Genomic DNA, 55,002 nt, shown 5'->3' on the forward strand with positions numbered 1-55,002 from the left:
TCGCCGGTTCTGCCATGGCGCAGGAAAAGCTTATCATTGGGACGGAAGGCGCCTACCCGCCCTTCAATAATCTCGAAGCAGATGGCACGCTGGTTGGCTTCGACATCGACATCGCCAAGGCGCTTTGCGATGAGATGAAGGTCACCTGCGAATTCGTTACCCAGGATTGGGACGGCATCATCCCCGCCCTCCAGGCCAAGAAGTTTGACGCGATCATCGCCTCGATGTCGATCACGCCAGAGCGTCTCGAGAAGGTCGACTTCTCCAAGAAGTACTACAACACCCCGCCGGCCGTCGCCGTGCCGAAGGATTCGCCGATCACCGATGTTGCAGGCCTCAAGGGCAAGACCATCGGCGCCCAGTCTTCGACGACCCACGCGAACTATGCCGAAAAGCACATGCCCGATTCGGAGCTGAAGCTTTATCCGACGGCGGACGAGTACAAGCTTGACCTCGAAGGCGGTCGTGTTGACGCCGTCGTCGACGACATCGTCGTTCTTTCGGAATGGCTGAAGTCTGACGCCGGCACCTGCTGCAAGATCCTGACCCCGCTGCCGGTCGATAAGGAGATCAACGGCGAAGGCGCAGGCATTGCCGTGCGCAAGGGCGAAACGGCGCTGGCCGACAAGTTCTCGGCCGCCATCGAGGCGATCCGCGCCAGCGGCAAATATGCCGAAATCAACAAGAAGTATTTCGACTTCGACGTCTATGGGGACTAATTTCCCGGTTTTATGACAATCGCGATGGCGGAAGTTAAACGCTTCCGCCATCTTGCTTTACGGACCTGAAGAAAGAAGGCGGAAAAAACCGCCAAGGGGGAATGGCATGGGCGGACTGTCTTCCGCACTGGGCTCGCTTTGGGCCACTCTATCGTATTGGCTCGATCCGTTTTGCGGGCCGGTGGGTGTCTTCGCGATCTTTGGTGGCGATGGGTTGTTGTCCTGCGGCAATGTCGGTTGGGCCGATGAAATCGCGCTTGGCGTCAAAGTCACCATCGTCCTTGCCCTCATCACTCTGCCGGTTGGACTTTTCCTCGGCTTCCTGATCGCGCTCGCCATGCAGTCGGAGGAGCGGAGCCTTCGCACAGCCGCCGGCATCTACACGACGATCTTCCGAGGCCTTCCCGAACTGCTGACCCTCTTCATCGTCTATTTCGGCTTCCAGATGATGGTCCAGGCCGTGCTCTCGTGGTTCGGCAGCGAAGAGCGGGTGGAAATCAATGCCTTCTTCGCCGGCATGCTGGCGCTCTCGGTCGTCTTTTCCTCCTACTGCTCGGAAGTGCTTCTTTCCGCCTTCCGGGCCATTCCCAAGGGCCAGTACGAAGCCGGCAGCGCCGTCGGCCTGTCGCGTCGCCGCACGATGCGACTCGTGATCGTGCCACAGTTGGTGCGCATCGCCCTGCCCGGTCTGGGAAACCTCTGGATGAACCTCTTGAAGGATACGGCCCTCGTCTCGGTCATCGGCCTCACCGACATCCTGCGCCAGACGGGCGTCGCGGCCAAGGTGACGAAGGAAGCCTTTCTGTTTTACGCCATCGCCTGTGCGCTGTATCTGGTGCTTGCCACTCTCTCCTCCTTCGGGCTGAACGCTATCTCGAACTGGGCCAATCGCGCGGAGACAAGCCGATGAGCCATGCCCTGGACCTCATCCCCGCTCGCCCTGCACCGCCTCTGGTGACGCCGGCCATGACGCCTGCCCGCGCCCTCGGCTATGGCGTGCTCGGCCTATGGCTGCTGCTTGCCATCGGGCTCGCCTACATGATGGTGACAGGCTGGGACACCGACAAATTCGTCAAATACGGCCCGCGCTATCTAGAGGGCCTGGCAACCACCCTGGCGCTGGTTGCAAGTTCGATCGCCCTCGGCGCGGTACTATCAGTACCGATCGCCTATGCACGAATGTCGAAAAACATCGTGCTCAACACCATCGCCTATGCCTATGTCTACGTCTTCCGCGGCACACCGATGCTCGCCCAGATCTATCTGATCTATTACGGCCTCGGTTCCTTCCGGGCGGAGATCGAGGCCGTGGGTCTGTGGTGGTTTTTCCGCGAGGCCTGGTATTGCGCCATCCTCGCGATGACCATGAACACCGCCGCCTATCAGGCAGAGATCCTGCGCGGCGCGATCCAGAGTGTGCCGCGCGGTCAGACGGAAGGCGCCAAATCGCTTGGCCTGCCGCCATCGGTGACGTTCTGGAAGATCATTCTTCCCCAAGCACTGATCGTGGCGCTACGCCCTTATGGCAACGAGATCATCCTGATGATCAAGGGCTCGGCCGTGGTCGCGGTCGTGACCGTGCTCGACCTGATGGGACAGACACGCTACGCCTTCTCGCGCACCTTCGACTACCAGACCTATCTCTGGGCCGCGATCTTCTACCTCGCCATCGTCGAACTCCTGCGCAACACCTGGGCTGCGCTGGAGGCGCGCCTGACCCGTCATCTCAAGCGGTAGCTTCACCTCACTTGGCAGCACTTTCATTGGCAGGCTGCCAAGTGATTGAGAGGAAACCTCTTTCTCTATCGCGCGGGCATCTTTAGAGTTTCGTTTACTCTGTCATGTTTCCATCATGTCAGGGCCCGCGTTGGTCGCGGCCCCGGTCGGTCGCGGAAGCGCTGATACCGTCCGCGTCGATCCGTCTTCCAGAAGAACACGGGGAACGTACGCACATGAACACGGAAATGGAAATGATGCTGAAGGGCTATGGTCTGACCACCGCCCAGATCCTCTATCGCCTGCCCGACCACCCTTCCCTGCTGCAAACCTATATCTGGCAGCACTACGATCTGGCTCCTGACTTTCCCGAGATGCGCGGCTTCCTGCGCTTCTGGCAGGACAAGATCGAAGGGCCGCTGCACTCGGTGACGTATGTGCACAAGAAGATGATAGCCGCCAGCGAGTGGCGCGCGCTCAAAGGTGAGTTCATCCTTCACTGACTGCGCTCAGACATGCACTTCGCCATGGGCGAATTCACCGTCCTCAGGTTCAGGGTAAAAGACCGCAGCCACCAGGGCGACATAGAAGGCGAGAACGAGGCCAAGCACGACGGCCCCGTGGAGCGGCCCCAGATGTGCATTGACCACCACTTGCTGGAGGTTGCCGACGAACTCGACCGGCCGTTCTCCCGCCTGCAGTTTAGGGCTTGATATCTTCAGCCCCCAGGCGAGCAGCAGGATCAGGTACATCCAAATGTAATTCCGGCGGATGCGCCGGAACAGCGCCTCACGGTAGCTGATGAGAAACAGCGGTGCCCGCAGGCTGGCGGCAATGGCATCGGCCCAGTCCGCATTCAGTTCGGCCCTTGGGCAGAGCGCCTGAGCAAAATAATGCCGTTCCAGCTGCCTGACCCTCGCGCGATAGACATCGAAAAAGCGATAGCGCCGCGCCTCGATTAAAAGGAAGACCGAGATCAGCAGCATGGCGAAAAGCACCACACCGTGATGGGACGTCGGCGTCGAGAGCGACACGGACAACAGACCGGCCACCACTGTCATCGACCAGTTCGTCGTCCGGTCGATCCTGTCCCGCCAGCTCGTCATCCGCGCCATCTCGCCGCGATAATAGTGGATGATCATGTTGGCCTTTTCGGCCGAGGTGGAGGGCAATGCCGGAGCGCGCCGCGGCTGTTGTTGCGGCGTGATTTGCGCAAGGGTCTCGGTCTCGGATTGCAGTTGCGACATGACGTGGCTCCCTGTTCCTGAGAACGTCACAATCCGCGAGCTGTTCCGTTTCGATTGCCAAGCAAGCCCGGACCGGCTAGACGACCCGCAAACGGCCTCGAAAGGCCCCGGGACAGGAGCGCCTCATGGCCAAGATCGACGAAGAAGCATTGGCGGAAGCCTATAACCGAGCACTGGCCCTGGAAAAGGCGGGCGAGATCGATGCTGCCGTCAAAGCCTATGAGGAAGTGCTGGCGATCGATCCCGAGGACCACGGTGGCGCCTCCGTGCGCATCGCAGCCCTCGGCCGCGGTGAAGCTCCACCCAAGGCCCCGGACGCCTATGTGGAAACACTCTTCGACCAGCATGCCGAAGCCTTTGAGGACATCCTCGTCGAGCAACTCGGCTACACCGTACCGATGATGGTGCGCCAGCGCCTCCAGACCCTCGAACTCGGTCCGTTCCAGCGCCTGCTCGACCTTGGTTGCGGCACAGGTCTCACCGGCGGCGCGCTTCGCGACATGGTCGCCGACATGACCGGGATCGACATCTCGGAGAAGATGGTCGAGATCGCCCACGAGAAGGATCTGTACGAAACCCTCTATGTGGCAGAGATCGAAGATTTCCTTGAAGACAATGACGACGAACCTTTCGATCTTGTGACCGCGACCGATGTCCTGCCGTATCTGGGTGCGCTCGAGCCGCTGTTTTTCGGAGCCGCCGAAAACATGGGACCCGGCGGCATCTTCATATTCTCCTCAGAGACTGCGACTGAAGAGGTCATGGCCGGACGCCCCTTTATCGTCGGCCCACATCAGCGCTTCGTCCATGCAGAGACCTATGTGCGCGAGCGACTGACGGCCACGGGCTTTGAACTAGTCGAAATCACCCAGATCAACGTCCGGATGCAGGATGGCAATCCCTCGCCGGGCCATCTGATTATTGCTAGAAAAAGTTGACCTTCGAACGCATAGGTTGTCTTTTTAAACCTGGAATTGCACCTGGTTTCTGGAAATCGTTTCAAGCCCCTGATCTTCTGTCGGGAAGATGGGGGGACGTGGTATGGAACAGTTTTATTTCGGAATTTCGCTAATTGGCACAACGAAATCGCTGGCCGATTTCGCATCTCCGTCGAGCGGCTACGCCCTGCTCGTCGCGGTTCTGACGCCAATCACCTTCATTTATGCGCGTTACGAAATGCGCAACCGCCGCCTTCTCATCATTCGTGACTTCCTCACGTCATTCCCCGCAACGGCAGGCGGAAAGGAAGGCGTTTCGGGACAGACCAGCGGAGTCAATCCTTCACTCGAATTCGTCCGGTCGAAATATGTCCAGGACCTACCCTTTAGGCCGGGGGACCAGCGCGACTTCGACACTAAATCACCGGCCGAGCAGATCAATATCATCATCTCAAGAGTCAGGTTCGCCGGATGGGCGGACATGAGACTGCTGGTATCCTCGATCGGCATGATGATCGTGACCTACTATGGAACTGCAGCTCTCATCGAGGGTATTGGCCTCATCACTGCCGTTCAGTGCACGAACAAGGCGCCGGCCTGCACCGTTGATACGACAGCTCAATTACATCTCGTCGGCGGCCTGGCATTTGCCGGAGCCTATCTTGCAGCAATCAGAGGTTTCACGCGCGGCCTCGCCGTATTTGATCTGTCTGCTTTCACATTCATCCGCTACACGGTTGAATCAATTGTCTCCGTTGTCTTCATCCTCGCGCTTTACCGGGCCTTTCCGGATCCGACCTTCGGGCTGTCGTTTGCGCCACCAGCGGATGCCACAGCCGCAGCCCAAGCCACTGCCCCCGCAGAAGATTTGGCGACAGCCCCTCTGCCGGGCGTCTCCAAGATCTGGCTGATCCTGGCACCTGTGCTTGGCTACCTGCCAGACAGCGCCACCAAATTCGCCCTTCTCCGGCTCCAGTCATTGATCGCCTGGGTCAAGATGGACGACGACCGATTCAACAAAATCACGCGCATCACCCCCTTGGATTCTCTGGACGGGATCGACTACGCCACACGCTTCAGATTGCAGGAATGCGGCATCTATGATGTGCAAGGACTGGCCACCTACAACCCAATCATGCTGCATATCGAGTCCCCCTACGGTATCTACCAAGCCGTGGACTGGATTGCGCAGGCGCAACTCTGCCACCTCGTCGGCCTGGAAAAATTCCTCGTCCTGCGGGAAATGCAGATCAGAACGATTTTCGATCTCGAACGCGCGATTGATTTCCGCCAGCCCGGGACGGTCAATAGTCCGCAAGGAAAGGAAAGCCCTGAAGAGTTCGATCTTCTCATCGCTGGAATTCTCGTGGCGCCGACGCAAACATTACGAGATGTATGCAAAATCAGCGGGCTGGAGTTGCTGATGATCGGCGAGAATGGAGTCATCACCGCCAAAAATCCGGACGCATTTTGTCTCTGGTTCCGCGAAAAGCTCGGAGTGACGCCGGCAGAGATCAAGGTGAGGGTCGAACATATGATGGGCTGGATTGCAGACGACCTGCATGTCCGTCGCCTTCGGCGCATCTGGCAGGAGATTTCCGATTCCTTGGGCGAGCGATCAAAGAGACTTGATGGCGAAGCGCCGAAACCGGGCGCCGTCGGCTGACGAAACGACCGTGTCGCCGCGTACTGCCCACCTTTCCATCCAGCCCTTCGTGCTTTATGCCTCGGCCTGAGGCAAAACTTGAGAGGCAGGTCATATGGCAAAGGTCGGATTCATCGGTTTGGGCGTCATGGGGTATCCGATGGCAGGCCACCTCAAAGCCAAGGGTGGTCACGAGGTGACGGTCTATAATCGCACCAGCGCCAAGGCCGAAGCCTGGGTGAAGCAGCATGGCGGCAGCCGGGCCTCCACACCCGCCGAAGCCGCGCGGGACGCAGACTTCGTCTTCACCTGCGTCGGCAATGACGATGACTTGCGCTCGGTGACCATAGGCGCCGAAGGCGCTCTCGCCGGGATGAAATCAGGCGCCATCCTGATCGACAACACGACCGCCTCGGCTGAAGTGGCCCGCGAACTGGCCGAGGCAGCGGCAGCCCGTGGCTGCGGCTTCATCGACGCGCCCGTCTCGGGCGGACAGGCCGGCGCGGAAAACGGTGTCCTGACGGTGATGTGCGGCGGCGAAGCTGAGGTGTTCGACAAAGCGAAATCCATTATCGATGCCTATGCCCGGATGGTCGGCCTGATGGGTCCGGCCGGCGCCGGCCAGCTGACCAAGATGGTCAATCAGATCTGCATCGCCGGCCTCGTTCAGGGCCTCGCGGAAGGCATTCACTTCGGCAAGAAGGCCGGCCTCGATATCGAGAAGGTGGTTGAAGTCATCTCCAAGGGCGCTGCTGGATCCTGGCAGATGGAGAACCGTCACAAGACGATGAACGTCGGCAAATATGATTTCGGCTTCGCCGTCGATTGGATGCGCAAGGATTTGGACATCGTTCTGAACGAAGCGAGACGCAATGGCAGCAGCCTCCCGGTGACGGCGCTTGTCGACCAGTTCTACGGTGAGGTGCAGAAGCTCGGCGGCAAGCGCTGGGATACGTCGTCGCTCCTGGCAAGGCTAGAGGCAAAATGATCGGCCACTCCTCGACCGCAGCAGAGATCATCGCGCACCTGCGCTCGATGCGGTCGGAGGAGAATGTTGCCAGTATGGCACGCTTCGGGATTGTGACGGACACCGCACTCGGTATCGGAAACACCGCAATCCGGAAACTCGCGAGGCTCATCGGGAAAGACCAGCCGCGCGCACATGAACTCTGGCGGTCCGGCGTTCGTGAAGCGCGCCTGCTGGCAATCTGGACCTTCGATCCGATGCTGCTGGCGGTGGACGAAGCGAAGCGCCTCGCCGAAGATTTCAACTCCTGGGAAATCGTCGATGCGGCTGCCGATCTTTTGACGCAACCGCCCTACTGGCACCATCTCGTCGAAGCCTTCGCGACAGACGACCGAGAATTTGTCAGGCGTGCCGCCTTTGCCATGATCGCAGGTGCCACAGTCCACAACAAAAAGGAACCGGACGAGACCTTCCTCGACTGGCTGCCGCTCATCGAGCGCAATGCAACGGATCCGCGGCATTTCGTCAAAAAAGCGGTCAACTGGGCATTGCGCAATATCGGCAAACGCAGCCGGCCCTGCCATACAAAGGCACTCTTGCTAGCGGAAAGGCTGGCGAGCTCCGATGACGCGAGTGCCCGCTGGATCGGCAAGGACGCGATGCGCGAGCTGAGCGATCCGAGACGCATCGCCAAACTAAGCTAGGGCCGAAGCGATCCTACTCTTCGCCGGACTTCTGATTGTCCAGCAGCATGTAGTCGAGCGGCAGTTCGGTCGTGTACTTGATCTGCTCCATGGCGAAGGCCGAAGACACATCGCGGATCTCGATTTTGGCGATCATCCGCTTGTAAAAGGCGTCATAGGCGGCGATATCGGGCACGACGACGCGCAGGAGATAGTCGACATCGCCACTCATACGGTAGAACTCGACCACTTCCGGGAACTCGGCCACCACTTCGGAAAACCGCTTCAGCCATTCTATGGAGTGACTTGATGTCCGGATCGACACGAAAACGGTGACCTTCGTGTTGACCTTCACGGGATCAAGCAGGGCAACACGACGGCGAATGACACCATCTTCTTCCATTTTCTGGATTCGCCGCCAGCACGGCGTGGTCGACAGACCGACTTTCTTCGCCAGATCCGCCACGGCGAGGGTAGAGTCCTCTTGGAGGATACGAAGGATTTTGCGATCGAGGCGATCCATGATGATTCCCGTAAAAACTGATTTTCTCCGATATAGCGGAAAAACAGCGATTCAAGGAAAATCATTTCGCCCTATCAACAGGGAAACTTCTCGTCGGAGCACAGGCAGAACTTCCGCCTCGAACCACGGATGCCGTTTCAACCAGCCCGTATTGCGCCAACTTGGGTGAGGCAGCGGAAGCACGCGCGGCCCGGCGGTGTTGGCAAGAAAAGTATCCCGCCACCGCTCCACCGTTTCCGTCATCGTCCGCCCGCGCCGACCACCCAGATGCCAGGCCTGCGCATATTGGCCAATGGCGAGGATCAGCTCGACCTGCGGCATCGACCGCATCACCGTTTCCCGCCAATGCGGCGCACATTCGCGGCGCGGCGGCAGATCGTGACCCTCGGAGTTATAGCCGGGAAAGCAGAAGCCCATGGGCGCGATGGCGAAGCGCGACCGATCGTAGAAAGTCTCGCGATCGACCCCGAGCCAGAACCGCAGCCGGTCACCGGACGCGTCGTTGAAGGGAATACCGCTTTCATGCACGCGCAGACCCGGCGCCTGACCCGCAATCAAGACTTTTGCGGTCGACGAGAGATAGGCGACCGGGCGAGGCTCATGCGGCATCCGGTTTTGAGGACCGCCCGCGGGACAGTCGCGGCAGAGACGACATTGCGAGATGGCGTGAATGAGCGTGTCCACCGGAACCGGCGCATCGGAGGACCGCACAATGGGGGGCAGGGAAATATCCGTCATTCTACGTGTCACTCAGTCATTTCCCCGAAACCATCGACCTACGGCGTCAAACGTTAACGTCTGCAACCAGCCGCCCGGTTCCGTCGCCTCCAGCCTCTGCAGCCGACGCCAATCCTCCGGACGGTCGAAAGAGCCGGCCCAGATCCCCTCACCTGACTTGCGCGCCTGCAGTTCCGCCATGTGGTAATCGCCGTCTGCCACAGCAAGGCCTGCGGCCACCATTTGGTGACCGAGATCGACCGCCCCCCTGCGACAGGTCACCAGAAGGCGACCATAGCGATCTTCGTCGCCCTCCTGCCCAAAGCACTCGGTGGGAGCTCCTCTCAGAAGAAGGATAAGCTCCGCCCGCGCCGCCATGCCACAGTCATAGGAGCCGCTTGGCCGATCGCACATCTGGCCAAGTTCCGGGGCATCGATCCCCTTCATGCGCAGGCGTCGTCCCTCTTCCGCCAGCGTGTCGCCATCCAACACGACAAACGGCCCACGGGTTCGGATCGCCTGCACATTCTCGATCTTTGCGATGATCAAAAGCGCCAGGAAGAGTATGCCACCGCCCACCACCACATCCCGCAGCCGCTGACTGATCACCGCCACATTCCCTCCCATTTCAAAAACAAAACCTTTGCGCACATGGCAAACAAATCCTTCCACTGCAGGATCTTCTTAAGAATTGGTCGCTAAGTTCGCCTGAGGCGCGGAAGACTGCAACTTCATGAGTAACGGCGTATCGACATCGACAGACAAGAATGTTGTTGACCTGACGCGGGCGCACCGCAACCGGGCTGCGACCAAGGCCGTCCGGACGACCCGTGAGCGCCTGCAGTCCGGTCAGGGTATCTCTCCCGCTTTCGATGTCGAAATCCTCGGGATGCACATCAGTGCGACGCTGCAAGGTGCAGCCGTCATTCCGACCATGCTGCTGCTGGTCGCCGGCTTCGGCTCATACTTCACCTCGCAACCCCAGTTCTTTATCTGGGCGCTGTTCGGCTTGACCATGCATGCCATCGGCATCGTCATCGTCAAGCGCGCTGCCCGTAGCGAAATTACCCCACAAAACCAGAAACGCTGGCGCCACATCCTGCTTCTGGCGCAGGTCGCGATGGGCAGTTGCTGGGCCGTCTTTGCACTGCAGGACTGCGTTGCCTGCGACGAGACCGCTTTCCTCTTCTACAAGGGCGGCGTCTTGTTGTTGGCACTCTCGATCACGGCCATGGCGACCATGCTGCTGCGTCAGGCTGTGCTGTTCAGCTTCCTACCGACGGTGATCGCCCTCACCTATCTGGCCGCATCGGGCCACCGGATGCTCGACCTGGGCCTGACGGCGGTTTTCACCACAGCCCTGATCTTCTTCATCTACATCACCAATCGCCTGCACCAGGCAAATCTCAAGCTTCTCTCCTTCCAGACAGAGAAGGACGATCTGATTGCGGAGCTGGAAGTGGCCAACTCGCTGTCCGACGAAGCTCGCCGCCGTGCCGAGGAAGCCAATATGGCGAAATCCCGTTTTCTCGCCTCGATGTCGCACGAACTGCGCACGCCGCTCAACGCCATCCTCGGCTTCTCCGAAGTGATGGCAACGGAGGTCTTGGGCCCCCTCAACAACCCGCTCTACAAGGAATATGCCGGCGACATCCACCGCTCTGGCAAGCATCTGCTGGAACTGATCAACGAGATCTTGGACCTGTCGCGCATCGAGGCAGGCAAGTATGAGCTGAATGAAGAATCCGTGTCGCTGCTGGAGCTCGCGGAAGACTGCATCGGCATGATCCAGCTGCGCGCAAAGTCCAAGAACATCCGCATCGACGAGCAATTCGAACTGAACCTGCCTTCCGTCTGGGCCGATGAAAAGGCGATGCGCCAGGTCATCCTGAACCTTCTCTCCAATGCCGTGAAATTCACCCCCCAAGGCGGTGAGATTATGGTCAAGGCGGGATGGACGGCGGGCGGCGGACAATATGTCTCCATCCGCGACAATGGCCCCGGCATCCCGGAAGAAGAAATCCCCGTTGTGCTCTCCGCCTTCGGACAGGGATCGATCGCCATCAAGAGTGCGGAACAGGGCACCGGTCTTGGCCTGCCGATCGTCCAGGCGATCCTTGCCAAACACGGCGGCGAGTTCAAACTGAGGTCCAAACTGCGCGAAGGCACGGAAGTGATCGCGATCCTGCCGTCGAACCGCGTACTGGAAAGCCTGCCTGCCGTTAGCGAAGCCCGCGCCGTGGAGCCGCGCCGCCGCCAGTTCGCCTGACCCTCAGCCGAAGAGCCGGGTGACGATCACATAACCGCTGAAGGCGGCATTCGCGACAATGAGACAGAACACCGCAAAGGACCCAAGATCCTTGGCATTGCGTCCGACTGTCGAGATCTCCGGAGAGATTCTGTCCACCAACTCTTCGATCGCCGTGTTCAACGCCTCGACGCAGAACATCAGCAGCATCAGCACCACGAAGGCGAGAAACTGCAGTGGCGTCGCACCGACCAGTGCGAAGATCGCAAGGCCCGCGAAGAAGGCCAGGATTTCGTGCCGGAAGGCCGCCTCCTGGATGAGGCGCTTGAAACCTTGGGCAGAATACTGTCCGGCCGCGAAGAGATGGGCGATGCCCGTCTTCTTCTCGAAGGTTGCGGCGGCGAGCTTACGGGGGGCCGGTGGCCCCTTCTTCTTCGGATTAGCCATGGGTCTTGTTGCTCACGCCCGCCTGTTCAAAAGTCGCCATACCGGAATGGCAGGCGGCAGCCGCCTTGACGATACCGGCAGCGAGCGCTGCCCCGGTGCCTTCGCCAAGCCGCATGCCGAGCGCCAGCAGCGGCGTCTTGCCGAGTTTTTCGATTGAACGGAGATGCCCGGGCTCTGCCGAGACATGGCCGATCAGGCAGTGATCGAGGGCTGAGGGGTTGGCAGCCTTCAGGATCGCGGCCGCCGCTGTCGCCACGTAACCGTCGATCAAGACGGGGATCTTCTCCATCCGGGCGGCGAGAATGGCACCCGCCATCGCGGCGATCTCACGTCCGCCGAGACGACGCAGCACCTCCAGCGGATCCGACAGATGCTCGCCATGGAACGCAACCGCCTGCTTCACGGCTGCAATCTTGCGCGACAGCACGTCGCCTTCCGACCCGGTGCCCGGTCCCACCCAGTCTTCCGCCTCGCCGCCATAAAGCGCGAGGTTGATGGCGGCTGCAATGGTCGTGTTGCCGATGCCCATCTCGCCGATGCACAGGAGGTCAGTGCCCCCCGCAATGGCTTCCATGCCGAAGGCCATGGTCGCTGCGCAGTCGCGCTCGGAAAGTGCTGCCTCGCAGGTGATGTCGCCGGTTGGATAGTCGAGCGCCAGATCGAAGATCTTCAGGCCGAGATCATAGGTCACGCAGATCTGGTTGATCGCCGCGCCGCCGGCCGCGAAATTTTCGACCATCTGCTGAGTGACCGATGACTGGAACGGCGTGATCCCGTGCTTGGTGACGCCGTGATTGCCGGCGAAGATCGCGACGAGCGGACGGGTGACGGCAGGTGGGCGCCCGGTCCAGGCCGCAAGCCACATGGCGATCTCCTCGAGACGCCCGAGCGCACCCGGTGGCTTTGTCAACATGCGGTCCCGATCACGCGCCGCAACCAGCGCCGCGGTATTCGGCCCCGGCAGGTCGCGCAGGAGGACGCGAAAATCGTCGAATGGCAGGCCGGTAACGGTCATGGGATGCGCTTCCTTGTAATCTGCAGACAAATCGGGCTTTGTGGGATCTCTCATACTGACCGCGCTCGCCAGTCTCAACTCAAAAAGCGGCGGCTGCGGTCGTCATATGGATGGATGACTCATTGATGCTGAGTGGGCGTGACCTGGTGAACGAGACGGCAAGGGCGATTGCCTTCCTGAGCCGCATTCCCGTGTCGGACCGGCATTTTGCCAACCATGACGGAAATCTGTCGAAAACCGTGGCGGCCTTTCCCCTCGCCGGTCTGTTGATCACGCTGCCGGCGGCTTTGCTGCTCGGCATCCTCGCTCTCGCCGACGCTCCGCCCCTTGTCGCCGTTCTGACGGCACTCGGCCTGCAAATGCTCGTGACCGGCGCCCTGCATGAGGACGGACTGACCGACACGGCAGATGGTCTCGGTGGTGGACGCGACCGCGATCGAGCGCTCACGATCATGAAAGACAGCCGCATCGGTACTTACGGCGCCCTTGCCCTGATCCTGTCTGTGGCACTGCGCACAGCCGCTCTGGCGGCACTGCTGCCGGTCTGGCCGGCCCTTGCCATCCCTCTCGCCTGGCTCGCAAGCGCGGCCGCCAGCCGGGCTGCCATGGTGTGGCACTGGTCGTCACTTCCGCCGGCAAAGGCGGACGGCGTCGCGGCTTCCGTGGGCCAGCCCGATCCCGCCTCCACCCGTTTCGCCATCGGCTGCGGACTGACAGCGCCGATCCTTCTCGGTCTCCTCGTCCTGCCCTTCGCAGCGGTATTTACCTCACTGATCGTCAGCGGCGTGCTGACGGCAGGGTTTACCGCCTATGTCCGATCGAAGATCCGGGGTCACACCGGCGACACCATCGGCGCCACCCAACAGGTCGCCGAGATCGGATTTCTCGCCTCCCTTGCCATCTTCCTTTAGGCATCCGATATAGATGGCGAGCGAAAGGACGCCGATGGAATCGCCCTGCATTCTGATCTGTTCGATAGACGACAAGACCGGCTTCTGTTTCGGCTGTGGCCGAACACGTGACGAAATCGGCCGCTGGACGAGCTATTCGAGCGAGGAACGCCGGACGATCATGGCAAGCCTTCCGGCGCGCCTGGAGGGTGTTGAGCGCAAGCCCCGACGGGAGACACGCCGCAGCCGAATGCAGCGCGAGCGCGGGACCGGTTGATGCGGTTTGTCCTCGGCCTTGCGATCCTCGGCATTGGGCTGGTCCTGCTCGTGATCAACCACGACCAGGGCCGAACCTTCGGCGTCGATAACGAGGCTGTCGGCAGGATCGTTGTCGCCCTGCCCATCCTGCTGATGATCTCGAGCAGCATCCTGCTTGGGCGCCGGTCGCTCGGCCAGGGCTTGCGGCAGATGTTGATCTGGGTGCTGATCGCACTCGCACTGGTGACCGGCTATCTTTACCGGGACGACATGCGCACCATTGGCGAGCGGGTGCTGGCCGGTCTCCTTCCCGGCCGTGCGGTCAGCGTCAGGACAGACGATGGAACGACGGAGGTCGTGATCCACAAGTCACTCGGCGGCCATTTCGAGACCAGCGTCGACATCGGCCCCGTCTCCGTTCCGGTGCTCATCGACACAGGCGCAAGCTCGGTCGTTCTGAAATTCGAGGATGCGGTGAGGATCGGCATCGATCCGAACACGCTGCAGTTCACCCGCACCGTCCTGACCGCCAATGGTCAGGCCCAGGCAGCCCCGATCCGCCTGCCGGAACTCAGGCTTGGTGACATAAGGCGCACCGATGTTCCGGCCGTTGTCCTCGAGCAGGGACGGCTTGACCAGAGCCTGCTCGGCATGAGCTTCCTCTCCACCCTTGGGTCCCTGCAAATGCAGACCGACGAGCTTCGCTTGCGTGACTGATGGATCAGGCTCGGAGCTTGTAGCCCGTCCTGAAGATGAAGGTCAGCACCGCCAGGCAGATGACGAGAAACACGCCGATCATGCCGACGCTGATCAGCGGATGCACGTCCGACGCTTCAAAGAAACTCCAACGGAAACCGCTGACGAGGTAGAGGACCGGATTGAGATGGCTGACCGCTCGCCAGAACGGCGGCAGCATGTCGATCGAGTAGAAGGTACCACCAAGGAAGGTAAGCGGCGGCACGACGAGCGACGGCACAAGGTTCAACTGCTCGAAATTCTTGGCCAGAACCCCGATGATGAAGCCGGCAAGGCTGAAGGTCACTGCCGTTAGTACCATAAACAGCAGCATCAGGACCGGGTGAGCGATGCGCAGGTCGACGAAGAACATGGCCGTGAAAAGGATGATCAGGCCGATCATCATGCCCTTCGTGGCAGCAGCCCCGACATATCCGAGAAGGATTTCGCTCATTGCCACGGGGGCCGAGAGCAGTTCGTAGATCGTGCCTGTGAATTTGGGGAAATAGATCCCGACCGAGCCGTTCGAAATACACTGGGTGATCAGCGCCAGCATGATCAGCCCCGGCGTGATGAAGCCGCCATACGAGACGCCGCCCACCTCCTGCATGCGCGAACCAACGGCCGCGCCGAAGACGATGAAATAGAGGGCGGTGGACAGGACCGGCGAAATCACGCTCTGCAAAAGCGTGCGTCGGGTGCGGGCCATCTCGTAGAAATAGATCGACTTGACCGCTTCCGTATTCATGCCTTGGCTCCGATCAATGAGACGAAGATGTCCTCGAGAGAGGTTTGACGGGTCGAAAGGTCATCGAAGTGAAGCCCGGCTGCTTCCAACGCCTGCAGCAGGCGGCCCACATGCCCGTCATTCTTGTCGAGTTCATAACTGTAGACTAACTGGTCACCTGCCTCATTGAGTACCAGGTCCCAGGCAGACAGACTGTCGGGAACGGATGCGATCGGCTCCAGCAGATTAATCGCCAGCTGCTTCTTGCCGAGCTTGCGCATCAACGCGTCCTTGTTCTCGACCAGCAACAGGCGCCCCTTGTCGATCACCCCGATGCGATCGGCGATCTCCTGCGCTTCCTCGATATAGTGCGTGGTGAGGATGATGGTGACGCCCGTCTTCCGCAGTCGCTCCACGAGCTGCCACATATCCTTGCGGAGCGCCACATCGACGCCAGCCGTCGGCTCATCCAGGAACAGGATACGCGGCTCGTGCGACAGCGCCTTGGCGATCAGGACACGCCGCTTCATGCCCCCGGACAGTTCGCGCAGGGCATTGTTGCGTTTGTCGAACAGCGAGAGGTCGCGCAGGATCTGGTCGATGAGCGCCGGATTGGCCTTCTTGCCGTTCAGTCCGCGTGAAAAGCTGACGGTATTGAACACCGTCTCGAACATGTCGGTCGTCAGTTCCTGTGGCACCAGCCCGATCTCTCCTCGGGTCTTGCGGAACTCCGTCACCACATCATGACCGGCGACCGTGACGCTTCCAACGGAAGGATTTGTCATGCCGCAAATGATCGAAATCAGCGTCGTCTTCCCCGCGCCATTCGGCCCGAGCAGCGCCAGGATCTCGCCCTCCTCGATATCAAAGGTGACATCGTCGAGGGCCTTGAAGCCGTTGGCATAGGTTTTGGAAAGCGAGCGAATGGAGATGATCGGGGGCATGGAGCACTCGGTGAACGGGGAGCGAAACGCCTATATAGGCCCTTCCCGGTGATGCGCCAGAGCCAAGGGCGAGACGGTCTGTCCACGCTCGAAGACAATGCCCGATCCAACGCCGCCGGCCGCTCAAGCGGTCGACGGCCTATTTGATCCCCAGAACGTGAAGCTCAGGAAGTGTTGCCAGGCTACGCCTTACTTGATGCGCAGCTGGGCTGCCTTGATCTGCACCAGCGTGTCCAGGTTCTGGTTGACGCGGCAATAGAACTCTTCGTCGATGAAGGGGCGAAGCATGAAGTCGTTGCCGCCGACCTTCAGGAAGCGCGCAGACAAGAGACGATTGGTCGAGGAAGACACGCCGATGATCCGCAGCTCATGCGAACCACGCACCGCGCGAATGCGGCGCGTCAGCTCGAAGCCGTCGATGTCCGGCATGTTGTAATCGGTGACGACAAGCGCAACATCCGGGTTGGCTTTCAGGATCTCGATTGCCTTGGCGCCGCTTTCTGCCAGGCTGACACGGAAATTGTAACGCTTCAGACGACTGGAGAGCAGCGCGCGGGCCGTCGCGCTGTCGTCGACGATCAGCACGTGGTGGCGATGGTTGGTGAGGAAGCGATAGACCGACTCCGCCAGCATTTCGACCGCGAAGATATTGTCCTTCAGGATATAGTCGACAATGTCTTTGGCCAGCAGCTTCTCGCGGGTCTCGTCATGGAACGTGCCGGTGAAGACGATGGTCGGGATATTGCAGTCGATGAGATATTCGAGCGCCTCGCCGTTTTCCGCTCCCGGCAAGTTGATGTTCGAGATGGCGAGCGTGACCGGCTCTTCCGAGAGCTCGTTGGCCATCTGCAGATCCTCAAAGGTTCTGCAGATTTCGACATCGACGCCCATCAGTTCCTTCAAGCGCTGACTGATCATTTGAGTAAAGACGTTCGAGTCTTCTCCCAGGATGATCCGGACGTCGGGAAATGTTTCCCCGGAATACTGCATTCCGGATATGCCAAGGATAGCCATTGAAGGTGCCTTCTGTAAAATGTTCAACAGGAAGACATCTAACAGGCTTGTTTTTCGGAAGCGTTAACTGAGGCTTCTCAGAGGCTTGGCGGCACGAAAATAGTTAAGCGAGATAAAATATATAACCAAGGCGAGCAACGCACCAACGCATTGCACCCGTGCTGCCCGCCGTTACTTGACCGTCGCCACGCCGTCGTTGATCTCCACTGTTTCACCGCCAGCAAGACCGATGCGATCACCATTCGGAAGTGTGAGAAAGCAGCCGGAGGGGCAGATTGTTTCCGCCCCGCCCGCATCAAGCGGAACTTCCATTTTGTTGCCGTCTTCGACAACGATCAGCACGACGGACGAAGGGCCGGCATTGTGCACCGAAGCCGCGAATGCCGATCCGGCAGCGAGCACAGAAACGACCACACCAAACGCACACGTCATCACGCGCATTGTCATGCCTGCAGCGAAGCCGAAGCCCCGTCCCTTGCCAAATGCGACCGAGAAGATTTCGATCACTCATGCCCCTCTTATGCCGCATTACGCCTGAATGGCGGCTGAATGCGGCGTTCATGGCAAGAGTTTGTCATCATCCGGTGCTGCTGGCAATTCGTCCGGCTCAGCCATTCGCCCGCCCTCCGTTTTCGCCCGCCGCCTCACCAGCACCTGGCGATCCTGCTCGCGCACATGCAGCATGACGTCCTGATGCGGGTAAGGCATGACGATACCACGCGCACGGAAGGCCTGCAGGATTTCCATGCGGACGCGATTGCGAACATTGAGCCCCTCACTCATGTCGGCCAAGTGAAACCGGAGCTCGAAATCGAGCGATGAGGCACCGAAACGGAGGAATTCGACGTGCGGTTCGGGATTACGCAGGATGTCGGGCATCCCGTTCACCACCTCCAACAACACATCGATCACCTCCTGCGGATCCGCGTCATAGGCGACGCTGACCGGGATTTCCGACCGCTGTACGCGGTTGCGATGGGTCCAGTTGCCGAGCGGCGTATTGATCAGCTCCGAGTTGGGCACGATGATCGACTGACGCCGGAAGGTCTCGATTTCCGTTGCGCGCACCGAGATCCGTTTCACAATGCCTTCATTGACCCCGGTAATGACGTGGTCGCCCACCTTGAAAGGCCGCTCGACGAGCAGGATCAGGCCGGAGACGAAGTTTGATACGATGTTCTGCAGGCCAAAACCAATACCGAGTGAAAGAGCACCGGCAACGAGCGCCAGGCTCGACAGATCGATACCTGCGGCGGAAATGCCGACGATTCCCGCGATGCCTGTGCCGAGGTAACCAACTCCCATCTTGACGGAATTGCGTACGCCGCCATCGACCTGCGATCGCGCCATGACATTCCCGTCAAGCCATTTCTGGAACCAGCGGGTGAGCATCAGTCCGATGACGAACAACAACAGGCCGCCGAGAATTCCGAAGATCGAGATGCGGATCGTGCCGATGTTGATTTCAGTAAACAGGTTGAACAGCCAGAGCTGCATGTCGCGCAGCTGGAACCCCCACGACATCAGGATCAGCGGCAAGCCGGCGACAAGGGCGAACATGTAGATGAGCAGACCGGCAGCAATGCCGCTCTGATCAAGCCCCACCGGGCCGAGTTTGAAGCGGCGTGCAATGTAGCGGCCGACGCGCGTCTCGCCGAACTGGTTCGGCGCCGAGATCGCCTTGCCTGAAAGTATGCCGATATACATGGTCGCGACCACTGCTCCGGTAACGATGAGCTGGGTCGCGAGGAAGCGCGAAAGACCGATATAGCCGATGCCTGCCAAAATGATCAGAAGAACACCGGTCGCCCGCAGGGTCACGGCAGCAGCCCGTGGCCACGGGCGACCCGGCGCATTGGGGTCGCCCTTGTCGGAGAGAACCGGCCGCAGGAATGAGACGAAGAACAACAGGAAACCGACGATCACCGAAGAGGCAAGACTCTTCATCACGGTGAGCACGACAGGCGAACTATAAGTGTCGCTGATGACCGCGAGCAGGTAATCCAGTCCGTTGACCACCGCCATCAGGAAGATGGCGATGGAGACGTCCCGTGCCCCCTTGTTCGACAGCTTCACCAAGCGCCAGTTCGCCGCAGACGGCGCAAGGACCGCCCCAGAAACGGCGGTAACGAAGAAGACGAGACCGATCAGAGCGAAGAAGGCGGCGGCGATCGGCGCGATATCCGGACGCAGAACATTGAATGTGTCGAGCAGGAAATAGGCCGATGCAAGAAAGAAGCTCAGCGCCATGGACGGCAGGATCGTCGACCAGAAAGCGACCGAGAACCGGCTCATATAGGACGGATCCTCGACGGCGAGGTCCCGCTGCTTGATGTGCTTGAAAAAACGCTTCTCGACATAGAGGATGACCGAGGCGAGTGCCAGCGACAGAAGGAGCGCCAGCGTCAGTGGCACGGCTTTGAACTTCACCACAAAGACGAGCCAGCTGCTGATACTGCGCCGGACTCGCTCGGCATCGCTCCAGAACGATCCGGTCGCCTCGTCGAACACCTGACCATTGATCTCGGTATGGGCAAAGAGCGCATTGGTGAAGATTGCGCGGCGGATGTCGGAAATACGGTCCGACAGCGATTTCGCCTCGATCGACAGGTCTTCCGCCTGCCCCGTGATGGCATTGATCTCCGCGCGCGCCGCGTTGAGCCGGCTGCGTTCGTCAGTGACGCTCGCCGCCTCCGGCGGCTGGCCGTCGGCTGGCGCGGAACCGAGCTCCGTCAGCCGCGTCTGGACGTCGTTCAGCCGCGGCCTGAGATCGACGGAAACCTGCAGAACATCGCGGACCAGCGCATCGACTTTGACCTTGAGTTCAGCCAGAAGCGAATCGTCCTGCTCGTGCTTGTCCACCTGCTCGCGCAATTGTCCGAGCTGTTTCTTGGCGGCAGCCAGACGCTCGCCAGCCGCAGCCAGTTGTTCATCCCGCGTAGGCTCGGGTGCCACCGGCGGCTCTGCCGCACGAGGCTGTGCCGCAGGCACGGCGGTCTGGTCTGTCGCGGACGGCGCGGCCGCCGGCGGCGCATCGCTCGCGGCGGCGGGCGGAGCCGGATCCTGTTGCTGTGCCGAGACACCGTCGGGCGAGACGGCAATCCAGAGGAAGAAGCTTGCAAGGCACAGGGCAAGGGCGTGTCGGGGCGGGCGCAGTCGATACAAGGGGAGGTCCAGTCATGGATGACGATGGCGCGACAATAGGACCAGTTATAGGCAAAAGAAAGAACGGCTTACATCCAATGCCGCAACGGGCGCCGGTGGTGGCCGACACCCGTCAATCGCGGGAATGTTCAGACGCTAGTCTGCCGCAGCGCCTCGAAGCGCACGACCTGCTCTTCAATCAACGCTCGCTCCTTATCGCGGCGGACGAAGACCTTGAACATTGCCTTGCCGTCTGCATTCATGAACCACACCGAGCACGAACGTCGACCATGGAAGCCACGATCGACAAAGGCGATCGAAACACATCGTTCCTTGCGGATATGCCCGCCGATCGGGCTGTCGCCATGAATGTTGAACCAGCCATGACCCTCGCTGCCATCGGGCAGACTGCCCTCGACTTCAAGGACGATATCCTCGGTATGCACGATCATCAGGATGTCGCCCCAGGTCGACAGATCCTTCCAAATCGGCTCCCAGCGCTCCGCCGGAACGACGATAGCCGCACCGTCTGGAAGAACAGCCAGAACCTCGGCCGGAGTCACATCGGCCTTGGCCGCGATCTGTTCGATTACACCATCGGGTTTCTCGGCAAGCGCCGCAAGCGCCCGATCTCGGCGCTCGGGTGTTGAGAGGGACAATTCGCTCATTGCAGGATCAAGCCGCTTCGACTTCGGCGCGCTTGCCGGAGCGATCTTCATGGATGATCACGTCGAAGCCTTCGAAATGTGGGCCAGACAGATACTGGACCTTGCTTTCGCCGGCGCGCGCATGGGCGGCCCGGAACTGCTCGGACTTCGTCCAGGCCAGAAAGTCCGCCTGCGTCTCCCAGACCGTGTGGGAAGCGTAGAGCGTATGGTCCTCGGCCTTCGGGCCTTTCAGCATGTGAAACTCGACATAGCCTGGCATCTCTGCGAGCCGGCCCTGGCGCGAGCGCCACTGGTTTTCAAAGGCCTCTTCAAAGCCCGGAACGACGCGAAAACGGTTCATCGCAATGTACATGGAGTGACTACCTCTCTTGAAACCTCGGGTGGTGGACACGGCAGCGCACGCGCCGGAATGCCGAGTATGACGGCATCGCCTGACAAATGGAACAACCGCGATATCTTGCCTTGGTAGATAAACTTGGCTATCACAGTCAAGTTATTTGTCGCGGCAGCAGCCCGGCAAGATTTTTCCATTCCGAGGTGCCGGAGACAGTGAGCTGTCCTCCCGATAGAGCGTCTGTAAGCATAGGTAAAATTTAGCCAATGTCCTTTTTTCACCCCTCTCATCGCCCTGTCTTCGCTGTAACGGCCGCCATATTGCTGGCCGTCCAGCCTGCGTTTTTCAAGCCTTTACAAGCGGCGGAAGCCAGCCGCATCGTGGCTTTGGGCGGGACGGTGACGGAGATCATATATGCACTGGGCGAAGGCGACCGGATCGCCGCTGTCGACAGCACCAGCACCCATCCGGTTGAAGCCGATGACAAGCCAGATGTCGGTTATGTCCGCCAAATTTCGCCTGAAGGCGTACTCTCGCAAAAACCTGATCTGATCGTTGCCGAATCGGGCGCGGGGCCCGCCGACGCCATCGAGATCTTGAAGGCCAGTGGCATCTCCTTCGTATCAATCGCCTCTCCGCCCGATACATCGGCAATCCCCGACAAGATCCGAGCGGTGGGTGCGGCGATCGGGGCCGAGGAAAAAGCAGAGGCATTGGCAACCGAGGTTGCCACCAAACTGAAGGCGCTGGAGGAAAAGGTGGCCACCCAAACAGGGCCGAAGAAGAAGGTCCTCTTCGCTCTGTCACTCGCCAACGGTCGCGTTATGGCAGCGGGAGCCGATAGCTCGGCAGACGCGATGATACGCCTCGCCGGCGGCGAAAACGCAGTCTCGTCCATCTCGGGTTATAAGCCGCTCACGGATGAAGCGGTCATCGCGGCTGCTCCCGACGTGGTGCTGGTGATGAGCGGCGGCGCAATGCATCTCAGCGCCGAACAGGCTTTCGCCCTCCCCGCTTTGGCCGCAAGCCCCGCCGGGCGGACGGGCTCCTTCCTCACCATGGATGGCCTCTTCCTGCTTGGGCTCGGCCCCCGCGCAACCGAGGCGGCAGCAGACCTGAACGCCAAGCTCTACCCCGAAAGTGTAAAGCCGTGAGCCTGCCGGCCGTCTTGAACTGCAGGGGGGGGATGGCGGGTGACCGGTCCTCGCTCGGCCATCTGGTCATCATCGTGCTCGTGCTACTGCTGGCACTGTCGGTCTTTTTCTCGGTGGTGATCGGCCCGACCGGTGTCGGCCTGCCAGACCTGATGGCCTATCTTGGCGGCGAAGCGCAAGCGCTCAACCGCCAGAACCTGATCATCCTCGAAGCGGTCCGCTTGCCGCGAACCGCAATGGGCCTCCTGATCGGCGCGGCGCTCGGGGCCTCCGGCGCCATGATGCAAGGCCTATTCCGCAATCCGCTGGCCGATCCTGGCATTGTCGGCGTCAGCTCCGGTGCTGCACTCGCCGCCGTGCTTGCCATCGTGCTGGGGCCGACGCTCCTTTCACCGCTCGCCGCTCTCTTCGGCAACCTCTTCCTGCCGCTCATGGCCTTCCTCGGCGGCCTCGGCAATACCTTCCTGCTTTATGCCATTGCTACCCGGGATGGTCGCACATCGACCACGGCGCTTGTCCTGTCAGGCATCGCCATCGCCGCACTCACAGGTGCTGCCACCGGGCTCCTGATCTTCATGGCCGACGACAGGGCCCTGCGCGACATCACTTTCTGGTCCCTCGGCTCGCTGAGCGGGGCCAATGGAACCAAGATCCTTTCGATCCTCCCCTTCGTCTCCTTCGTCCTGCTGATCATTCCCTTTGTCGCGCGCGGCCTCGACGCCCTGATCCTTGGCGACGCCGCAGCGTTCCACATGGGGGTTCCCGTACAGCGTCTGAAGCGGCTGACAATCCTGGCAGTCGCCGCAGCCTGTGGCGCAACCGTTGCAGCGGCGGGCTCAATCGGCTTCGTCGGCATCGTGGTGCCACACCTGCTGCGGCTTGCTATCGGCCCCTCGCACCGCTTCCTGCTGCCGGCCTCGGCGCTTGGTGGGGCGGCCCTGCTCCTCTTTGCAGACACCGCCGCCCGCACGATCGCTGCACCCGCAGAACTGCCGATCGGCATCATCACCGCCCTTCTCGGCGCACCCGTTTTCCTCATGCTACTGCTCGGGCGCAACGGCCGTCGGGCGATGGAATCGCTTTGATGATCAAGGCCCGTGACATTTCAGTGGCTCGAGGGCGCCGCCGCCTCCTCGATCAAGTAAGCCTTGACCTTCACCCCGGCTCTTTCACCGTCGTTATCGGCCCGAACGGGGCGGGCAAGTCAACGCTGCTCAAGGTGCTCTCCGGGGAATTCGCCCCTGATCAGGGCGTCGTGACCTACAGGGATCGGCCGATCCGCACATTCAGCGCACTGGAACTGGCCAGAGAACGAGCGGTCCTGCCACAATCCACCACCCTCTCCTTCCCCTTTACGGCGCTGGAGGTCGTCCGCATGGGCGCGATCGCTTGTGGCAGCACCGAGCCTGGCCTTGCTGCGCGACAGGCCCTGACGACAGTTGGCCTGACTGGCTTTGAGGGCCGAGACTATAATGCTCTCTCAGGCGGGGAACAGCAGCGCGTCCAACTGGCGCGCGTCCTTGCTCAGATGCCGAGCCCCGTCTCAAATGGCCACGCTCGGGCAATCTTTCTGGACGAGCCGACGGCGAGCCTCGATATCGGTCACCAGATAGCTGTCCTCGAACTGGCCCGCGAATTCGCCCGCCGAGGTGGCTCGGTGCTCGCCATCCTGCACGACCTCAATCTGGCCGCGGAATTTGCCGACCATCTTGCTGTGCTCGATCAGGGGAAGCTCGTTGCAGAGGGAACCGCTGCCGAAACGCTGACGAATGAGATTGTCGCCAAGGTCTATGGCATTGAGGGCGCGGTCGGACGCGTTCCGCCACCAGGAACGCCATATGTCCTGCCCCAAGCCCGCCTCAGAGCCTGAAGCTGAGCCGACTATCAACGTTGTCCACAGTTATCCACAGGGTAACGCAATCAAATCTGGCCCATAAATCGATACAAAACCGGAACACCACCGACCGCAGGGCGGAACCTTTATCGAACATCTCGGTTTCCAACCGGATTCCGCGTGAAGAAACCGGCGATCGGCATCATTAGCCGAGCAAGATCTTTAACGCCGAAGGAATGAGCCGCAAGAACCACTTCGCCGCCCTTTCCCACACGCAGATGCCGTCGAAGTTGGCGAACATAGCCGGAGCAACCGGGCCTAACAGCTTTCAACGCGGCGATGGCGTCCCCGTCCGACTGCACCGGGTCGACCGCACCGCACTTCTCGATTCTGTCTCTCCAAGCCAAGACCCGGTCAGTCAATCCCGTGAGAAACGAGACCGGCTCAAAATCCCCGGCGACAACGTTCAGTCGGCCTTGAGGCACATTGGTGCGGTAATTCGCGATCAACTGTAGCATGACTTCTTCAGAAACCGCATCCTGAGCCCAAGGCCTATCTTCCTTCAATCCCAGCAGACGGTAGTTGGCGCTGATCTTGCCGGCAAATTCGTGTGCCGGGTTGTCCCTTACCTTCTGTCGCAATCCCTCAAGGCCCACGAAGGGGAGATGCAACAATCCAAGACCCGAATCCACGACATCAACCGTCGGCCCCCGCCGTCGCCAGAAGGGTCTCGCAAGCCTGACTTCGTGATTGCCGCCGAGTGGAAAGAACAGCCCGAGTTTGTCGAGATTGTAGGCGAGCTTCCGCGTTGGCGTGCGCTGCCGGCAAAAGCGGATGCCGGAAGGGTCGACTAACTGCCCAGGCTCCGGAGCATAGCCATTGCGCCACCGGAAAGAAACAATGGCATCCTTCCGATGATCCGCCACGAAAGCGTCCATGTCTGAGCGTGAAGAAAAGGGAAGAAATTCGTCCACGTCCAGGATGAAGAGCATCCCGCTCTCCCTCGTGACCTGTAACACAGTGTGCAGGAGGAAGTTCAGGGTGTGGGCCTGCATGTAGGCAGCAAGGCCCAGCCGGTAAACCTCAATTTTGTCAGACCTCAAACCTCGAAGATCACGGTCGGAATTGTGGTCGATGATGACAATACGATCGGCCAACCTCTCGTGGTGAGCGAGAAACAGAGCCAGGTAGTCGAACGAGTTCTTCGACTGAATGACGATAGTACATTTCATCCCTCAGTTTTAACATGAGAATTGGATAATGGAATAAATTCACTTGAACTATTTCTGGGAGATTCAGCAAAGGCCCGTTTACATATAACGTAAAAATTGACACACATTTAGCCGTCCCGCAAAAAATTAAAATTTATATTATGTTAAGGAACAAATAATCGCAGATAAATTAAATAATTTATATTATAAAAGCGATAAGAAAAATAAAGCATCACGTATAAGTTAAATAGACTACACGCCAACAACAATACACATATTTATCAGAATACAAAATAACAACGCGAGGTGTCACTTTTGATAATATTCGACGCATTTTTGATATTTAAACAGATAAGCCACTCCATGCGTCGGAGCATCAAAGGGAAACAGGCGCTCAAGGCCGAAAACTACAATCCCCGTTACGACACAATCAGCAAGAAACTGCCGAAGATTATATGGGTCTATTGGCATGTGGAACTGGCGGAGGCGCCGGAGGTTGCGAAACTTGGCATGCGCAGCTGGCAGATTATGAACCCCGGCTGGTCTGTGAATTTTGTCACTGAGAGCAACCTGAGAAGCTTCATCGAACCGCCAGTGTCGCCACTACCGCGAAAGGTTCAATGGCGGGCCGACGTCATTCGCCTCGCCTTGCTCGCTCGCTACGGGGGCGTATGGGTCGACATGACCTCCTTCTGCGTGAAGCCCCTGGATCATTGGCTACCAACCATGATGGAGTCCGGATTTTTTGCGTTTCCCGACCTTTATCCGAGCAGGCTGGTCAACAATGCATTCTTGGCAGCAGTGCCGGGAGAATATCTGACCAACAAATGGTCTCGCCTGATGTATCGCTATTTTAGCAAACCAGGCAAACTCCTCCATTATTTTTGGTGCATGCATCTATTTGAGTTCATCGTTTTAACGGACCGACGGGCGCGCGGAATTTGGCGACGAACACCGAAGCTTCGGAGCCGCGGAGCAATGCTGCTCAAGCGCATGATCGGAGAGCGGGATCTGTACTCCCCCATCCCGCAAGACATCGATCTGTCTTCTGTCCTTTGGCAAAAACTCAGCAGCCGGCTGGATGAGCGTGCGCTTCTGGCGATCCGCGAAATCAGCGCGACCGGTGAGGTCGACTTGTTGAGACTCGAAAATCTGACTGATCCGGAGAACGTTCCAGTTCAGGTCGTTGGACAGCCGTAATCTTCGGATCGTCCTTGTAAGCGCATATATGAGCCCACGGGTGGACGCAACCCGGTAAAATTCCCTGAGGTTTCGGTTCGATAATAGCTATCGCATGGCAACCGAGAGAGACGCGCCCACGCAGAACAGTTGGATAGCGCGCGGCTGAAAGTGCCGCGCCCTCAATATCGAGTCTTTGACTTAAAAGAGAAGATTTGGTGGGTGATGTAGGGCTCGAACCTACGACCCGCTGATTAAGAGTCAGCTGCTCTACCAACTGAGCTAATCACCCGACCGCGCCGTTTTTGGTGGCGTCCGCCCCGTTTCCGGTGGCGTGACCGGGCGTATAAACAGGAACCGGGACCTTGTCCAGCGCGTCGGCGAAAATTCTTGGCCTTCTGGTCAAAAAAATTTCGAAGAAGCGAAATTCCCGTTGTTTTTCAGAGATCCAGCTCACCCGCCGCGACACGCACCGCCTGCCCGCCGATCCGCGCACGCGCAACGGCGCCATCCTTTACATCGATGTGGAGATGGATGTGCGAAGGCCGTCCCATCTCCACGCCCTGCTCGATCATCATCGGGTGATGGCCGTCCGGTAGGGCATCGAAATGATGGATGGCACCGGAGAGTGCTGCGACCGCCGCTCCGGTCGCCGGGTCTTCGGAAATGCCCATGTCGGGCGAAAACATCCGCGCATGGAACTTCGCGGCGTGATGAATGCCGCCACGACAATACACATAGGCCGAGGTCAATCGTCCCTCGCTCATCGGCGCAACCCGCTCCCACAGATGTGGATCGAATTCAAGGCCTTCGACAGCGGCAAGGTCATGAACCGGTACGAGCAGAAAGGGGACCCCGGCACTCCACACGGTCGGCACATGGTTTTCGAAGCCGATCGCGCTTGCCTTGAGGGATAGCGCATCGGCGAGCTTCTGCGGGTCAAGTGTCAGTGCATGGCGGCTGGAGATGCGTGGCAGGTCAAATTCGCAAAAACCCGCCTCGCCGTTCCGAAGCCGCACCGCACAGCGCACAGGTCCAACATTTTCCTCAAGCACACTCACCAGATCGACACTGTCGCGGTCACTGGCATAACTGCGCTCTGCAAGCGCTATCGCCGTTCCGACGGTCGGATGCCCGGCAAAGGGCAGTTCCCGGCCCGGGGTAAAGATCCGGATGCGCGCGGTGTGGGCCGCGTGATCCGCAGGCTGCACGAAAACGGTTTCCGAGAGGTTGAGCTCCCGGGCGACGGCCTGCATGGCCGCGTCAGACAATCCCTCGCCGTCAAAGATGACTGCGAGCGGATTACCCGCAAGCTTGGTGTCGGTAAACACGTCGTAGATTGCATACTCTCTCGCCACGGGCCGTCTCCACTCTGATGGTCACGCTCGAAGGCACACTGCCCGACGATGCCGGGCAAGGCAAGGAACAGCATCACACGACCGTTTCGAAGTACCAGTCGAGGATCGGCAGCATCGCGGGACCATAGCGCTGCGCATCGCGGTCAGGGCTGCGGATAGCGACGGCCCGCAATATCTCCTGCTCCGGCGCCGCCTTCGCAAACTCTGCAATCCGCTCCAAAAGCACCTCCGACGGTTCCGCGAAGCGGAAGAGCTGAAACAGGGTCAGCTTGTGCGGGCGATAGCTGGCATAAAGCCCGCCGCCGACCTGGGCAGTCGCAAGGTCGAGTCCGGTTTCCTCCAGCACCTCGCGCCGCATGTTGCCGTGGAGGTCGCAGCGGCCGTCGACCACGTCCGACGGGTCGAGAGACCCCGCCGCAAAATAAACCTGACCAGGATTGGCCGTATGCGCCGCCATTTCGACAGCGATCAAGGCTCCATCGCCAGATACCAGCACCGGATAGCCGAAGAGGTGGCATGCACCGGTAAGATCGGCCTGCCGACGCCACCAGAGAAAGCTCGCGAAAGACGCTTCATGACCAATGGCCCGGACATGCCCCTTCTCGAAGAGCATCTCGCGCTGCAGGATCAGCCGACCGTTGTATAGCGCCGGATTGGCCCGCTGTTCGCGGCTCCAATGCGCAGCAATCTTCTCGGCATGGGCAAGCTCGAGCGGATGCGGTGCGGGTTCCACTCGCAGATCCAATCCCTCTATCGCAACAACACGGCCATCCGCCGGCAGCCCCATCTCGTGGTCGATCATGATATTTCCTCAGGGCAAATGCAGGGAGAGGGCCACGGGGCAGTGATCCGAAGCCTTGGGTCGGTCCCAGCCGATCCGGGGATAGCGTTCGACCTCCTGCCCCGGCGGGAAGGGTGTCCGGAACGGCTGACCATTGCGGATGATCTCGGGCACGGCCGTAGGATTGGACAGCGCAAGGCCCGCCGAGAGCCAGATGTAATCGAGCTGGCAAAGATGCTGCTCCTCCGGCCCACGCGCGTGATAGAGCGTCCAGCGATCGAGCACGTCGCGTCTGCGCATGACGTTCTCGGCGAAACCATCCTGGGAGAAAACGTCGAGGGCGCTGGGAAGGGCATCGCGCGGCACAAACTCATAGCCTTGGCGCCGATCGCCGATCACGTCGATCCGCTCCTGATAGTCATTCATGTCGCCACAGATGACGAAGTTGCGGTCGCGCGCATGCTCCCGGCCAAAACGATTCTCGATGATGTGCCGGACCGCCCTCACCTCGGCCTCGCGCACCGGCATGGTGCTCGCGCGCCCGTCACCGCCCTCGCGCCCGTTGGTCATTGACTTGAAATGAACGACATAGAGGGTGAGCGGGCGTCCACCGACCAGCAGATCGAGTTCGAGGCAGTCGCGCTTGAAGATCCGGTCCTGCGGCTGGATGTTGGGGCCGAGCGATGGCGTATAAAGATTGAGATCATGATAGGTCAGCGCCGCATGGCTCTTGACGTCCTGCACCTCGATCCGCTCGCCGTGCCGTGTCTCCTCGCGCATCAGGACCGCCACGTCGATACCGCGGCTGTCATTGCCTTCGACCAGATATTTCTGGCGGTAGCCGGCTCCGACCATGCGGAAGAGATAGCCATATTCGAAGGCTTTCAGTGCCTCCATGTTGTCGACCTCCTGCAGGCACAGGATATCCGCATCCGTATCGGCGATGGCGAGCGCCGACAATTGCCGTGTGTCGTCGGTGGCAGCAACCACCCGCGCCGCCTCGAGCCGCTGATAATCAGCCTCGCTGCGGATCTCGAACAGCTTCAGCACACGATCGGAACGCAATTGGTTGCGAAAGCCGGTGAAATCGAAACGCGTAACGAGGTTTTCGATGTTGAAGCTGGCAATGCGAAGCGTCATGGTGGAAATATCCCGCACGCCTGGGAGCGCCAGGCCGGGCCCCAGTCAAGCATGCGGGCCGGGCCCGGGCAACCACGAAGGCTCTTTTCTCTCATCCCACATGGACCGCACCGGGAGAACAGATGCCCCAGTCAGCGCGATCCGTAGTTTTGAGGCAATCCGTTGCTTAGATCAGGCAGCAACCCGTAAACTTGCGGCAATCAGTCGTCCGAGCCGCTTGATACCCTCGGCAATCATTGCCTCATTGGCACAGGAGAAGGAGAGCCTCAGGGTATTGGTACCCGACCGGTCAGCAAAGAAGGCTTGCCCGGGAACGAACGCCACCTTTTCTGTCTCGACCGACCGCGCCAGGAGCTCGGTCCCATCAAGTCCCTCCGGCAGCGTCACCCAGATGAACATGCCGCCCTGGGGTTCCGTCCAACTCGTGCCTGCCGGCATATGAGCAGCAAGCGCGGCAAGCATGGCATCGCGCCGCGCCGAATAGGCGGCTTTGATTTTAGCTACCTGCTGATCGAAATGGCGTTCGGCGACATGGGTAATGGCAATCTGGTTGATCGAGGAAGAATGCAAGTCCGCCGCCTGCTTCATCAGGACCAGCTTGCGGATGACCGGGGTCGCTGCAACCACATAGCCGACCCGAAGACCAGGGGCGAGCGTCTTGGAGAAACTGCCGCAATAGATGGTCCTCGTCTCCTCGATCGATCCGTGGCGCTCGATGTCGAGCGACAGGATCGGCCGAATCGCCTCGCCGTCGTAACGCAGATGCTGATAGGCGGCATCCTCAATCACAGGCACGTCGAGCTCGTCGGCGAGCGTGAGAAGCGCGAGCCGTTCTTCCTGCGTGACCGTCTGACCAGTGGGATTGGAAAAATCGGAGGACAGGTAGGCGAACTTGACCCGTCCGCCGGCATTGTCGGCTGCAGCCCGGTAGCTGTCCGGCGTGCGATTGCCAAAGCTGAGCTGGTCATAAGTCGGCTCATAGGCGTTGAATGCCTGGAGGGCGCCGAGATAGGTCGGCCAATTGACCAGCGCCGTGTCACGCGGCGACAGCAGCAGCTTACCGAGGTAATCCAGCGCCTGCTGGGAGCCCGATGTAATGAAGATATTGTCGACGCCGCAGGCAATCCCCAGACGGTCCAATTCCTTTTGCAACCACTGGCGCAGCGGCAAATATCCTTCCGAGACCGAATACTGCAGGGCAGAGGCGGCCTGCCCGTTGGCAAAGATGTCGGCATAGGCCGCCTCAAAGGCCGAAGTAGGAAACAATGCCGGATCGGGGATGCCGCCTGCGAACGAAATGATCTCCGGCCGGTCGAGCAGTTTCAGCAATTCGCGGATTTCAGACGCGCGCATGCGCGAGGCGCGCGTGGCAAAGACGTGGTCCCAGTTCAGCATCGGGGTTTCCTCAGGCTTGTCGTTATGGCCTCAGAAGATCACGAAAACATCGATAGGTCAACAATACTGACCTATCGATGTGCATCCAGGTTTCAAACCGATCGGCAGCGTCATTTTTGGGCGCAAAGGCGCATCGTTAACTGATGGGAATGCTGTGAGATTTAAACCTATGCAATGCCAATCCGGAATGCGAATCGCTGATGCCCGACCGTACCCCGCCACCACTCCTGAAGACGCTTGCAACACCCATGATCGGCGCGGACGACAAGGAACGATTGCCGCCCTGGGAGCAACTGACGGAACTCTACAGGATCGATCCACACATCATCGCAGCGGCGGCTCTCCTGGCGGCTGCGATCCTCCCTTACTTGGAAGGGAACCGAGGCAAGGTGATGGCGGTGGCGGTCGTGCTCGCCGTCCAGCTTCTCATCCGTTTGATTGCCGACACCATGTTCCGGCGCCGTGTCCCTGATGCAGCTTTCAAGCCCTGGCTGTTCGGCTTCATCCTGGTCTCGCTTCTCTCCGGCATTGCCTGGGGACTGTCGCTTGCGATCCTCTATCTCGGCTCCGGACCGCAGGCGCAGGTCGTGGTCCTGGCGGTCGGTTGCGGCATCGTCCAGTCCTGCGCTGCCCGTGCCTACATGGCGCCGGCGTCGACCGCGCTGGTGATCCTCATCATGATCGGCATCGTCAATGTCGCGGCACTGAGTGAGGGCGACTGGCTGATGATCCCCATCTGTCTTGCCTATGTCGCATTCCAGGCAAGCTACATGACCCGTCTGGTCGAGCTTGAACAGGCAAGGCAGGCCGCCGAGCAGAAAACCGGCAAACTGGTTATCGAACTCGCCGAGAGCAATGAGAAGCTGAGGCAGGCAAACGAGCAACTGGTTCGGCATGCCTCGACAGACGGCCTGACCGGCCTCGCCAATAGACGGAGTTTCGACAACCGCCTGCAGGCGGAGGTGGAAGAGGCGCACTCGTTAGGCTCTCTCTCCCTCCTCCTCCTCGACGTCGATCATTTCAAGCGTTTCAACGACACCTATGGCCATCTGGCCGGCGACGAGTGTCTGCGCAGGGTCGCCAGCATGCTGCGCGACGAATGCGCCGTCCACTCCCACTATCCCGCCCGCTACGGCGGAGAGGAATTCGCCGTCATCCTGCCAAAGGCTGACCATAAGGAGGCCGAGGCCTTTGCGACTGGCCTCCTTTCAAAAGTCTCTATGCTCGATCTTTCAGGGATCGCTGAACCCTCTGATCCCCTCACCATCAGCATCGGACTGGCCTGCCTGGAAGACGGCGATGACGGTGCTCACGCCCTGATCAGCCGTGCAGACCAGGGGCTCTATGCCGCCAAGCAAGCCGGCCGGAATTGTGCACGCACCGTCGAGCGCATGCAGGATGTGACCTGACCGCAGAGCGCGAAGCAGCGCCCGGCTTCACTTTGCAGCAGGACCGCCGGCGTCGCCCATCAAACCCGCCAGCATCGTCTTAGACGCCCAGAGCGCCGTTTCTCGGGCCTCCTGCGCATCCAACCCGCAGACATCTTCAAGGACGACAAGCGTTTCAATGCCAGTCAGCAGCGACAGGGCATAGATCAGCCGCTGGAAATCAGCGGGAGCCAATTGCGCCCGAAGCGGCTCCAGCGCTTCCGTCAACCAGCCAATCCGCCGCGCGCCGCGTTTCACGTTGCTATCGCCGGTGACAGTACTGGCAAGAAGCGCTCGGAACATTGGTTCGTTCTCGTGAACCATATCAAATATGCGGCCAACCAGGATCTGCAACTGCCGACCCACGGCCTCGGGCCCCTCACCGGACGCAACGGGCTCGATGCGGATTGAGGTGGCGACAGCATCGAGCACCGCTTCGCGGATCATTTCCTCTGGCTTGGAAAAGTAGCGATAGGCAGTAGCGCGCGAGATGCCTGCGTGATCCGCAACCTCGGCCACAGACGGCTGCGCCCCACGCTCCGTCAGTTCTCGAGCAGCGCGGAGCAACTCGGCACGGGTTCTCCTCTTCTGGTTGATGCGCTCGAAACTTTTTACTTGACTGCTCATTTTCACCTCATTATGAGACAACAATCTCATTACGGGATAAAGTATCACAAAGGAGAGGAAATGCAAGATGACTACGACAATTGCAGATGCGACTATCCACCATGCTCAGACGGTCCATTTTCTGGGTAGCCTACTGACATTCCGCGCAAGCGCAGCCGACACAGAGGGTCAGTTCTCGATCGTGGAATCCTGCTCGGCGCCGGGGGCTGGCGCACCGCCGCACCTTCAGGCGGACGCGGAAGCCTTTCTTGTGACCGAGGGCACATTCGAATTCATGCTGGGCGACACCTGGCGCCGGTGCGGACCTGGCGAATTCGTCTATATAGCCCCCGGGACGGTTCACGCATTCCGCAACGCTGCGAGCACACCATCCAGGATGTTGATCATCAATTTGCCTGGCGGCCCGCATGAAAACTTCTTCCGGGCCGTCGGTGAGCCCGTAGAGTTTGAAACGACGGCTTTTCCGCCCATGGGTGCACCCGATGTCGCGCGCCTCACTTCGGAAGCCGAACGCTTCGGCATCAAGATCCTACCGCCGCCGCATCGCTGAGCCCTGCACCCAGCATGGATGCACAAGCCTTGTGCATCTCAACCTGACGTTCATTCATCCTATCTCGAAAGGTTCGCCTCATGCGCGGATTGGCATATTTCTGTATCGTTTCAGCAGCCGTCTACGCCCTGGCCGGCATGGCCTTCGGCATCGTCATGGCCGCCTCGCACGACCACACGCTGATGACGGCCCATGCGCACCTCAACCTGCTGGGTTGGGTGTCGATGGCCATTTACGGCCTTTATTACCACGCAGTACCACGAGCCGCTGAAACACGGCTGGCGAAGATCCACATCGGTGTGGCAACCTTCGGCCTTTGGATTATGATCCCGGGCATCGCCATGGCTGTGCTCGGCATGACCGAGGGGCCGGCGATCGTGGGCTCAATCCTGACAATCCTGGGCATGTTGCTCTTTGCAGCGCGCGTCGCAATGGCGCAGCGGGCGATCGCATGACCAGACGCCCGCCCCACAGGATCGGACGCGAAAAAGCCGGAGAGGTCGCCCTCCCCGGCTTTGTCGTATCAGACAGATGCGAAGGACTTAGTTCTTCGCCTTGTCGACCAGCTTGTTCTTGCCGATCCACGGCATCATCGCGCGGAGCTTGGCGCCGACTTCTTCGATCTGGTGGCTGTCGTTCATGCGGCGGATGCCCTTGAAGCGGGCAGCACCCGCGCGGTACTCCTGCATCCAGTCCGAGGTGAACTTGCCGGTCTGGATGTCGTGCAGGACGCGCTTCATTTCAGCCTTGGTTTCAGCCGTGATGATGCGCGGACCAGTGACGTATTCGCCCCACTCGGCCGTGTTCGAGATCGAGTAGTTCATGTTGGCGATGCCGCCTTCATAGATAAGGTCGACGATCAGCTTCACTTCGTGCAGGCACTCGAAATAAGCCATTTCCGGCGCATAGCCACCCTCGACGAGCGTCTCGAAGCCGGCGCGGATCAATTCGACCAGACCGCCGCACAGAACGACCTGCTCACCGAAGAGGTCGGTTTCGCACTCTTCCTTGAAGGAGGTTTCGATGATGCCCGAACGGCCGCCGCCAACGCCGCAGGCGTAGGAGAGAGCGAGTTCAAGGGCATTGCCCGAGGCGTTGTGATGGATGGCAACGAGGCAGGGAACGCCGCCGCCCTTCTGGTATTCGCCGCGAACCGTGTGGCCCGGGCCCTTCGGAGCGATCATGACGACGTCGACGGACGACTTCGGCTCGATGAGACCGAAATGAACATTGAGCCCGTGTGCGAAAGCAATCGCAGCACCGTCACGGATGTTCGGAGCGATGTCGGCCTTGTAGATGTCGGCCTGCAGTTCGTCAGGCGTCGCCATCATCATCAGGTCGGCCCAGGCAGCGGCTTCGGCAACGGTCATGACCTTGAAGCCATCGGCTTCGGCCTTCTTGATCGTGGCGGAACCGGCCTTCAGCGCGATCACGACGTTCTGGGCGCCGGAATCCTTCAGGTTCAGCGCATGGGCGCGACCCTGGGAACCGTAGCCGATGATGGCAACCTTCTTGGACTTGATCAGGTTCAAGTCCGCATCACGATCGTAATAGACGCGCATTGTAGTGTCCTTCCCTATGCTTTGTCAGTTGTGGTGGATGTTGTTGATCGACGCGCTGGGACGGGAAGTCCCGTCCAGTCCCGCCGAAACGCGGTCGGTGCCGTAGAGCGCGAGGAAGGCGGAAACCGCATTCGCAGCACGCGCACCGAATTTTTGTGTCTGAGGGGCCTCGCCGAGCAGCATGCGCACATGCAGGTCGCTGACGATCAGGCCGTAGAGTGTGCGATAGGCTTCCTCTCCGTCGCCGAAGCGCAACAGTCCGTCGCGCTGGCCGGCATCAAGCAGCGCCCGCGCCCGGCGGTCGATCTGCCGACGGCCGCGCTCGAGAAGGAGCGTACCCAACTTGGAACCGTCCCGGCTGGACTGGCCAATCGCCAAACGATTGAGTGCGAGCGACACATCGCCCGCCAGAACCTCCAGCAGGTCACGAGCGAACACGTCGAGATGGTCAGTGAGAGTCGCCACCGTCAGGCGCTCACCGGGCCGTTCGAAGGTGCGAACCTTACTCGCCTGATAGGAAATCATTGCTGACAGCAAACCATCACGGTCGCCGAACCACTTGTAGAGGCTTTCCTTCGAACAATTGGCAGCACGTGCGAGACCCGCAGTGGTGACGGCCTTGTCTCCCCCTTCCACGAGCAGACGCAACGCCTCGGCCAATACGGCGTTCTGGCGCGGGGTGAACTCTGAACTCTGACTGGTGTCGACGGACATGCGGAACTCCAAGTACCGTACGGTACGGTTCCTGTCTTTATGACGATGCGCAGAGCGGAGGTCAAGCCACTCTGCCGACGATTTGGCTGATTTCTCCCTTTTTGACAGAAGCGGTGACGGACGCACATAACCGGAGGTCAAAGGCGTCGCCGCGACCCGCGCGCCCTGGTTGAGCGGGCCTCACAAAAGGGTGATCAGAACAAAAAATAACGGTTATATGTTACAGCAAAACGACGGTGGCATATTCGTCCTATATAATTGTTTTTACGATATATTTTTTAGAAACGGAACGGGGCTCTTTACGGATTCGGCAGAACCGATCAGTTCGATTGTGCGCAAAGGGGTATTGAATATCGGCTTGAGATACGCCAAATCAGTCGCATCGAACCAAGCAGTTCGATGCAGCATAGGATATCGACGTCGATGAACAATCTCGCAGCAGCAGTCGCAAGCACCTCGGCATGGTTGCCCGAAGCCCTGGCTGTTCTGGCGATCGGAATGACGATGACGATACCGGCCTTCGCCAAGGCAGGCGACAAGATTCCTGTCGCGGTCTGCGCTTCGCGGGCGAACGGCCTACGACGACGATCATCACCAGCGCTCTGACTTTGCGATCGCCCACATAGTCTCGCGATCTGACCCTACAGAAACCTGACATGCAAGACGACCGCCGGGCGCAAGCTGAGCGACGGCTGGCTGGATCGGCGTTTGAATAACAGACGACTTACCGCTTAAATAAGGGGCATTCCCATGAAAACCATCTATTCCTCGGCCCTGATGGCCGTTGTCGCGGGATCGACCGCGATCTCCAATGTGGAACCGATACGCGGATCGATTACCTATGATCAGGCTGAAGTTCATGCCGAAGTAGCGCCCGTCGGCACTCGCTTCTTCCATAGTTTCACCGACGCCGATGGGCGCGACGTACGCGAGATCTACCGGGTGAACCCGGACAGGTCGGTGACCCTCGTCGGACGCACCCTGTCCAACGAGTATTGATCAATGCGCCTGTTGAAAGTTCCCGGACCACCTCCGGGACTTTCGCATTCTTGCAGGGCTATGCCCAATCTTGGCGGTTTCCGACTGCACACAGAGCACTATTCTAGGCTTCGACTCAAGGAGCCTCCATGCGCAGATACCCGCTTATTCTATCCCTCACCCTCTCCCTGACCGCCGCAAGCAGCGCGATCGCCGCGGAGAACCGATGCGGCTGGATCCAGAACCCGACCCCAGGCAACTACTGGCTGAATGACAGGGACGGTTCGTGGATGCTCCTGGCGCAGGGCTCCGATCAAGAGCCTCTCGGCATGGAAAACATGCCGGACTTCAGCGCCGGCGATTTCGTCAAGACCAACGGATATTATGGCTATGCCTGCGGCTGCATGAAGGTCGAGACCGAACGCAGCGGTGATTTCGGCGACAGTTTCGTTGGCCGCGTCACGGCCGTCTACAGTGTCAAGCAACTGCCAATCAGCAAATGCCGCAACGACAAGACACTGCCCAAGCCGGAGTAGTTCACCTCGCATAATCTACGGGCACGGCGAGGCCGTGTTTCAGCGTCTCCATGGAGATCGATGCAGAGACATCGAACAATTCGACCCGCTTGACCAGGCGCCGATAGACGACGTCGTAATGCTCGACACGCGGGAGCACCATTTTCAGGATGTAATCGTAATGGCCCGTCAGCCGGTGGGCCTCGACGATTTCCGGAATGTCGCTGATCGCACGGCGAAACTCCTCGATCCAGTCATCGGCGTGGTGTGCGGTCTTCACCAAAGCATAGACCGTCGTTGGCACGCCGCTCTTGTCACGGTCGAGCACGACAATGCGCCGGGCTATGTAACCCTGTTCCTCCAGTTTCTGGACACGCCGCGAGCAGGCGGATGTCGACAGCGATACCCGCTCCGCGAGATCAGCAATCGCGATAGACGCATCCTGCTGCAGGAGTTCGAGAATCTTCCTGTCTCTTTCGTCAATCACGCCATCGCTCCCTGGATCCCCCGGCCCGTGCGCAAAGATATTGCGCCAAAAGATCATATCGCGCCTGATTGGAGGCGCCAAGGGCCTTCGGGGCTCAAAAAATCGCAACCCCATCCCGCACTTCCGGCGGCATCATGTGTCCATTCACACAGGGAGATGCACTATGAAGACTATTGGCCTGATCGGCGGCATGAGTTTCGAAAGTTCGGCGGTCTATTACCGACAGGTCAATGAAGCCGTGCGGACTCGGCTGGGCGGCCTCGCTTCGGCTGAAGTGCTGATGCACTCGGTCAACTTCGCGGAGATCGTCGCACTGCAGAAAGCCGGCCGTTGGGATCTGGCAGCCAAGCGTCTCTCAGACGTCGCGATGGGGCTGGAAAAGGCCGGCGCCGGTTGCATCCTGATCTGTACCAACACCATGCACATGGTTGCAGGCGACGTTGAAACTGGCCTTACGGTTCCACTCATCAACATCATCGACGCGACAGCGGAGGCGTTGAAGGCCGGTGCCGCGAAGCGCCCGCTGCTGCTCGCGACCCGCTATACGATGGAGCATCCCTTTTATGCCGAACGCATGAAGCGCAATGGAGTAGAGATCATGGTGCCGGACGCAGACGGTCGCACAGCAACCCATGACATCATTTTTGAAGAACTGTGCGCCGGTCATGTCCGGGATCGGTCCCGCGACAGACTGCTCGCGATCATCGAGAAAGCCAAGGCGGAAGGCGCAGACAGCGTTATCCTCGGCTGCACCGAGATTTGTCTGATCCTCGACCCGAACGCCCTGCCCCTCCCGGGCTATGATTCCACCACGATCCACGCCCAGGCCGCCGTTGATTTTTCCCTTGAGGACGCAATCGGGATGCGCGCCGCCTGACGACCGGGATAGCCGGTGCAGGCGATCGCTCAAATCGCCTGACCGCAGGCCCTGCAAAACCTCCGAACCGTTTCCGCCATCCCATATTCGAGCGCATCGGCCGTCAAGCCATGGCCGATCGAAACTTCGGCGAGATGCGGGATGCGCTTTGCCAGCAGCGGCAGGTTGGCGACGGTCAGATCATGACCGGCATTGACCGCGAGGTCCTCGGCCTTTGCTGCATCCGCCGTCTGGCCAAGCCGTTCGACCTCGACCTTCGCTGCCTCAAGGTCATTGAAACAGCCGCCATAAGGTCCGGTATAAAGTTCGACCCGTTCCGCCCCGGTCGTCTTCGCGCGCCGCATCGACTCGGCCCGTCCGTCACCGTCGACGAAAAGCGAAACGCGGATCCCGCCATTGCGAAGTCGTCCCACCACCTGCTTCAGAAACTCCTGATGCTTCACCAGATCCCATCCATGGTCGGACGTGGCCTGAGACGGATCATCCGGGACAAGCGTCACCTGCTCCGGCTCGACCGCCTCGCAGAGCGCAAGAAACTCTTCCGTGGGATAGCCCTCGATGTTGAATTCCGCATTCGGGAACTCGTCGTCGATCAGGGCTCTCAGGATGGGCAGGTCGGAAAAGCGGATATGCCGTTGGTCCGGCCGTGGATGCACGGTCAGCCCGCTTGCGCCGGCTTGAAGCGCGATCCGCCCAAGATGCGCGACATCGGGCCAGGGAAGATCGCGACGGTTACGCAGCATCGCGATGGCATTGAGATTTACGGAGAGCTTGGCGGGCATGACTTCTGTTCCGAGGCGGGAATGACTGGCCGCAGATGTAGGACATTCAGCGCCAGAAGACCAACCAGAATTGCAGATGCACTGATCGGCGCGGCTGATGGATGGGCAAGAGAAATAACTCGGAATACCCTCCTAGACTTTAGGGTATTGACCCTGCCGCGCTTTCCACTAGTCAGCTTAATTATTGTGACGGATCTCACAAGTATCGGCCTGTTGATGGTGGCATACCGCAGCATGCGCCGGCACGGCTTGGAGTACGCATGACGACCGGACTGAGGATCGATAACGCAATGGTGGCGGAGGCTTTGCACAAAGTCCTCCGAAGCCGCACCTTCGCGCGCTCGGAACGGCTGCGCTGCTTCCTCAAATTCGTAGTGGAGATGGAGCAGTTGGGCCTTGCCCATCAGCTCAAGGGTTACACGATTGGCATCGACGTATTCAGCCGGGGCGAAGGTTTTGATCCGGGTACCGATCCGCTGGTCCGGGTCCAGGCGGGCAAGCTGCGCAAACTGCTCAATCTGTTCTACGCAGAAGAAGGACGCGAAGAACCGCTTCGCATACGCATCCCCCTCGGCGGCTATGTACCGGTGTATGAACTGGCCGGCGCCTCACGGGCGACAAAGGACGAGGGCGCCGATGGCGACCTCCTCCCTGACCTGAACACCTTGACCCGCCGGACGCGTATCGATCCGACGGGCCCGGTACAGGGCTTGCCGAAACTCTTCTTCGCCCCTCCCACCAACGTGAGCGACGGGAGCTCCGTCTTCTTGAATGCCATCAGGCTTTGGCAGAACCGGCTCTGGGCCGTCTGCATCGCGCCCATCGGCGAAGGCCCCTTGGTCAAAGGCGGTCTCGCAGATCCCTTGCACTTCGAACTTGAGGCTGACCTTAAAGACAATACCGCCCTTAGGGTCAGTCTGCGCCATCTCCGGACTGGGACGGAATTGCTGGATGACGCTCGCACGATCCCCGTGTCGGATGACATCCTGAAGTTGGGCGCTGCGGCCAACGAATTCGCCGGTGCGAATCTGACGATCCCGGGGCGCATCTACCAGTTCTGCCATGCCAACGGCCTTTCCACGAGTGCGATGCTGTGCCTCGACGCGACCTATCGCTACAGCCTCGACCGCTCGGATGCCGCCTATCTCCGTGCACTTCGGCACCAACAGCAATGGCCCGGTCTCGACAAGAACAGGGATGTGATCGCGGAAATTCCGCATCTGCTCGCGCTCACCTGCGCCCACAGCTGAACACCTTCCCCGCGGGAATAGGCTTCACAGAGCCTTACAAGCTTCATGACAAAGTTATTTTAACATTTACGAATATATCGTGTATTCTAGATCTGCGGCAGCGAGTCTGGCGGCCGGATCCGGACGACGGAACAAAAGGAGTTGAGGACAGGAACAGGCGAGAGACGTCCGGCAAAGGGCGGACCGCAAAACCATTGGAGGGGACATGCCGAACGGACCACACCATCTGCAATCCATTTCAAAAGCTCTCACGCGCAGACGGCAGGATGTTATCCTGCCGGATATCATCCCGAGCACCGATCTGCCACTGGAACCGGTGGCCATTGCCGACATGGCCGAGCGCTTCGGCGTTACGCACCGCACCCTGCACTTCTACGAGGAGAAAGGCCTGATCGAGGCCAGCCGCATCGGACTGATGCGCGTTTACCAGCAAGGCGACATCGCCCGCATGGCCGTCATCAATGTCTGTCGCGAGATCGGCATGCCGATCTCTGTCATCCAGGACCTCTTCGAGCTCCTCTCCACTGCCAAGTCCAAAGCGGAGGCCAACCTGATCTTCGAGGATGCCTTAGCGACCCGTCGTCGTGAACTGGCAGCCGGTCTTTCTATGGTCCATCGGCAGTTGCAGCAGGTGAATGCGCTCCTTGAGAACGAGGAGTCAGCGAACGCGAAGCATGCCCCCAAAAGTAGCGGCCCTGAACTCACCGAGATCGAACGTAACTGCCTGCAGTTGATGGCCGAGGGCTATACGACCATCCGGATCGCGCGCATGCTGGAGATGAAGGTTTCCGAAATCGAAGACATCGAACAGCAGATTGTTGGCAAGGTAGGCGCCCAAAATCGCTTTCAGGCCGTCGCCAAAGCTGTGCTCCTCGGTATCGTGATCAGCTGAAGCAAGGTTTGCCCATCGTCAAAGGTGGAGAGTTTGTAACGGGACGGACGCCGGACGGCTCGCTAGAACCTGCGTGAGGTCAACAATTCGCAGGTTCGTCATGCCTTCTTATCTTTCACGCTATGCCACACCCTTGACCACCGGGTTCTTCCTGGTCTCCCTGATCTCCGGCATCGCGCTGTTCTTTCACCTTGGCGCTTCAGCCTTTCGCGAAATGCACGAATGGTTGAGCATGGTGCTGATCCTGCCCTTCCTGCTGCATGTCTGGAGGAACTGGCGGCCGTTTCTCGGCTACTTCAAGCGTCCGCCGATGGCGCTCTCGCTCGGCCTCTGTCTCGTGGCCGGTCTTGTATTCGCCGGGCCGGCGATCATGGGGACAGCGAACGGCCCAGGCGGCAACCCCGCCTTCGCCATGGTCAACGTCGTCGCATCCGGGACACCGGCACAGGTTGGGCCGCTGCTCGGAAAGTCCGATGTAGAAGTCGTAGCCGCCCTGAGAGAACAGGGATTCACCGTAGTCGACAGCGAAAAGCCGCTCGCCGAGATCGCCAGAACCTCGGGCAAGGATACCATGGAACTGATGGCAACGCTCGCAGGTCTGAAATCCAGGTGAAACCAGAGGGCGCTCACCGGACGATGGTGAGCGTCTCTGCCGCGCGGGTGACGGCGGTATAAAGCCAGCGCTCGCGCGTATCCCGGAACGCCCAGCTCTCGTCGAACAGCACGACATCGTTCCACTGCGAGCCCTGGGCCTTGTGCACAGTCAGTGCATATCCATAATCGAACTCGTCATAACGCTTGCGCGTCGACCACGGCACTTCGGTTTCGATGTCCTCGAAGGCCGCCTTCAGAAGCTTGATCTTCGCCGCACCACGATCCATGTCGTCGTCTTCCGGCTTGATCAGGAGATTGATGCCGGGCTTCACCGTCTCGCGCGACGAGGTCATGACCTGCCAGAGCGAACCGTTCAGCAGACCCTTCACCTGATCATTCCTGAGGCACACCAGCTTGTCCCCGGCCTGCGGATAATCGACCGTGAAGCCCTTCAGCTCGCGCAGGCGCATGTTGTAGCGCCGCCGCGTCTTGTTGGTCCCGACCAGCACCTGATCGGCTCCAAGCACGAGGTCCTGGGTCACCTCATTCTTCGAGATCACGCGTGCCGTCGAGCCATAGTCGCCATACATGATTTCCTTGCCCTCGCGGATATGCATCGCGAGCTGGATGATCGGATTGTCGCGCGCCTGGCGATGAATTTCCGTGAGCAGATAATCGGGCTCCTGGTCGGTGAAGAAACCGCCACCGGAGACGGGCGGCAACTGGCCGGGATCGCCGAGCACCAGGATCGGCGTGCCGAAGCTCATAAGGTCACGCCCGAGCGCCTCGTCGACCATCGAGCATTCGTCGATGACGATGAGGGCCGCCTTCGCAACCGGGCTCTGCCGGTTGATCGAAAACATCGGCGCGATCGAGGTCTTGCCGGTTTCCTCGTCTTCCACCGCCTCTTCGCCGCGCGGGCGATAAATCAGCGAGTGAATGGTCTTGGCATTCGACGCGCCACGCGAGCGCAAAACCTGCGCGGCCTTGCCGGTGAAGGCGGCAAACAAGACGTCGCCATCGACATGTTCGGCGAAATGTTTGGCGAGCGTCGTCTTGCCCGTTCCGGCATAGCCAAACAGCCGGAAGACGGGGGATTTCCCCTCCTTCAACCATTTCGAAACGGCCTTGAGGGCCTCGTCTTGCTGGGGCGCGAATTGCATGGCCTAGGTCATGCGCGGATTCGTTGGCCCGATGCAAGGCAAAAGCCGAAGAAAGCAGAACAAATCGTGGACATTATGCTCGCAGCGGATCGTTGGCGAGTTCGATAGGCGAGCCGTGAGGTGTCGCTTGCGCCGCCCGTTGCCAGCTCTCTTGCAGAGCCTGCACCGTCGATGTGTCCGCAAGCCCCTTGTCGACCAGCAGTCCCGTCAGAGCGGCGACCCAGGCGCCGAAGTAGTCACTGCCATCGGTCGCGCGGTCAGGCAGGTGCAACTGCGCCGACAGTGCCGCGGCCCATTCGCCCCAGGTAAACAGACCGCGCTGATGAAGATGCACCGTCATGCCGAAAGCCTGCGCCTGCCAGGGCTCGGCAAAAACGGGTTCTCCCTCCCCCGACAGCGGCAGGCCGGGCGAACCGCGAAGCGGCGACGCTGTCTCACATGTGCTCAATATAGCTCTCCCAGGCATCGATGGAAACGGTCAGGCTGGGATCGGCACCCTCGCCCCAGATCTCGGCCCCTGTAAACACGACTGTATAGACCCATTGCGGGTTCTCCCCGCGACCATGTGCGTTGTCGTCCGGAAACACGAACCCGCCCTGCACCGCCTCGACGACCCCGGACTTCGCTCTCGCATAACGCGGCAGCCGGGTATGACCCGTCAGATGAAAATTCTTCGTTCTCACCCGGTCCCCGACCGCAAACCGTGGCTCGGCATCAACGGGCCGGTCGCAAGGACCGCCGCGCGCCAAAACGCCCTCCACCATATCGGCCTTCAGCACCCGTTTCGGCACGGTACCGGCTCCGAGCGAACGGCCCGCCCGCAATTCCTCCCCACTCGCAAATCCATGCCGCTCCAACAGCATGTCGATCCCGCGAATCCACACCTCGTAATAGCTCGCCGCCAGATAATCGGCAGGCGGGATCGTCTCGCGCGCATGCCGGCTCTCGTCGATGTTCCAGGCGCCGAACGCACCGCAAATGAGTGTCAGCCCGAGCGCCCGCTTCTCCCAATCGGCATGGAAAATCGGTTCGTCCGCTTCCGGCGCCACCGGTCCAAAACCCATCTGTCCCCCGAGATCGTGCGGCCCGTTCATCGCAGCGTCTCCGGTAAAAGTGCCAGACCTGTCCCGATCATCGCATCGCGGGTGACGAGATCTGCTAGAGCCTTCTCGCTCCAACCCTCGGAGCCGTCAGGGCGAAGCGGAATGACAAGATACCGCAGTTCAGCCGTCGAATCCCACACCCGGATTTGCGTCCCGGATGGAAGTGTCACGCCGAATTCGGCAAGCACTCCACGCGGGTCGATGACGGCCTTCGATCGATAGGCCGGCGCCTTGTACCAGACTGGCGGCAGGCCGAGCACGGACCAGGGGTAACAGGAGCAGAGCGTGCAGACGACGAGATTGTGGGTGTCGGGCGTATTGAACACCGCCCGCATGTGCTCGCCCTGACGCCCGGTATAGCCAAGGCTTGCAATCGCCGCCGTTGCGTCCCGCTTCAACCATTCGGCAAACGCAGGATCGGCCCAGGCCTTGGCCACGACCCGCGCACCATTTCTTGGGCCCACCCTGGTCTCATAGGTCTCGACGATCGCATCGATCGCGGCTGGATCGATCAGGCCCTTCTCGGTCAGCAAGGTCTCAAGCGCCTTCACCCGCGCCTCCATGTCGGAATAACGGTTGTCGTGATCGTGGTCATGGTCATGCGCGTGACCGTGATCGTGGTCGTGGTCGTGATGATGCCCGGACATGCGCACTCCTACTTCAGCATCGGCCACAGGCTCAACGCCAGAGCCAGGGCCATTGTTATGTTGAACCACTTCAATCGCACCGGCACGGCCAGCCATTCCCTGAGCGCCGAACCAAACCCAGCCCAGGTCGACACGGCTGGAAAATTGATCAGCGCAAAGACCAGCGCAACGATCCCCATCGTCAAAGCATAGTGCTCCGGATTCGGATAAACCGCCATGGCCGTCACCGCCATCACCCAGGCCTTCGGATTGACCCATTGGAAGGCAGCAGCCGAAAGAAAGGACATGGGCGCCGCCTTGGCGTCCCCCTCGCCCATCGTCCGGGAGGAACCGATCCTCCAGGCGATCCAGAGCAGATAAAGCCCACCGGCAATCTTCAAGCCGATGAAGGCCGGCGGATAGGCAGAGAGCAGCGCACCCAGCCCGAGCCCTACCCCGAGCAGCAGCGAGAAGAAACCGACACCGATCCCCAGCATGTGCGGGATGGTGCGGCGAAAACCGAAGTTCACGCCGGAGGCAAAGAGCATCATGTTGTTCGGGCCCGGCGTGATGGACGTGGCAAAGGCAAACAGGATGAGCGCAAACAGAGTATCGACGGACAAGGGGGGCTCCTGGATTCGTGACGGCCAGCATAGTGACTGCCGCCCGCCGTGCCAGTCGCTTCTTGTCCCCGTGACACGCTTGACCCGCCAACAGGGCGCATCAATCGATGCTTGCCAGACGCTGCCCGGTTGTTATCCTCCAGCCGTCATCCGGAGGAGAAGACCATGGAAGACCGGATCCCCAGCCTCACCCCCCCGGACGGGACGACAGTTCCGTCGCTCGGCTTCGGCACCTGGATGATGGGCGAGAACAAGGCCGAGGCGCAGGCAGAGATCGACGCAATCAGGCTGGCGCTCGACCTCGGCATGACGGTCATCGACACCGCAGAAATGTATGCCGACGGTGATGCCGAACAGGTCGTCGGCGAGGCCCTCAAGGATCGCCGCGACGAGGCTTTCCTGGTTTCGAAGGTTCTGCCCTGGAACGCGAGCTACGACGGCACGATTGCCGCCTGCACACGGTCGCTGCACCGGCTCGGGACTGATCGCCTTGATCTCTACCTGTTGCATTGGCGTGGCGAACACCCGCTGGAAGACACGGTCGCTGCCATGGAAGAGTTGAAGCAGGCCGGTCGTATCAGCGCCTGGGGCGTCTCGAACTTCGACGTCGACGATATGGAGGAACTGTTCTCAGTTCCCGACGGCGACAATTGCGCGGTCAACCAGCTGCTCTACAATCTTTCGCGCCGCGGTATAGAATTCGATCTCCTCCCCTGGTGCCAGGAGCACAGAATCCCGGTTATGGCGTATTCGCCGATCGAACAGGGCCGCATCCTTCACAATCCGGAACTGATCCACGTCGCAAAAGCCTATCAGGCAACACCGGCCCAGGTGGCGCTGGCGTTTCTGCTGGAGCGGGAGTGCGTGATGCCGATCCCCAAGACCTCGAACCTGCGCCGGCTGCAGGAGAACCGCAATGCCGTCGATCTCGACATTTCAGACGAGGATTGGGCCCGCCTCGACGCCGCCTTCCCGCCGCCTGCACGCAAGATACCGCTTGAGATGATCTGACGGGAAATTAAGGCATGCGCTGTCCACAGGCCCTGTGAGATATGGTCTTTACGCCAGCCCTTCAGGAAATTAGGAGATCTCCTAACTCTGGGTAAATCCGGGTATGGCTGCAGAGGCGGGGCGATATGGCGAAGAAGAACAAGACGGATGTTCATCCGGCGATGGACAAGACGTCCTCGCGAGTATTTCACGCACTGGCTTCTGATCCACGCCGGATGATGCTGGTTCATTTAGCTCAGTCGACCCTGACCGCCGGCGAGATCGCCGCCCGCTTCGACATGGCGAAACCCTCCATCTCCCAGCATCTCTCGATCCTGGAAAATGCTGAGCTGATCGAAGGTGAGAAGAAGGGACAGTACATCCATTACAGCCTGAGACCAGCGGCACTGCGCCATGCCCTCACGGCCATGCTGACAACGACCACAACAGCAGATGACGAAGCCGACGTGGGAACGGCAGCGGACGCGCCGGCGCGTTCGAAAAAGGCCACCAAGAAGATGGCCGACCATTCCGACAACGACGCCCAGCCAAAGATGACGGAGAAAAAGGCTAAGGCGAAGGCAGCGAGTGGCAAGCCCGCCAAGGAAAAGCAAAAAAAGGCGGAAGCCGATCCACCCCCGGCACCGCAGCAGATGGGCCTTCTCGATCTGCTCGGAATGAACTGAAAGGCACAAACAAAAAAGGGCGACCGCGAGGCCGCCCTTTTGCATTTCGGGAAATCTCAAATTCGTTACATACCCTGCGGACCACGGTTCATTGCCGCGATCCCGGTGCGGCAGATCTCATTGAGGCCGAGCGGCTTCATGATCGAGACGAACTGATCGATCTTCGACGACTTGCCTGTGATCTCGAAGATGAAGTGCTCGACCGTTGCATCGACGACCTTCGCGTGGAAGGCATCCGCGAGACGCAATGTCTCGGCGCGCATGTCGCCCGTCGAAACCACCTTCACCAGCGCCACTTCCCGCTCGATCGGCCGCTCCTGGCCGAGTTCGCGGGCCCTGACCGTCAGGTCGAGAACACGGTGAACCGGGACGATGCGCTCCAGCTGCGCCTTGATCTGCTCCAGCACGCTTGGCGTACCGCGGGTTACGATGGTGATGCGCGACAGATGCGCCTCATGCTCCGTTTCCGACACTGTGAGGCTCTCGATGTTATAGCCGCGCCCCGAAAACAGGCCGATGACACGGGCAAGGACGCCCGGCTCGTTGTCGACCAGCACTGAGAGCGTATGGCTCTCGACGGCGGCGGTTTCCTTGGCGATGAAGTAGGCAGAGCCGGTGGGTTGAAGGTGTGCGTTCATGATTTTTCCTCCCGGTCAGACGAGCTGACGGCCCTTTGCATCAATGGCGGTGGCGACGGCTTCGTCGGTTGCCTCATCCGGCAACAGCATCTCGTTATGTGCCTTGCCCGACGGGATCATCGGGAAGCAGTTGGCGAGATTGGCAACACGGCAGTCAAAGATAACCGGCTTCTTCACGTCGATCATCTCCTGGATCGCACCGTCCAGATCGTCAGGCTTCTCACAGCGCAGGCCAACCGCACCATAGGCTTCCGCCAGCTTGACGAAATCAGGCATGGCTTCCGTGTAGGAGTTCGACAGGCGGTTGCCGTGCAGCAACTGCTGCCACTGCCGGACCATGCCCATGTACTGGTTGTTCAGGATGAACACCTTGACCGGCAGCTCGTGCTGGATGGCGCAGGACATTTCCTGAATGCACATCTGGATCGAGGCATCACCAGCAACGTCGATGACCAGAGCGTCACGATGCGCGACCTGAACGCCAAGCGCTGCCGGCAGACCATAGCCCATAGTGCCAAGACCACCCGACGTCATCCAGCGGTTCGGCTGCTCGAAGCCGATATACTGGGCTGCCCACATCTGATGCTGGCCGACTTCGGTCGTGATGTAGGTGTCGCGATCCTTCGTCAGTTCATAGAGACGCTGAAGGGCATATTGCGGCATGATGACGTCGCGCGACGGGGTGTAGGCGAAGGAATTCCGAGCGCGCCACTTGGCGATGCTAGCATTCCAGTCAGCCGTCTGCGAAGCCTCCGGCTTTTTCGGCAGGGCGCGCCAGGCGCGGACCATGTCCTCGAGCACCCGTCCGACATCACCGGTGATCGGCACATCGACCCGGACGTTCTTGTTGATCGACGACGGATCGATATCGATGTGGATCTTCTTCGAGTTCGGCGAAAACGCGTTGAGGCGACCCGTGATACGGTCGTCGAAGCGCGCACCGATGCAGACCATGACGTCGCAATCATGCATTGCCATGTTCGCTTCGTAGGATCCGTGCATGCCCAGCATGCCGAGCCAGTTCTTTCCCGACGCCGGATAGCAACCCAGGCCCATCAGGGTCGAGGTGATCGGGAAGTCGGTGAGCTGAACCAGTTCGCGCAGCAGCTTCGTCGCTTCCGGGCCGGAATTGACGACACCGCCACCGGAATAGATGATCGGGCGGCGAGCAGACGCCATCAGTTCGACGGCGGCCTGGATGGCGCGTGAATCCCCCGAGACCTTCGGCTGGTAGCTCTTCAGCGGCTTGTGTGCGTCCGGCGGCGTATAGGTGCCGGTGGCAAACTGGATGTCCTTGGGCACATCGACGAGAACCGGGCCTGGGCGGCCGGTCTGGGCAATGCGGAAGGCTTCATGGATGACGCTCGCCAGCTGGTTGACGTCCTTGACCAGCCAGTTGTGCTTGGTGCAGGGGCGCGTAATGCCGACGGTATCGCATTCCTGGAAGGCATCGGAGCCGATCAGCGAGGTCGGGACCTGACCGGAAATGCAGACGAGCGGCACGCTGTCCATCAACGCGTCCTGCAGCGGCGTGACGACATTGGTCGCGCCGGGCCCTGAGGTCACGAGAACGACACCGACCTTGCCGGTCGAGCGGGCATAACCTTCGGCCGCATGGCCTGCGCCCTGCTCGTGACGCACGAGAATGTGCTGGATGTCGTCCTGCTGGAAGATCTCGTCATAGATCGGCAGCACGGCACCGCCAGGATAGCCGAAGATGTGTTCGACGCCGTTGTCCTTCAGCGCGCGCAGAACGATTTCGGCGCCGGTCATCTGATTGTCTTTACCCGTCATGCTGTGTTTCCATCTGCCTTCTGGATTTTTGGGGCTGGATAGCCCGGTTTTGGGCATAAAAAAAGGCCCCTTGAGGGAGCCTGTCATCTAGCGCATGGGTGGCTGTCGCCGGATGGTTACACCATCCTGCCCATGCGCCTTCCCACCACGATAAGAACGATCGAGTTTTTCATGACGCGAAGTGTTAGCCAGAAAGCCGTCTAGCGTCAACGCATCGTTTAACAAATTTCGTCGTCTTAGGCGCAGTTTTATTGCGTTCGCGGATCACCTGTTACCATCGCGCTACCCGCTTACACAAAGTTTTAAGCGATTGTTCATACGCTCGCGCGAGCAGGGAGAATGCGCTTGTCGAACGATGATCTTCACAAGTCCGGTGACGCCGGAGACAAAGAGCGCCGCGATGGGATGCGGCCGGGCAACCGAATGCTGGGACGAGTCGTTGCCTGCAACGGTTCGCGCGCCACGATCGCAGCAGTCGCCGAACACGGCGGGACCGACCTGACCGAGCTCTGGTCGGTGGGGCGTCTGATCTCGATCAGCGTCGGACGCAACCGTGTGGTTGCACTCGCCTATTCCATGCAGACCGGTTCGAAAAACTGGGGCGAAGGCGACGACAACGAGTTCCTGATTGAGGTCGAACTCCTCGGAGAAGTGCATGTCAGCGAAACCGGTCAAGAAGTCTTCTCCACCGGCATTTCCTGCTATCCCTATCTTGGTGCCATCGCCCATCGGATAAGGGCAGCCGACCTTCTGCGCATCTACGATACCCATCACGGCGACACTGCCGTCATCGGCAAGCTGACGCAGGACGAGTCCATCGACGCTGCTATCCATATTCCATCCATGCTGTCGAAGCATTTCGCGGTCGTCGGCTCGACCGGGGTCGGCAAATCCACCGCCGTATCGCTCCTGCTGCGCAAGGCGATCGAAAGCGATCCGAAGCTGCGCATCCTGATCCTCGATCCGCACAACGAATTTGCCGCAGCCTTCCCGGATCTGGCCGTCGTCATCGACACAGACACGCTTGACCTGCCCTTCTGGCTGATGCGCCTAGAGGAATTTGCAGAAGTGCTCTTCCGCGGTCGTCCGCCCGTTCCTGAAGAGCTCGACATCCTGCGCGACCTCCTGCCGGAGGCAAAGCGCGCCTTCCGCGGCAACGAAAGCGCCCTGATGCGCCGAGCGGCCGACAAGAGTTCGATGACGGCGGACACACCCGTTCCCTATCGTATCGCCGATCTGATGGCCCTCATCGACGAGCGCATCGGGCGGTTGGAGGGCCGCGGTGAAAAGCCATTCCTGCGCTCGCTGAAGATGCGCATCATGGCCGCGATCAATGATCCTCGCTATCACTTCATGTTCTCCAACAACACGATCAGCGACACGATCATGGAGACGATCGCGCATATCTTCCGCATTCCGGGAGAAGACAGACCGATCTCCACGTTCCAGCTCTCGGGCATTCCCTCGGAAGTCGTCAATTCAGTCGCCTCGGTACTCTGCCGCATGGCCTTCGAGATCGCGCTTTGGTCGAACGGTGCCATACACATGCTGGTCGTCTGCGAAGAGGCCCACCGCTACGTGCCCGCTGATCCATCGCTCGGCTTCTTCCCCACACGTCAGGCGATCGCGCGCATCGCAAAGGAAGGACGTAAATACGGCGTCTCTCTCGGCGTGATCACCCAGCGTCCGGGTGAACTAGACCAGACGATCCTGTCGCAGTGCTCGACGCTGTTTGCGATGCGACTGGCGAACGACCGTGACCAGGAAATCATCCGCTCTGCCATTCCGGACAGCTCGATCTCGACCACGAGCTTCATCTCCTCGATTGGCAATGGCGAAGCGATCGCCTTTGGCGAGGCAATTGCAGTCCCGATGCGCATGCGCTTTACCCGGGTGGGCGAGCAACTCCTGCCGAAGGCCAACGGCGTCAACGCCAAGACCACTGAGGAGACACCTGACACGGTCGACCTCCGCTCGATCGTCACTCGCATGCGCGCCATCGCCGGGCCGGATATCTCGGCCTTCCAGCAACAGTTTGAAAACAGCATGGGAGGCAGCGACGTGCCGAGGGCGCCCGACGGTCTCTACGACGACGAAGAACTCGACGGCGAGTCCATGATGGATGACGTGCCCCAGGTTTCGCGCCTCGCTGCACCTGCAGCGACGCCTCCTACCATATCGAGAAAAGAATACGATCCAGCACCCCGGCGGCAGTCTTTCACGGCGGCCCAGACGCCAACCATCGAGCCTTACCGGCCTGACATGCTGCCGCGCGCGAGTGAGAGTGACGTGCTGCGGCATCCGGAGCCGGCACCAGCCTATCAGGCCGAAACTCCCGTCCCATCCTTCGGCGCGCAGCCCCTCCGGCGTGAGGGAAGCGGACCATCCTTGCGCGAAAGCATCCTCAAGAAGCCCTTGTCCAGCCTCTACAAGCGCGATTGAACGAGGCGTCAATCGACCCGGTAGGATCCCGGATCAATGCGCTCCCAGTTCTCGTCCATCTGGTTGCGAAACCAGGTCATCTGTCGCTTGGCATATTGCCGGGTGGCAGCCGACGCCCTTTCGATCGCCCCCTCTCGGGTGAGTTCGCCCGCCAGCATGGCGGCGATCTGCGACACACCGATCGCCTTCATCACTGGAATCTCGGGCGGAAGATCGAGTGCAAGCAACGCCTTTACCTCTTCGACAGCACCCTGATCCATCATCTGCGCGAAACGCCGATCGATACGCTGATGCAGGAGCTTGCGTTCGGGCAGCACGACGAGTTTCTGGGCCTTCTCCGGATCGACCAGCATAGGGCCGGCCTGTCGGCGGAAGTGATCGATGGACTGACCGGTGGCCTCTATGACCTCCAGCGCCCGCACGATCCGCTGCCCATCCTTGGGGTTCAGGTCGGCAGCGACCTCCGCATCCGCATCTGCGAGTTCCGCATGCAGAACCTCCGGCCCCTCGGCGATCAACCGCGCCCGAAGCCTTTCGCGCAGTGCCTCGGGGATCTGAGGCATCTCGGACAGCCCGCCCGTCAGCGCCTTGAAATAAAGCCCGGTGCCGCCGACCACCACCGGTAACCGGCCCTGCCCTTTCAAGACATCGAGCAGCGAGGCCATGTCGCGCAGCCAGTCGCCGGTCGAATAGGAGGCACCTGCCGGTACATGTCCATAGAGGTGGTGGTCAACACCCTCCATCTCGCTCTCATCGGGGCGTGCGGTGACCACCCTCAACGTGTCATAGACCTGCATGCTGTCGGCATTGATTACCACGCCGCCATGCCGCCGGGCGAAAGCGAGCGCCAGTGCGGACTTGCCGCTGGCGGTCGGCCCGGTTATCAGGATGGCCTCTGTCGTCTTTCCAGGATCTTGCATCATGGCCTTCGTTGCCACGCTTGTCGCCAATCCGTCAAATCCCATCCTCACCACCGACGTCGCCGAACGCGCCGCCGACGCTGTAAAGTCGTCGCGTCTCTACTGGCTTGCCGACGGCGTTGCCTGCGACATTCCGCTGACCGATGGGCAGGATGCCCTTGCCGCAGAAGCGCTGTTGCGCGACGCAGTTGCCGGCCTTGCTGTCGATGTCGCGGTCCAGGTCGCCGAAACCCGGCGCAAGCGCTTCCTGATTGCCGACATGGACTCAACGATGATCGGGCAGGAATGCATTGACGAACTGGCGGCAGAAGTCGGCCTGAAGGAAAAGGTCTCCGCGATCACGGCGCGTGCCATGAACGGCGAGATCGCCTTCGAGCCGGCGCTACGGGAGCGCGTCGCTCTCCTGAAGGGCCTGCCGATCTCGGTCGTCGATGAGGTCATCGCCAAGCGCATTACGCTCACCCCCGGCGGACGGGAACTGATTGCCACCATGAAAGCGCGTGGCGGCTATACCGCCCTCGTCTCCGGCGGCTTCACCGTCTTTACCGCCCGAATCGCCGCCGTCCTTGGCTTCGATGAAAACCGCGCCAATACACTCATCGAGAAAAACGGCATTCTGACCGGCGAAGTCGCTGAGCCCATTCTCGGCCGTCAGGCCAAGGTAGATTCGCTCGTCGAGATCGCAAAGACCCTCGGTATCTCGCCGCAGGATTCGCTTGCCGTCGGCGATGGCGCCAACGATCTCGGGATGCTTGGCATCGCAGGCTCGGGTGTCGCCCTGCATGCCAAGCCCTCGGTGGCTGCCGAAGCGAAGATCCGCATCGATCATGCCGATCTGACGGCCCTCCTTTATCTTCAGGGTTACCGCAAGTCCGACTTCGTCCTTTCGTAACACATCAAGCGCCATGGCAATCATCCTTCAGACCGAACGACTGACGCTCAGAAACTGGATGGACAAGGACCGGGATCTCTTCCGCGAGATCAACCGCGATCCCAAAGTCATGGAATTTTTCCCAATGCGCCGCAGCCACGAGGAATGCGACGAATTGCAAGAGAGGCTGCGGGCGATGATCGAAGAGACGGGGTACGGCTTCTATGCCCTGGCTGATCGGCGAACCGACGAGGCCATGG

62 protein-coding genes and 1 tRNA gene (2 of these 63 running past the window's edge) are annotated in these 55,002 nt (G+C 60.1%); 31 read left to right on the top strand and 32 right to left on the bottom strand.

Annotated elements, in window-relative coordinates; translation table 11 throughout:
* The 4 genes from FJQ55_RS11255 to FJQ55_RS11270 all read left to right on the top strand — a co-directional run.
* Positions 1-719 carry the 3' portion of an ABC transporter substrate-binding protein gene (locus tag FJQ55_RS11255; RefSeq protein WP_140827957.1) on the top strand. It extends 55 nt beyond the left edge of the window, so 719 of the gene's 774 nt are visible here — the last part of the coding sequence; the start codon falls outside the window, past its left edge; it ends in the stop codon at positions 717-719.
* Between the two features lie 106 nt (positions 720-825).
* Positions 826-1,629 (top strand): ABC transporter permease, encoded by an 804-nt coding sequence (locus FJQ55_RS11260; protein ID WP_140827958.1) that lies wholly within the window; start codon positions 826-828, stop codon positions 1,627-1,629.
* A complete protein-coding gene (locus FJQ55_RS11265) occupies positions 1,626-2,456 on the top strand; it encodes an ABC transporter permease (protein WP_140827960.1) in 831 nt (276 codons plus the stop codon). Before FJQ55_RS11260 ends, FJQ55_RS11265 begins: the two co-directional genes overlap by 4 nt.
* 215 nt (positions 2,457-2,671) lie before the next feature.
* Positions 2,672-2,938 carry an usg protein gene (locus FJQ55_RS11270; RefSeq protein ID WP_140827961.1) on the top strand — a complete coding sequence of 89 codons (267 nt, stop codon included), beginning with the start codon at positions 2,672-2,674 and terminating at the stop codon, positions 2,936-2,938.
* A 6-nt stretch (positions 2,939-2,944) separates the two neighbouring features.
* On the opposite strand, the gene FJQ55_RS11275 is transcribed toward FJQ55_RS11270, so the two are convergent.
* Positions 2,945-3,682: a DUF2270 domain-containing protein gene (locus FJQ55_RS11275; RefSeq protein ID WP_140827962.1), complete on the bottom strand. Its 738-nt coding sequence runs from the start codon at positions 3,680-3,682 to the stop codon at positions 2,945-2,947.
* Positions 3,683-3,807: 125 nt separating this feature from the next.
* Here FJQ55_RS11275 and FJQ55_RS11280 point away from each other — a divergent pair, with 125 nt between their 5' ends.
* The 4 genes from FJQ55_RS11280 to FJQ55_RS11295 all read left to right on the top strand — a co-directional run bounded on the left by FJQ55_RS11280 (position 3,808) and on the right by FJQ55_RS11295 (position 7,936).
* Entirely contained in the window at positions 3,808-4,620 is an 813-nt protein-coding gene (locus FJQ55_RS11280) for a class I SAM-dependent methyltransferase (protein WP_140827964.1), read from the top strand.
* 103 nt (positions 4,621-4,723) lie between these two features.
* Entirely contained in the window at positions 4,724-6,286 is a 1,563-nt protein-coding gene (locus tag FJQ55_RS11285; RefSeq protein WP_140827965.1) for a hypothetical protein, read from the top strand.
* Between the two features lie 94 nt (positions 6,287-6,380).
* The gene (locus tag FJQ55_RS11290) at positions 6,381-7,253 is read left to right on the top strand and encodes an NAD(P)-dependent oxidoreductase (RefSeq protein ID WP_140827967.1); all 873 of its coding nucleotides are present in this window, start codon (positions 6,381-6,383) and stop codon (positions 7,251-7,253) included.
* Positions 7,250-7,936, top strand: coding sequence for a DNA alkylation repair protein (locus tag FJQ55_RS11295; RefSeq protein ID WP_140827969.1), 687 nt, complete (start codon positions 7,250-7,252; stop codon positions 7,934-7,936). Before FJQ55_RS11290 ends, FJQ55_RS11295 begins: the two co-directional genes overlap by 4 nt.
* 13 nt (positions 7,937-7,949) lie before the next feature.
* Here the strand turns inward: FJQ55_RS11295 and FJQ55_RS11300 are convergent, their stop codons facing one another.
* Genes FJQ55_RS11300 through FJQ55_RS11310 form a run of 3 tightly spaced genes read right to left on the bottom strand, consistent with a single transcriptional unit; the run spans position 7,950 to position 9,770 of the window.
* Positions 7,950-8,438, bottom strand: a complete 489-nt coding sequence (locus FJQ55_RS11300; protein ID WP_140827971.1) for an Lrp/AsnC family transcriptional regulator — start codon at positions 8,436-8,438, stop codon at positions 7,950-7,952.
* A gap of 51 nt (positions 8,439-8,489) precedes the next feature.
* Entirely contained in the window at positions 8,490-9,176 is a 687-nt protein-coding gene (locus FJQ55_RS11305) for a uracil-DNA glycosylase family protein (RefSeq protein ID WP_140827973.1), read from the bottom strand.
* 12 nt (positions 9,177-9,188) lie between these two features.
* Entirely contained in the window at positions 9,189-9,770 is a 582-nt protein-coding gene (locus FJQ55_RS11310) for a thermonuclease family protein (protein WP_246085081.1), read from the bottom strand.
* Between the two features lie 118 nt (positions 9,771-9,888).
* Between FJQ55_RS11310 and FJQ55_RS11315 the strand changes: the two genes are divergently transcribed.
* Entirely contained in the window at positions 9,889-11,424 is a 1,536-nt protein-coding gene (locus tag FJQ55_RS11315; protein WP_140827975.1) for a sensor histidine kinase, read from the top strand.
* Positions 11,425-11,427: 3 nt separating this feature from the next.
* On the opposite strand, the gene FJQ55_RS11320 is transcribed toward FJQ55_RS11315, so the two are convergent.
* Together FJQ55_RS11320 and cobT are read right to left on the bottom strand one after the other, a co-directional pair.
* Positions 11,428-11,850, bottom strand: a complete 423-nt coding sequence (locus FJQ55_RS11320) for a diacylglycerol kinase (protein ID WP_140827977.1) — start codon at positions 11,848-11,850, stop codon at positions 11,428-11,430.
* Complete coding sequence (cobT, locus tag FJQ55_RS11325) at positions 11,843-12,865, bottom strand: nicotinate-nucleotide--dimethylbenzimidazole phosphoribosyltransferase (protein ID WP_140827979.1); 1,023 nt, start codon at positions 12,863-12,865, stop codon at positions 11,843-11,845. The genes FJQ55_RS11320 and cobT overlap by 8 nt, the downstream gene beginning before the upstream one ends.
* A 125-nt stretch (positions 12,866-12,990) precedes the next feature.
* On the opposite strand from cobT, the gene FJQ55_RS11330 reads away from it, so the two are divergent.
* The 3 genes from FJQ55_RS11330 to FJQ55_RS11340 are packed head-to-tail and all read left to right on the top strand — an operon-like array spanning position 12,991 to position 14,730.
* Positions 12,991-13,776, top strand: coding sequence for an adenosylcobinamide-GDP ribazoletransferase (locus FJQ55_RS11330; protein ID WP_140827981.1), 786 nt, complete (start codon positions 12,991-12,993; stop codon positions 13,774-13,776).
* Between the two features lie 34 nt (positions 13,777-13,810).
* Positions 13,811-14,032: a DUF1289 domain-containing protein gene (locus tag FJQ55_RS11335; RefSeq protein ID WP_140827983.1), complete on the top strand. Its 222-nt coding sequence runs from the start codon at positions 13,811-13,813 to the stop codon at positions 14,030-14,032.
* Positions 14,029-14,730 carry a TIGR02281 family clan AA aspartic protease gene (locus FJQ55_RS11340; protein ID WP_167507701.1) on the top strand — a complete coding sequence of 234 codons (702 nt, stop codon included), beginning with the start codon at positions 14,029-14,031 and terminating at the stop codon, positions 14,728-14,730. Before FJQ55_RS11335 ends, FJQ55_RS11340 begins: the two co-directional genes overlap by 4 nt.
* Positions 14,731-14,734: 4 nt before the next feature.
* Here FJQ55_RS11340 and FJQ55_RS11345 read toward each other — a convergent pair whose 3' ends face one another.
* The 7 genes from FJQ55_RS11345 to hmuQ all read right to left on the bottom strand — a co-directional run bounded on the left by FJQ55_RS11345 (position 14,735) and on the right by hmuQ (position 21,597).
* Positions 14,735-15,496: an ABC transporter permease gene (locus tag FJQ55_RS11345; protein WP_140827989.1), complete on the bottom strand. Its 762-nt coding sequence runs from the start codon at positions 15,494-15,496 to the stop codon at positions 14,735-14,737.
* Complete coding sequence (locus tag FJQ55_RS11350) at positions 15,493-16,419, bottom strand: ABC transporter ATP-binding protein (RefSeq protein ID WP_140827991.1); 927 nt, start codon at positions 16,417-16,419, stop codon at positions 15,493-15,495. Before FJQ55_RS11350 ends, FJQ55_RS11345 begins: the two co-directional genes overlap by 4 nt.
* Before the next feature lie 189 nt (positions 16,420-16,608).
* Entirely contained in the window at positions 16,609-17,433 is an 825-nt protein-coding gene (locus tag FJQ55_RS11355) for a response regulator (protein WP_140827993.1), read from the bottom strand.
* Positions 17,434-17,604: 171 nt separating this feature from the next.
* Positions 17,605-17,865, bottom strand: a complete 261-nt coding sequence (locus FJQ55_RS11360; RefSeq protein WP_140829249.1) for a hypothetical protein — start codon at positions 17,863-17,865, stop codon at positions 17,605-17,607.
* 126 nt (positions 17,866-17,991) lie between these two features.
* Entirely contained in the window at positions 17,992-20,598 is a 2,607-nt protein-coding gene (locus FJQ55_RS11365) for a mechanosensitive ion channel family protein (RefSeq protein ID WP_140827995.1), read from the bottom strand.
* A 128-nt stretch (positions 20,599-20,726) separates the two neighbouring features.
* Positions 20,727-21,245 carry a heme utilization cystosolic carrier protein HutX gene (hutX, locus tag FJQ55_RS11370; protein WP_167507731.1) on the bottom strand — a complete coding sequence of 173 codons (519 nt, stop codon included), beginning with the start codon at positions 21,243-21,245 and terminating at the stop codon, positions 20,727-20,729.
* A 7-nt stretch (positions 21,246-21,252) separates the two neighbouring features.
* Entirely contained in the window at positions 21,253-21,597 is a 345-nt protein-coding gene (hmuQ, locus tag FJQ55_RS11375) for a heme-degrading protein HmuQ (protein ID WP_140827999.1), read from the bottom strand.
* A 248-nt stretch (positions 21,598-21,845) separates the two neighbouring features.
* Between hmuQ and FJQ55_RS11380 the strand changes: the two genes are divergently transcribed.
* From FJQ55_RS11380 to FJQ55_RS11390, 3 genes are read left to right on the top strand one after another with little or no spacing between them, the layout of a single operon-like run.
* Complete coding sequence (locus FJQ55_RS11380; protein WP_140828001.1) at positions 21,846-22,733, top strand: heme/hemin ABC transporter substrate-binding protein; 888 nt, start codon at positions 21,846-21,848, stop codon at positions 22,731-22,733.
* Positions 22,730-23,818, top strand: a complete 1,089-nt coding sequence (locus FJQ55_RS11385) for a FecCD family ABC transporter permease (RefSeq protein WP_140828003.1) — start codon at positions 22,730-22,732, stop codon at positions 23,816-23,818. The genes FJQ55_RS11380 and FJQ55_RS11385 overlap by 4 nt, the downstream gene beginning before the upstream one ends.
* A 23-nt stretch (positions 23,819-23,841) precedes the next feature.
* Positions 23,842-24,603, top strand: a complete 762-nt coding sequence (locus tag FJQ55_RS11390; RefSeq protein ID WP_425467534.1) for a heme ABC transporter ATP-binding protein — start codon at positions 23,842-23,844, stop codon at positions 24,601-24,603.
* A 110-nt stretch (positions 24,604-24,713) separates the two neighbouring features.
* Here FJQ55_RS11390 and FJQ55_RS11395 read toward each other — a convergent pair whose 3' ends face one another.
* On the bottom strand, positions 24,714-25,799 hold the full coding sequence (locus FJQ55_RS11395) for a glycosyltransferase family 2 protein (RefSeq protein ID WP_140828007.1): 1,086 nt from the start codon (positions 25,797-25,799) through the stop codon (positions 24,714-24,716).
* A 342-nt stretch (positions 25,800-26,141) separates the two neighbouring features.
* On the opposite strand from FJQ55_RS11395, the gene FJQ55_RS11400 reads away from it, so the two are divergent.
* Entirely contained in the window at positions 26,142-26,978 is an 837-nt protein-coding gene (locus FJQ55_RS11400) for a capsular polysaccharide synthesis protein (RefSeq protein ID WP_140828009.1), read from the top strand.
* 195 nt (positions 26,979-27,173) lie between these two features.
* Here the strand turns inward: FJQ55_RS11400 and FJQ55_RS11405 are convergent.
* From FJQ55_RS11405 to FJQ55_RS11425, 5 genes are all read right to left on the bottom strand, one after another.
* A tRNA-Lys gene (locus tag FJQ55_RS11405) sits at positions 27,174-27,249 on the bottom strand.
* A 148-nt stretch (positions 27,250-27,397) separates the two neighbouring features.
* Positions 27,398-28,315 carry a PhzF family phenazine biosynthesis protein gene (locus FJQ55_RS11410; RefSeq protein ID WP_140828011.1) on the bottom strand — a complete coding sequence of 306 codons (918 nt, stop codon included), beginning with the start codon at positions 28,313-28,315 and terminating at the stop codon, positions 27,398-27,400.
* A 73-nt stretch (positions 28,316-28,388) separates the two neighbouring features.
* A complete protein-coding gene (locus tag FJQ55_RS11415) occupies positions 28,389-29,117 on the bottom strand; it encodes an NUDIX hydrolase (RefSeq protein WP_140828013.1) in 729 nt (242 codons plus the stop codon).
* 9 nt (positions 29,118-29,126) lie between these two features.
* Complete coding sequence (locus FJQ55_RS11420) at positions 29,127-30,236, bottom strand: endonuclease/exonuclease/phosphatase family protein (RefSeq protein WP_140828014.1); 1,110 nt, start codon at positions 30,234-30,236, stop codon at positions 29,127-29,129.
* Positions 30,237-30,407: 171 nt separating this feature from the next.
* Positions 30,408-31,631 carry an aminotransferase-like domain-containing protein gene (locus FJQ55_RS11425; protein WP_140828015.1) on the bottom strand — a complete coding sequence of 408 codons (1,224 nt, stop codon included), beginning with the start codon at positions 31,629-31,631 and terminating at the stop codon, positions 30,408-30,410.
* A gap of 200 nt (positions 31,632-31,831) precedes the next feature.
* Between FJQ55_RS11425 and FJQ55_RS11430 the strand changes: the two genes are divergently transcribed.
* Positions 31,832-33,040 carry a GGDEF domain-containing protein gene (locus tag FJQ55_RS11430; protein ID WP_140828017.1) on the top strand — a complete coding sequence of 403 codons (1,209 nt, stop codon included), beginning with the start codon at positions 31,832-31,834 and terminating at the stop codon, positions 33,038-33,040.
* 27 nt (positions 33,041-33,067) lie between these two features.
* On the opposite strand, the gene FJQ55_RS11435 is transcribed toward FJQ55_RS11430, so the two are convergent.
* Positions 33,068-33,751 (bottom strand): TetR/AcrR family transcriptional regulator, encoded by a 684-nt coding sequence (locus tag FJQ55_RS11435; RefSeq protein ID WP_246085083.1) that lies wholly within the window; start codon positions 33,749-33,751, stop codon positions 33,068-33,070.
* A 1-nt stretch (position 33,752) separates the two neighbouring features.
* Between FJQ55_RS11435 and FJQ55_RS11440 the strand changes: the two genes are divergently transcribed.
* Both FJQ55_RS11440 and FJQ55_RS11445 read left to right on the top strand, forming a co-directional pair.
* Entirely contained in the window at positions 33,753-34,235 is a 483-nt protein-coding gene (locus tag FJQ55_RS11440) for a cupin domain-containing protein (protein WP_140828018.1), read from the top strand.
* Positions 34,236-34,315: 80 nt separating this feature from the next.
* Positions 34,316-34,690 (top strand): hypothetical protein, encoded by a 375-nt coding sequence (locus FJQ55_RS11445; protein WP_140828019.1) that lies wholly within the window; start codon positions 34,316-34,318, stop codon positions 34,688-34,690.
* An 87-nt stretch (positions 34,691-34,777) separates the two neighbouring features.
* Here the strand turns inward: FJQ55_RS11445 and ilvC are convergent, their stop codons facing one another.
* On the bottom strand, positions 34,778-35,797 hold the full coding sequence (gene ilvC, locus FJQ55_RS11450) for a ketol-acid reductoisomerase (protein WP_140828020.1): 1,020 nt from the start codon (positions 35,795-35,797) through the stop codon (positions 34,778-34,780).
* Positions 35,798-35,821: 24 nt separating this feature from the next.
* Positions 35,822-36,511, bottom strand: coding sequence for a TetR/AcrR family transcriptional regulator (locus FJQ55_RS11455; protein WP_140828022.1), 690 nt, complete (start codon positions 36,509-36,511; stop codon positions 35,822-35,824).
* A gap of 423 nt (positions 36,512-36,934) precedes the next feature.
* Here FJQ55_RS11455 and FJQ55_RS11460 point away from each other — a divergent pair, with 423 nt between their 5' ends.
* From FJQ55_RS11460 to FJQ55_RS11470, 3 genes are all read left to right on the top strand, one after another.
* Positions 36,935-37,117 (top strand): hypothetical protein, encoded by a 183-nt coding sequence (locus FJQ55_RS11460; protein ID WP_140828024.1) that lies wholly within the window; start codon positions 36,935-36,937, stop codon positions 37,115-37,117.
* Positions 37,118-37,261: 144 nt separating this feature from the next.
* Positions 37,262-37,510: a hypothetical protein gene (locus tag FJQ55_RS11465; RefSeq protein WP_140828026.1), complete on the top strand. Its 249-nt coding sequence runs from the start codon at positions 37,262-37,264 to the stop codon at positions 37,508-37,510.
* Between the two features lie 128 nt (positions 37,511-37,638).
* Positions 37,639-38,025, top strand: coding sequence for a DUF4087 domain-containing protein (locus FJQ55_RS11470; protein ID WP_140828028.1), 387 nt, complete (start codon positions 37,639-37,641; stop codon positions 38,023-38,025).
* Position 38,026: 1 nt separating this feature from the next.
* On the opposite strand, the gene FJQ55_RS11475 is transcribed toward FJQ55_RS11470, so the two are convergent.
* A complete protein-coding gene (locus FJQ55_RS11475) occupies positions 38,027-38,491 on the bottom strand; it encodes an Lrp/AsnC family transcriptional regulator (RefSeq protein ID WP_140828030.1) in 465 nt (154 codons plus the stop codon).
* Between the two features lie 163 nt (positions 38,492-38,654).
* Here FJQ55_RS11475 and FJQ55_RS11480 point away from each other — a divergent pair, with 163 nt between their 5' ends.
* The gene (locus FJQ55_RS11480) at positions 38,655-39,368 is read left to right on the top strand and encodes an aspartate/glutamate racemase family protein (RefSeq protein ID WP_140828032.1); all 714 of its coding nucleotides are present in this window, start codon (positions 38,655-38,657) and stop codon (positions 39,366-39,368) included.
* Positions 39,369-39,397: 29 nt separating this feature from the next.
* Here the strand turns inward: FJQ55_RS11480 and FJQ55_RS11485 are convergent, their stop codons facing one another.
* Positions 39,398-40,150 carry a pyridoxine 5'-phosphate synthase gene (locus FJQ55_RS11485; protein WP_140828034.1) on the bottom strand — a complete coding sequence of 251 codons (753 nt, stop codon included), beginning with the start codon at positions 40,148-40,150 and terminating at the stop codon, positions 39,398-39,400.
* A 260-nt stretch (positions 40,151-40,410) separates the two neighbouring features.
* Between FJQ55_RS11485 and FJQ55_RS11490 the strand changes: the two genes are divergently transcribed.
* The 3 genes from FJQ55_RS11490 (at position 40,411) to FJQ55_RS11500 (ending at position 42,905) form a co-directional block, all read left to right on the top strand.
* Positions 40,411-41,400: a hypothetical protein gene (locus tag FJQ55_RS11490; RefSeq protein ID WP_140828036.1), complete on the top strand. Its 990-nt coding sequence runs from the start codon at positions 40,411-40,413 to the stop codon at positions 41,398-41,400.
* A gap of 205 nt (positions 41,401-41,605) precedes the next feature.
* On the top strand, positions 41,606-42,292 hold the full coding sequence (locus FJQ55_RS11495) for a MerR family transcriptional regulator (protein ID WP_140828038.1): 687 nt from the start codon (positions 41,606-41,608) through the stop codon (positions 42,290-42,292).
* Positions 42,293-42,392: 100 nt separating this feature from the next.
* Positions 42,393-42,905: a DUF4405 domain-containing protein gene (locus tag FJQ55_RS11500; protein ID WP_140828040.1), complete on the top strand. Its 513-nt coding sequence runs from the start codon at positions 42,393-42,395 to the stop codon at positions 42,903-42,905.
* Between the two features lie 13 nt (positions 42,906-42,918).
* On the opposite strand, the gene FJQ55_RS11505 is transcribed toward FJQ55_RS11500, so the two are convergent.
* From FJQ55_RS11505 to FJQ55_RS11525, 5 genes are all read right to left on the bottom strand, one after another.
* The gene (locus tag FJQ55_RS11505) at positions 42,919-44,049 is read right to left on the bottom strand and encodes an ATP-dependent DNA helicase (protein ID WP_113375547.1); all 1,131 of its coding nucleotides are present in this window, start codon (positions 44,047-44,049) and stop codon (positions 42,919-42,921) included.
* A gap of 73 nt (positions 44,050-44,122) precedes the next feature.
* A complete protein-coding gene (locus tag FJQ55_RS11510) occupies positions 44,123-44,497 on the bottom strand; it encodes a nitrile hydratase accessory protein (protein ID WP_140828042.1) in 375 nt (124 codons plus the stop codon).
* Positions 44,484-45,143: a nitrile hydratase subunit beta gene (gene nthB, locus FJQ55_RS11515; RefSeq protein ID WP_140828043.1), complete on the bottom strand. Its 660-nt coding sequence runs from the start codon at positions 45,141-45,143 to the stop codon at positions 44,484-44,486. Before nthB ends, FJQ55_RS11510 begins: the two co-directional genes overlap by 14 nt.
* Positions 45,140-45,799 carry a nitrile hydratase subunit alpha gene (gene nthA, locus FJQ55_RS11520; protein ID WP_140828045.1) on the bottom strand — a complete coding sequence of 220 codons (660 nt, stop codon included), beginning with the start codon at positions 45,797-45,799 and terminating at the stop codon, positions 45,140-45,142. Before nthA ends, nthB begins: the two co-directional genes overlap by 4 nt.
* Before the next feature lie 8 nt (positions 45,800-45,807).
* Positions 45,808-46,401, bottom strand: coding sequence for a LysE family translocator (locus tag FJQ55_RS11525; RefSeq protein WP_140828047.1), 594 nt, complete (start codon positions 46,399-46,401; stop codon positions 45,808-45,810).
* Between the two features lie 165 nt (positions 46,402-46,566).
* Here FJQ55_RS11525 and FJQ55_RS11530 point away from each other — a divergent pair, with 165 nt between their 5' ends.
* Both FJQ55_RS11530 and FJQ55_RS23880 read left to right on the top strand, forming a co-directional pair.
* A complete protein-coding gene (locus tag FJQ55_RS11530; protein WP_140828049.1) occupies positions 46,567-47,412 on the top strand; it encodes an aldo/keto reductase in 846 nt (281 codons plus the stop codon).
* A 125-nt stretch (positions 47,413-47,537) separates the two neighbouring features.
* Positions 47,538-48,077, top strand: coding sequence for a metalloregulator ArsR/SmtB family transcription factor (locus tag FJQ55_RS23880; RefSeq protein WP_140828051.1), 540 nt, complete (start codon positions 47,538-47,540; stop codon positions 48,075-48,077).
* 65 nt (positions 48,078-48,142) lie between these two features.
* Here the strand turns inward: FJQ55_RS23880 and ilvN are convergent, their stop codons facing one another.
* Both ilvN and FJQ55_RS11545 read right to left on the bottom strand, forming a co-directional pair.
* Positions 48,143-48,715, bottom strand: a complete 573-nt coding sequence (ilvN, locus tag FJQ55_RS11540) for an acetolactate synthase small subunit (RefSeq protein ID WP_140828053.1) — start codon at positions 48,713-48,715, stop codon at positions 48,143-48,145.
* Positions 48,716-48,730: 15 nt separating this feature from the next.
* Complete coding sequence (locus FJQ55_RS11545) at positions 48,731-50,509, bottom strand: acetolactate synthase 3 large subunit (protein WP_140828057.1); 1,779 nt, start codon at positions 50,507-50,509, stop codon at positions 48,731-48,733.
* Between the two features lie 345 nt (positions 50,510-50,854).
* On the opposite strand from FJQ55_RS11545, the gene FJQ55_RS11550 reads away from it, so the two are divergent.
* Positions 50,855-52,951 carry an ATP-binding protein gene (locus FJQ55_RS11550; RefSeq protein ID WP_140828059.1) on the top strand — a complete coding sequence of 699 codons (2,097 nt, stop codon included), beginning with the start codon at positions 50,855-50,857 and terminating at the stop codon, positions 52,949-52,951.
* 8 nt (positions 52,952-52,959) lie between these two features.
* On the opposite strand, the gene miaA is transcribed toward FJQ55_RS11550, so the two are convergent.
* Entirely contained in the window at positions 52,960-53,874 is a 915-nt protein-coding gene (gene miaA / locus FJQ55_RS11555; protein ID WP_140828062.1) for a tRNA (adenosine(37)-N6)-dimethylallyltransferase MiaA, read from the bottom strand.
* Here miaA and serB point away from each other — a divergent pair.
* Together serB and FJQ55_RS11565 are read left to right on the top strand one after the other, a co-directional pair.
* Positions 53,873-54,763, top strand: a complete 891-nt coding sequence (gene serB / locus FJQ55_RS11560) for a phosphoserine phosphatase SerB (RefSeq protein ID WP_140828064.1) — start codon at positions 53,873-53,875, stop codon at positions 54,761-54,763. The two genes, miaA and serB, sit on opposite strands and share 2 nt — an antisense overlap.
* A 13-nt stretch (positions 54,764-54,776) precedes the next feature.
* Positions 54,777-55,002, top strand: the 5' end (the start) of a protein-coding gene (locus FJQ55_RS11565) for a GNAT family N-acetyltransferase (protein ID WP_140828066.1). 338 nt of this gene lie beyond the right edge of the window; only the first 226 of its 564 coding nucleotides appear in the window; it begins with the start codon at positions 54,777-54,779; its stop codon lies off the right edge, out of view.

Origin of the sequence: Rhizobium glycinendophyticum (assembly GCF_006443685.1) — a bacterium.
GTDB lineage: Bacteria > Pseudomonadota > Alphaproteobacteria > Rhizobiales > Rhizobiaceae > Allorhizobium > Allorhizobium glycinendophyticum.

Bases quoted from the DNA above. Each gene is read 5' to 3' on its own strand.
- FJQ55_RS11260 (WP_140827958.1), top strand. From the start codon at position 826: ATGGGCGGACTGTCTTCCGCACTGGGCTCGCTTTGGGCCACTCTATCG.
- FJQ55_RS11265 (WP_140827960.1), top strand. From the start codon at position 1,626: ATGAGCCATGCCCTGGACCTCATCCCCGCTCGCCCTGCACCGCCTCTG.
- FJQ55_RS11270 (WP_140827961.1), top strand. From the start codon at position 2,672: ATGAACACGGAAATGGAAATGATGCTGAAGGGCTATGGTCTGACCACC.
- FJQ55_RS11275 (WP_140827962.1), bottom strand. From the start codon at position 3,682: ATGTCGCAACTGCAATCCGAGACCGAGACCCTTGCGCAAATCACGCCG.
- FJQ55_RS11280 (WP_140827964.1), top strand. From the start codon at position 3,808: ATGGCCAAGATCGACGAAGAAGCATTGGCGGAAGCCTATAACCGAGCA.
- FJQ55_RS11285 (WP_140827965.1), top strand. From the start codon at position 4,724: ATGGAACAGTTTTATTTCGGAATTTCGCTAATTGGCACAACGAAATCG.
- FJQ55_RS11290 (WP_140827967.1), top strand. From the start codon at position 6,381: ATGGCAAAGGTCGGATTCATCGGTTTGGGCGTCATGGGGTATCCGATG.
- FJQ55_RS11295 (WP_140827969.1), top strand. From the start codon at position 7,250: ATGATCGGCCACTCCTCGACCGCAGCAGAGATCATCGCGCACCTGCGC.
- FJQ55_RS11300 (WP_140827971.1), bottom strand. From the start codon at position 8,438: ATGGATCGCCTCGATCGCAAAATCCTTCGTATCCTCCAAGAGGACTCT.
- FJQ55_RS11305 (WP_140827973.1), bottom strand. From the start codon at position 9,176: ATGACGGATATTTCCCTGCCCCCCATTGTGCGGTCCTCCGATGCGCCG.
- FJQ55_RS11315 (WP_140827975.1), top strand. From the start codon at position 9,889: ATGAGTAACGGCGTATCGACATCGACAGACAAGAATGTTGTTGACCTG.
- FJQ55_RS11320 (WP_140827977.1), bottom strand. From the start codon at position 11,850: ATGGCTAATCCGAAGAAGAAGGGGCCACCGGCCCCCCGTAAGCTCGCC.
- cobT (WP_140827979.1), bottom strand. From the start codon at position 12,865: ATGACCGTTACCGGCCTGCCATTCGACGATTTTCGCGTCCTCCTGCGC.
- FJQ55_RS11330 (WP_140827981.1), top strand. From the start codon at position 12,991: ATGCTGAGTGGGCGTGACCTGGTGAACGAGACGGCAAGGGCGATTGCC.
- FJQ55_RS11335 (WP_140827983.1), top strand. From the start codon at position 13,811: ATGGAATCGCCCTGCATTCTGATCTGTTCGATAGACGACAAGACCGGC.
- FJQ55_RS11345 (WP_140827989.1), bottom strand. From the start codon at position 15,496: ATGAATACGGAAGCGGTCAAGTCGATCTATTTCTACGAGATGGCCCGC.
- FJQ55_RS11350 (WP_140827991.1), bottom strand. From the start codon at position 16,419: ATGCCCCCGATCATCTCCATTCGCTCGCTTTCCAAAACCTATGCCAAC.
- FJQ55_RS11355 (WP_140827993.1), bottom strand. From the start codon at position 17,433: ATGGCTATCCTTGGCATATCCGGAATGCAGTATTCCGGGGAAACATTT.
- FJQ55_RS11360 (WP_140829249.1), bottom strand. From the start codon at position 17,865: ATGACGTGTGCGTTTGGTGTGGTCGTTTCTGTGCTCGCTGCCGGATCG.
- hutX (WP_167507731.1), bottom strand. From the start codon at position 21,245: ATGAGCGAATTGTCCCTCTCAACACCCGAGCGCCGAGATCGGGCGCTT.
- hmuQ (WP_140827999.1), bottom strand. From the start codon at position 21,597: ATGTACATTGCGATGAACCGTTTTCGCGTCGTTCCGGGCTTTGAAGAG.
- FJQ55_RS11380 (WP_140828001.1), top strand. From the start codon at position 21,846: ATGTCCTTTTTTCACCCCTCTCATCGCCCTGTCTTCGCTGTAACGGCC.
- FJQ55_RS11395 (WP_140828007.1), bottom strand. From the start codon at position 25,799: ATGAAATGTACTATCGTCATTCAGTCGAAGAACTCGTTCGACTACCTG.
- FJQ55_RS11400 (WP_140828009.1), top strand. From the start codon at position 26,142: ATGCGTCGGAGCATCAAAGGGAAACAGGCGCTCAAGGCCGAAAACTAC.
- FJQ55_RS11415 (WP_140828013.1), bottom strand. From the start codon at position 29,117: ATGATCGACCACGAGATGGGGCTGCCGGCGGATGGCCGTGTTGTTGCG.
- FJQ55_RS11420 (WP_140828014.1), bottom strand. From the start codon at position 30,236: ATGACGCTTCGCATTGCCAGCTTCAACATCGAAAACCTCGTTACGCGT.
- FJQ55_RS11425 (WP_140828015.1), bottom strand. From the start codon at position 31,631: ATGCTGAACTGGGACCACGTCTTTGCCACGCGCGCCTCGCGCATGCGC.
- FJQ55_RS11430 (WP_140828017.1), top strand. From the start codon at position 31,832: ATGCCCGACCGTACCCCGCCACCACTCCTGAAGACGCTTGCAACACCC.
- FJQ55_RS11440 (WP_140828018.1), top strand. From the start codon at position 33,753: ATGACTACGACAATTGCAGATGCGACTATCCACCATGCTCAGACGGTC.
- FJQ55_RS11445 (WP_140828019.1), top strand. From the start codon at position 34,316: ATGCGCGGATTGGCATATTTCTGTATCGTTTCAGCAGCCGTCTACGCC.
- ilvC (WP_140828020.1), bottom strand. From the start codon at position 35,797: ATGCGCGTCTATTACGATCGTGATGCGGACTTGAACCTGATCAAGTCC.
- FJQ55_RS11455 (WP_140828022.1), bottom strand. From the start codon at position 36,511: ATGTCCGTCGACACCAGTCAGAGTTCAGAGTTCACCCCGCGCCAGAAC.
- FJQ55_RS11460 (WP_140828024.1), top strand. From the start codon at position 36,935: ATGAACAATCTCGCAGCAGCAGTCGCAAGCACCTCGGCATGGTTGCCC.
- FJQ55_RS11465 (WP_140828026.1), top strand. From the start codon at position 37,262: ATGAAAACCATCTATTCCTCGGCCCTGATGGCCGTTGTCGCGGGATCG.
- FJQ55_RS11470 (WP_140828028.1), top strand. From the start codon at position 37,639: ATGCGCAGATACCCGCTTATTCTATCCCTCACCCTCTCCCTGACCGCC.
- FJQ55_RS11480 (WP_140828032.1), top strand. From the start codon at position 38,655: ATGAAGACTATTGGCCTGATCGGCGGCATGAGTTTCGAAAGTTCGGCG.
- FJQ55_RS11485 (WP_140828034.1), bottom strand. From the start codon at position 40,150: ATGCCCGCCAAGCTCTCCGTAAATCTCAATGCCATCGCGATGCTGCGT.
- FJQ55_RS11490 (WP_140828036.1), top strand. From the start codon at position 40,411: ATGACGACCGGACTGAGGATCGATAACGCAATGGTGGCGGAGGCTTTG.
- FJQ55_RS11495 (WP_140828038.1), top strand. From the start codon at position 41,606: ATGCCGAACGGACCACACCATCTGCAATCCATTTCAAAAGCTCTCACG.
- FJQ55_RS11500 (WP_140828040.1), top strand. From the start codon at position 42,393: ATGCCTTCTTATCTTTCACGCTATGCCACACCCTTGACCACCGGGTTC.
- FJQ55_RS11505 (WP_113375547.1), bottom strand. From the start codon at position 44,049: ATGCAATTCGCGCCCCAGCAAGACGAGGCCCTCAAGGCCGTTTCGAAA.
- nthB (WP_140828043.1), bottom strand. From the start codon at position 45,143: ATGAACGGGCCGCACGATCTCGGGGGACAGATGGGTTTTGGACCGGTG.
- nthA (WP_140828045.1), bottom strand. From the start codon at position 45,799: ATGTCCGGGCATCATCACGACCACGACCACGATCACGGTCACGCGCAT.
- FJQ55_RS11530 (WP_140828049.1), top strand. From the start codon at position 46,567: ATGGAAGACCGGATCCCCAGCCTCACCCCCCCGGACGGGACGACAGTT.
- FJQ55_RS23880 (WP_140828051.1), top strand. From the start codon at position 47,538: ATGGCGAAGAAGAACAAGACGGATGTTCATCCGGCGATGGACAAGACG.
- ilvN (WP_140828053.1), bottom strand. From the start codon at position 48,715: ATGAACGCACACCTTCAACCCACCGGCTCTGCCTACTTCATCGCCAAG.
- FJQ55_RS11545 (WP_140828057.1), bottom strand. From the start codon at position 50,509: ATGACGGGTAAAGACAATCAGATGACCGGCGCCGAAATCGTTCTGCGC.
- serB (WP_140828064.1), top strand. From the start codon at position 53,873: ATGGCCTTCGTTGCCACGCTTGTCGCCAATCCGTCAAATCCCATCCTC.
- miaA (WP_140828062.1), bottom strand. From the start codon at position 53,874: ATGATGCAAGATCCTGGAAAGACGACAGAGGCCATCCTGATAACCGGG.